Raw genomic sequence first — 56040 nt, forward strand, 5'->3', positions numbered from 1 at the left:
ACGCCACGGCTACCGCACCCCCGCCCAAGTCCTCGACCAGCTACTGTCGAACCCCGACAACCCTGTTGCATCGACCCCTTGAACCTGCCCGAGAGGCCAACAGCATCACTTCCTCGTGATCAATTGTCCAGCAACGCATCTCGCACTTGGGCCTGCCGAACCATGCTCGGAATCACCTGACCCGCACCCGATTCCAGGGATAGCGGTCCGGTGGTGCGGATACGGTGACCGTATGGAACAGGATGTGCGGGGACGTCATGCCCGGTCGTTCGGCGCAGCGGCGGGTGCGTATGCCGAGCATCGCCCGGACTATGCGTCGGCTGCTGTGCGGTGGGCGTTGGAGTCGGCGCCCGGCGCGCGGGTGCTGGATCTCGGGGCTGGGACCGGGAAGTTGACTGGCACGCTGGTTGCGCTGGGCGTCGATGTCATTGCGGTCGAGCCTGATCCGGCGATGCTGGCTCAGTTGCGTGGCGCGCTGCCCGCTGTTCAAGCCGTGGCGGGTAGTGCCGAGGTGATACCGCTGCCGGACGGGTCCGTCGATGCCGTGCTGGCCGGAAACGCCATGCACTGGTTCGACATGACCGTTGCGGGGCCCGAGATCGCCAGGGTCCTCGCACCCGGCGGCATCCTGGCTGGTCTGTGGAATGTCATGGACGATCGGGGCGACTGGGTTGCCGGGCTCGAGCGAGTCAGCGGACGCGCAGCCATCGGTCCGCGCGACACGTTCAGCAGTTGGCGCGCCGCGACGGCCAGCCTGCACCTGCCCGACACCGGCGCGGACGCCCGCTTCGGCTCGCCCGAACAGGCCGAATTCCCGCACGGGCAGCGTCGCACCGCTGAATCCCTGGTCGCAACAATCGCGACCCGCGCGGGAATGCTGGTCATGCCGGGGCCGGAACGCGAAGCCGCGCTCGGCCGGATCCGGGCTTACCTCGCGAGCCGACCCGAAACCGCCACCGGCGAATTCGTCCTCCCGATGCTGACCGGCGTACTGCGCACCCGACAGCCCTGAAAGCCGTTGCAGCCCTGAGCGAGAACTCGATCGGATGCGGCGAGTAGACAGCATACGAACTTCGTCGGGTCCGTGTTGGCGTGAGTCGCAACTTCAGTGACGAAGAGTCTGGCTGCTTTCACGATCGACGGCCCGGTCGCTCGCATACATGGGCAGCGGTCCGTCGGGACCACCGGTGAAGGAAAACTGCGGACGGATCGGCTTGGTGCTCGCCGCGTCCAGCCCGACGCGGTGGGCAATGGTCGCCAATGCGAGAACAGCTTCGGTATTGGCGAAGACGTGGGCTACACACATGCGTTTTCCGGCACCGAAGGGCACGGTGGCATGGCGTTGGGCGGGAGTCAGATTTTCGGTCAGGTAGCGGGTCGGGTCGTAGCTCTCGGGGTTCGGCCAGACTCCGCCGTGATGATGCAGGGCGTGCAGGCTGATCACGATGGTCGTACCTGCCCGAATCGGGAAATCGCCGAGCAGGTCATCGTTTTTCGCAACGCGAGCCAGTCCGACGACGGGCGGATACAGTCGCATGGACTCGGCCACAACGGCTTTCGTCCACGGTAGGGCATCCACGTCGTCGGCAGTGGGGAGGCGACCGCCGAGAACGTCGTCGAGTTCAGCGTGCAGGCGGGCGCGGGCATCGGGGTGTTCGGCGAGTAGTTTCCACGTCCAAGTGAGCGCGGTGGCGGTGGTTTCCATCCCGGCGCCGATGAATGTCATGAGCTCGTCGCGGATTTCGGCATCGGTGTAGCGATGCCCGGTCTCCGGATCGCACGCCGCCATGAGTAGCGCGAGCAGGTTGTCGCGGTGGGTGATCGCACCGCTGCGATGATCGGCGATGAGCTGATCGATCACCCGCTCGATGTGCCGCAGATCGGCGACCGTGCGCGGCGCGATAAGCCAACTGACAGCACGCATCGCACGCATGGGCAGGTCATGCCGGTTCGTGAGCTCGGCGAGCGCGCGCAGCCGACGAATGGGGGCCACCACGAACCCGAAGCCGAAGTAGCTCAGCATGCGGGCGAAGCTGATCGCCGACATCGGTCCGGTCAGGTCGACGCCGAACATGGTGCGGACGACGATATCGAGAGTGAGCCTGCTCATTTCGGCGTTCACGTCGACGGATGCCCCGTCGGCACCGAGCAACAGGATGCGCTCGGCGCAATCGCGGGCAGCGTCGGTGATCGGGCCCGCGAACGCGGCGATGTTACGTTTGCCGAACACTGGCTGCACCAGCCGCCGATTCTGTTGCCAGCGTTGCTCATTCAAGTCCGTGACCAAGCCACGCCCGAATGCCACGGCGAGCATGTCGTATTCCGCGCTCTTGGTGTAGTTGGCCTGGTTGGTGACCAGGATATGACGCGCCAGCTCCGGGCTGCGCACCGCGATGTAGCGCCGGAACGGCATGCGGGCCAACACGATATCGTCCCGGCCGGGGAGTCCGGCGCCGTAGAAGTCGGCGACGCTGCGGCTACGCCAGCGCGGCGCCACCTGAGCGGCAAACTTCCACGACTGCCACCAGGACACCTGGGTGTGATGCCAGCGCAGCAGCGCGGGCTGCCAGCGCGGCGGGTAGAGGGTCGGATCGGGCGTGATCGAACTTGTCGTCATAGTGAATCCCCTTGTTCACGTGGCCTTTTGTCGCAGCGTATGCCGATACCGCGGGGCAAACGTCCGCCGTTCGAAGGACACGGTGGTGCCCGATCCGGGCTATCGTCGAAGCATGACAGCGCGCGTCCCGGCGCCCGTGGGGTGGGAATTCTGGGTCAGGATATGGGCCGCCTACGTGGTGGGCGGCATCATCGCCACCGGCGTCCTCGTTGTCGTCTTGCGGCGCGAGTTCGCCGGGAACATGTGGACGAGTTTGGCGGCATTGGCAGGCTTGCTCGCCTGGTCGGCGCTGTTGGCGCCGCGCCGCAACAACCCGGAAGCGTTCTATCGCCGTACGGTGGACCGGAACTCGGTGCTGTTCGTGGCCGGCGTACTGGTGTTGTTTCTCGTTGCCGCCTGGTGGTCACCACAGGCCAACGCGGCCCTGATGGTGGTGTACGCGCTGATCTACATGGCGCTGCCGGTGCAGGCGGCGATATCAGTCGCCGTAGCGATCAGTCTCACGCCACTGGTCTACGCGCTCATAAGCCAGACGGATGTGCCGATGGGCCTGACGATCTCGCTGATCGCGGTGGTGTTCAACCCGGCGATCGGAGCGACGATCACGCTGGCCATCGACCGTGGTGAACAATTGGCTGTTCTACTGCACCAGCTCGAAAGCAGCCGCGCCGATGTCGCGCGCCTGTCCCACGAAGCCGGTATGGCGGCCGAACGGGCCCGCCTGGCACGGGAGATCCACGACACCCTCACCCAGGGTTTCACCGGCATCGCGGCGCTGGCACAGGCCGTGGACTCGGAGTTCGATGCGGATCCCGCTGCCGCGCGGGGTCATATCGCGCTGATCGAAGCCACCGCGCGGGAAAACCTGGTCGAGGCACGCACCATGGTCGAGGCCTTGACACCGGCCGAACTCGGCACCGGTCCGTTGGCCGAATCGGTGCGGCGGCGCTGTCGCAGGCTCGCCGACGAGACGGGTATCGAGGTGGTCGTGCAGCTGGATTCGACTGTGCCGCAGCTCGATACCGCCACCGAGGTGGTATTGCTGCGTGCCGTGCAGGAGGCGCTGACCAACGTGCGCAAACACGCCCACGCCGACAGCGTGCACGTCACACTCGGCCGAACCGACCTGGGCGTGCGACTGTCGGTGGCGGACAACGGAATCGGTTTCGACATCGATGACACCGACGGATTCGGCCTGCCCGGCCTGTACAGCCGGGCGCGGGAGATCGGCGCGACCGTCATGGTCACCAGCGGCTCGAGCATCGGCACCCGGGTGGACATCGTGGTGCCTGCGTGATCACCGTCCTGCTGGTCGACGACCATCCGGTAGTGCGGGAGGGTCTGCGCGGAATGCTGTCCCGGGAAGCCGATCTCGCTGTTGTCGGCGAGGCGGCCGGTGGGACGGAGGCCGTGACGGTGGCAACCGCGCTGCGGCCCGACGTGGTACTGATGGACCTGCGGATGCCCGATGTCGACGGCGCCGCGGCGACCGAACAGATCCTGGCAGCCTGCCCCGACACCCGAGTGGTTGTCCTCACCACCTACGAGACCCACGCCGACATCGTGCGCGCGGTGGCGGCCGGGGCCTGCGGATATCTGCTGAAGGGCAGCTCACGCGCCGAACTCGCCGCGGCGGTGCGCGCGGCCGCCCGCGGCGAGACCGTGCTCGCGCCGACGGTCAGCGCACGGCTGCACCCCCGACGACAGCACCCGCGCGTGGTGCTGTCGGCCCGCGAGGTGGAGGTTCTCGGTCACGTCGCGCACGGACTGACCAACGCCGAGATCGGTCGGCTCCTGCACATCAGCGAGACAACCGTGAAAACCCACCTGCAGCGAGCGTTCACGAAACTCGACGTCTCCGACCGCACCGCCGCCGTTACGGCGGCCCTGGCACAGGGACTGCTCGCGACACCGTGAGCCCACCCTGTCGCCCGATCACGATCGTCAGATTGCCGGAGCTTCACGAGTTCGGCTGTCACACTGGAGGATTGTCGATCTGTTCGCGGAGGATGTCGCCGTGGCCCGCGTGCCTGGCGAACTCTTGGATCATGAGGAGCAGGGTCCAGCGCATGCTGACGGTGCCCTCGCGGGGATTGTCTTTGGTGTCGTCGAGGGCGAAATTTGATGCGATCTCTCGTGATCGTTGACTTGCGCGTTCGAACTCGGCGATGACGTCGGCCAGGGACTCGTTGTCGGTGACGGCGAAGGTGCCCAGGTCGCGGCGGGAGTAGCCGTCACATTCGGATTCGTCGAGTCCGGCCCAGAAGCGTTGGAACCAGATGCGTTCCGCGGCGGCGGCGTGCTTGAGCAGTGAAATCGGTGTTGTCAGTGACACGACGAGTCGTCGGCGGGCGTCAGCTTCGGACAGGCCGCGGGCGGTGTCGATCAGCGCTCGGCGGTTGCGGTCGAGCCTGTCCTCGATGATCGCTCGCTCGGGGCCGATGGTAATTGGGTTGGTACTCATGGGATTTCACTCCAATCGTCAGGTAGTTGAGGTTCGTGACGGTCGCCTGACTGGCACAGGGCAGCGATCGGTCTCGGGAGAGGGAGAATCGTACGGCGTCAGGGAACGACCGGGGAGAATGGAGCATTCGATTCGCTCATCGCACGGAGTGTGACAACGCGGGCCGATGTCGATACCGGCCAGAAGGCTACTGCCTGGGGCCACTATATGCCGGAGTGCGTGACAAGTGAAGAGCATTGCAGTGGTGGAACATCCGCAAGCTCCGCTTTCAGCCGCCCAGCTGGACCGCACGGCGTACGTCGTCGACGTAGGCCTCGGGCTGCTCCCAGGCCGCAAAGTGGCCACCAGCTTGGTGTTCCACATAGTCGCGAAGGTTCAGGAATGCTTCGGCGTAGCTTCGCGGCTCCGGTTTGATGTCTCGCGGGAACACGGAAAGCACTGTCGGCGTATCGATTCGGTCGGGCAGGGTGACCGGTTCGGTGTAGGTGGCGAACGAGGTGCCGATCGTGCCGGTGACCCAGTAGGCGGTGACCCAGGTGAGCAGCTCGTCCACGGTGAAGGCCGACTCGTCGGACCAGGACTCCAGTTTCTCGACGAGCCACGCCGCGAGGCCGGCCGGTGAGTCGCCGAGGGCGACGGCGAGCGTGTTGGGCCGCGTCGACTGTTCCGCGATGTACCCGCCCTCGGTCCGGAACCACTGTGCCGACCGGTCGAGATAGGCCACCGCGTCCGGCGCGAGCGCTGCCTGGTCCGCCGTGAGCGCACGCAGCGGGGCAAGGTTCGTGAGGTGCAGGGCAGCGACCCGGTCCGGGTGTGCGGCAGCGAGGATTTCCGCGACGGTGCCGCCCACGTCGCCGCCGGACACCGTGTATCGCGAGTAGCCGAGCTCAGCCAGCGCGTCCGCGACGATCGCGGCGATCCGGTTGACCGACATGCCGGGCATGCTGAGCGGAGCCGCGAACGGGAAGCCCGGCAGCGCGGGAACCACGACGTGCATGTCGGCGAGCAACGGCAGGACGCGCTCGAACCGCAACACCGAGTCGGGCCAGCCGTGCAGCAGCACGACAACCGGGGCACCGGGATCCGCGGACCGCTGGTGGATCACCCGCAGCTCGGTGTCGCCCGCCTGCACTGTCGCCCAAGGGAACTCGTTGATGCGGCGCTCGTGCACGCCCCAGTCGTACCCGTCCGCCCAGCGCTCGAGCAGTTCGTCGAGGCGAGTGGCGCGGATGCCGCGCGTCCGGTCCTCACGCCACGGGGTCGTGACACGTCGCGTCCGCTGAAGTCGTGCCTGCATCTCAGTCATGTGTACGAGCGTACACATGGATGTGTATGCTCGTACACATGACTTTGCGCAATGCGGCAGCCACCCGGCAGCGGATCCTGGAGCACGCGCAACACCAGTTCGCGAAGCACGGATACACGGCGATCACGGTCAAGGGCGTGGCCGACGCGGCAGGCGTGTCACCGAACCTCATCACGCGCTATTTCGGCGGCAAGGACGGCCTTTTCCTGGCGGCGACCCAGGTGGCGCTCCCGGTCGCGAACTCCTTCGACGGCGACCGTGCCACGCTGGGTTCGCGCCTCGCGGCGAGCATCGTCCAGCGCTGGTTCGGCGAATCCGGGCAGGATCCGCTGCTCGTGCTGCAACGCGCGTCCGGCGAACGCCCGGAGGCGGCCGAGGCGCTCGCCGCCTTCCTCGACACCAACTCGCTGGAGCCGCTGCACCGCCACCTGCGCGACAGCGGCCTGGACGACGCGGACGCCCGCAGCCGAGCCGCCGCGATCGACGCCTTCGTGCTCGGCGTCTCGACCCGCCGCCGAGTCCTGCGTGCCGAACTCGGCGACCCCGCCGATCTCGAATCCTGGCTCAGCGCAACCATCCAACGCCTCGCCGACGGATGACGCGCCGTCAGCCGATTTCCTCGGCCAGCCCGACGATGATGCCCTCGGGCCCGCGGACGTAGCAGAGCCGAAAGATATTCTCGTAGTTCTCGATCGCGCCGACGAGTTCGGCGCCATGGGCGCGCAGACGGGAGACGACGTCATCGATGTCGTCGACGGCGAACATGATGCGCCGAATGCCCAGCGTGTTCGCCGGTGCGTTCTTCGGCTCCGCGCTGATCGCCTGGGGCGTGTGGAACTGCGCCAACTCGACCTTGCCGGGGGCGCCGGGAATCCGCAGCATCGCGACGTCCTGCCGGACATCGTCGACTCCGATTATCCGTTCCACCCAACGTCCCTCGACCGGCCCCTTGTTCTCCAGCTCCATCCCGAGCTCGACGAAGAACGCAATAACAGCGTCGATGTCCTCGACCACGATGAGAACGTTGTCCATCCGCTTGATCGCCACAGCCCTATCTCCTTTGCTAGCGGGTTCGGTGCGACTGTAATGACGAGCGGCGAGAAGGAAACTCATCGTCGGGCGATTGTGACGCTGATCGGGTCGGCCATACCGCGACGGCCGGCCGATCGCGCGCCCCGGGCTCATCGACTGGACGAACCCTGCTGGTCGTAGGCTGCTGATGTCTCTCGGACCGCGGCGGCAACGGCTCGGAAATCCTTGCGCAGGATGTGCGAGTGGTTGCTCGGGACCTTCGCGCTGACCTGGAGGTTGGGGTTGCGGGCGAGGACGGGATCGAGGGAGGCGCGCGCCGCTTCCATTTCCTCCTGGCCGCCGCCGAGGTTGGCGCCGGTGGCCAGGACGTAGCGCATCGGGCAGGTCACCCGATCGAGGACCGGCGCGAGGGCGGCATGGAGTTCGTTGGCCTCGATGTTGATGTCGGCGTGCTGCTCGGCGCTCATCCGTGCGGCCAGGCCGAGCGGGCGGGCCAGCGGCAGCAGAAAACGCATCTGGTGGAACAACTTTCGGATCCGCTCGCGACCTTCCGCGCCGGTCAAGCCGTACGGCAGCGCGCCGTCCATGGACACCACGCCGAGCACGCGGCCGGGATTGCGCTCGGCCCAGTGCGCCGCGAGCAACGCGCCGTAGGACCAGCCGACGAGGATCGGCCGGTCGACGCCGGTCGCCGCGAGGACGGCATCGATGTCTCGCAGGCACGCCTCGAACGAATAGTCCGCCGACCGCTTCGATTTGCCGCGGGCCCGCTCGTCGAAGCTGATGTGCCGGTAGTCATTACCGAGTTCGGTGATGACAGGACGCCACGGCCGCCGGTCGGCATAGGAGCCGTTGAGATAGATGATCGGACGGCCGGGCCCACGGGTGTCGGTCACCGACAGTGCGGTGTCTTCGACCGGCACCAGGCCGGTCCAGGTCGAGTTGGTCGAGTCGTTCGCTGCGCTGTTCATGGGAACACTGTCGCGAGCCCGGCTGACACCGGCCTGACGTTGACCTGACACGCCCGCTGACATGATGTTCGCCCTGGGACATCCAGTCGCGTAGCCGCTCGAACGCCTCGGCGATATTCACCGGCCCGGCGTCGAGGTCGGGCCACTGTCATCCGAATTCCCCTGTCGCACAACGGGTCTTGCAGGATCGACTAGAAGGGCGCGGGTACGTCGACGGTCAGCTCGGACGGGGTGGGGTTGGTGCTCACCTGAACCACGACGCGGCCCGAACCGTCGAGGGAGAAGAAGGCGGCGTTCCATCCGTAATGGCCGTCGTACTGGGTTGACCGGGTATCCGTCATGCTCGCGCCCGTATCCAGATTGCGCATCGTGACCGTCGCGGGGATCGCGCAGTCGTTGCGGCCACCCGGCGCGGCGGACAGCGAGCCGAACGGACTGCTGACGGGGTCGGGTTTGAAATTCACCGTCACCCGTGCCGAGCTATCGATGAAATCCGCGAACTCGCGCGCTTGTTGCCCCTGACTGGTCGACACCTCGGCGGTGACCGTTCCCGAACACCCGGGCCCGCCGTCGATGTGCGCCGGTTCAAAGGTCACCGAGTCCGCGGCCGCCGGACCAGCGGAGATGACGAACACGACCATCGGAAGGGCCGATACTGCCGCAAACTTCAGAACGCCTCGCATGATGACTCCCGTCGTTGCGCGGATCTGCGGTGTACCGACCATCCCCGCAGACTCAGCAATCATCTGGCAAAGTTTCACGCTAGCAGAGTGAATCCGACACCACTACCTCGCGCGAAGAACGCCCGCGATCGAGCAAGCCGCCGGTATCGACATCAGCGAGATCGTGGTGCGACCGACCGCAGGTCTGACCGGCAGGGGCAGCTATTGCACCAAGCTATGCGCGGGCTTGCAGCCAGGTCACGATGGCGGAAACGGCCTCCGGATCCAGGCGGGCGTCGTCGGCGTTGTAGCCGGCCGCGACCTGGGCCTGAACCAGCTCCGAACGTGGTCGCGGCTCATGTTTGAGCACGTGATTCGCGTCCTCAGGGAACAGGAACGTCACGTTCTCGCGTCCCTCCGCCGCACGCTGCAGTGGCCCGCCGTCGGCCTGCCAGTCCACCTGGATGTCCTTCTTGCCGATGACGACGAGAACGGGCACGCTCACCCGGCCGAGCGGGGCCGCCGCATCAGCTGTCCACAACTCGCGAGCGAAGGGCAGGTTGGCCGGGTTTTCCAGGGAGCGCAGGATGTTCGTAACGTCTTCGGGGAGAGCGGGATCCGGGGCACTCGGCTCCCCCGCCAGAAACCGCGTGATCGACGCGTCATACAAGTCGAGTAGCTCCGCGCCGTGCGGGACAGCCGCCGCTTGCTCGGCCAACTGCGACCGAGCGACATCGCCGACGGCTCGGCCCGGGGCACCGGTGAGAACCAGCCCGGCGAACGGGATTTCAGGATCGGACAGCGCGTAGTTGAGAACGTGCAGCGTCCCCTCACTGTTGCCCAGTCCGAAGATCCGATCACCGCGGACGTAGTCCTCGGCCGCGAGGGCGTGCACCGCGCCGACCAGCTCGTCGAGGTGACTCTGCATGCTCAGCTTGCCGATCAGCAGCGGAATGGTCTCTCGCACATGGGGTCCCGATGCGCGCTTGTCGTAGCGCAACGAGGCGATGCCCGCCTGCGCGAGGGCCTCCGCCAGCAGTCGGCCGCTGCCGTTGGTTCCGGGCAGGAGGGGTGAGGTCCAGTCGCGGTCGGTGGGACCGCTACCGGCCACGAACACCACACCGGGGAACGGGCCGGGGCCGTCGGGCCGCACCAGCGTCCCGTACACGGCGGTCGGTCCGAGCGGCCAGCTGACCTCGTGGCTCTGCACGCTCGTATCGTATGCCCCGGGCAGCCCGACGGACCGCTGCTGGAGCGGCGGAATCGGTGGCGATTGTCGCGGCGTTCGCAGCGTGATGCACCTGAGCATGCTCCGATCCCTCGAACACCGGATAGACTCATATTCGGAACGCCGCTCCGAATATGCGGCAAGTTTATCCGAGAAGCCGTGACCGGCAGGAAGGGAGTGCCGCGTGAGTGCGCTCGACGAGACACTGCCGACGACCACGAAGCGCGCGGACGCCCAGCGCAACGAGAAAGCCCTGCTCGATGCCGCCGCGTCGGTCTTCGTCACCGACGGCGTGGACGCACCCGTACGCCGGATCGCCACCGCCGCGGGCGTTGGTATGGGCACGATCTACCGCCACTTCCCCACCCGCGCGGACCTCGTCGTGGCCGTCTTCCGGCACCAGGTCGACGCCTGCGCCGAAGCCGGGCCCACCCTGCTCGCGTCCACACCGTCCCCGTTCACCGCGCTCGGCAAATGGGTGGATCTGTTCGCGGACTTCCTGGCCACCAAGCACGGCCTCGCCGCGACGATGCGCAACGACGCCGAGGCCTTCAGCACCCTGCACGCACTCTTCGTCGATCGCCTCGTGCCGGTGCTCGACGACATCCTCACCGCCGCACGGAACGCGGGCGAGATCACCGCCGATTTCACCGCCTACCAACTGCTCCGAGCGATCGGCGACATCTGCGCGGGCGCGGAAATGATGGACGCACAATACGATTCGCGCCTCACCATTCGACTGCTTCTCAACGGATGCCGGTAAGGCTCCAACCTCGCTGAAGCCGTAAAGCCGAGCCCAACTCTCAGCGTCTAGGGCCAGGCTCCAACCTCGCTCGAGCCGTGGAGTTGCGCCCCACTCTCAGCGTCGGCGCAACACCCGCCAGAGGACGAACACACTGAGCGCGATCAAGGCGGCGGCAGGCACCGGCCGGCGGCGTGCCGTGGCGGCGAGCGAGCGGACTTGTCCCGCAACGGGTTCGGATACGGCGGGCGCGACGCGTTCGGCGGCGACACGGGCCTGCACGGTCGCCTGATCGGTCAGGTCGGCGGCTCGCCGAATCGACGCTGCCGCCTTTTCCCTTGCCGCCGTAGTCTTTTCCTCGGATATCCGCCGCCCCGCAGCGGACGCGGCCGCCGTGTCGCGTGATTCCTCAGCTGCCTTCGCTTCCGCCCGTCGCGCCACTTCGGCGGCCTTCTCCTCGGCGATCCGACGCACTTCCGCGGTCTTCTCCGCCGCGAGATGCTCGGCTTCTGCCGCCTTTTCGCGGACAGCGTCGGCTACCTCGGTGAATCTGTCGTGCTCCGGGTGTTCTGCTGGGCTCATCATTTCCTCCTGTCCGCTGACGTCGCGTGTTCGTCAGCGTCACTGCGCTTTTCGGCGTCCTCGTCGAGCATCGCGCGAGTGTCGCGTGGTGGCAGGAAAGGTTCCTCGTCGGGCGGCATCCCCTGTTCGATGCGCCGACCGCGGGCGAGTTCGGCATCGAATTCCGCGCCGAGCAGCACCGCGACATTGGAGATCCACAGCCACACCAGAAAGACCGCGACGCCGCCGAGCGATCCGTAAACCTTGTTGTACGAACCGAAATTAGCGACGTAGACGGCGAATCCGGCCGAGGCGGCGATCCACAACAGCACGGCGAGCACACTGCCCGGACTGAGCCAGCGGAAGCCGGGTTGCTGCGCGTTCGGCGCGGCCCAGTACAGCAACGCGAACAACAGGCTGACCAGCACCGCGAGCACCGGCCATTTCGCGATGTCCCACACCAGGACTCCGGCCGACCCGACGCCGAGCCACCGCCCGAGCCGTTCGGCGACCGCGCCCGTGGCCACCACTCCGATGGCGCACAACGCCAGCAACGCCACGATCGCCGCGGTCAAGCCGATGCGCACCGGAACGGTCTGCCAGATCGGCCGACCCTCTTTGGTGTCATAGATCGTATTGGCGGCCCGCATGAAAGCCGCCGTGTATCCCGAGGCCGTCCAAAAGGCCGTGGCCAGACCGATAATCGCCAACGGCCCCGACAATTGCCGGGCGTCTTGCAACTGGTTGATCGAGTCGACGAGCAGCGCGGTGCCGCTGCCGGGCCCGATCTCTCGAATGGTGTCGACCAGTGACTGCGTGGCGGACGGACCGAGCGCTCCCAAGATCGCGGTGAGCACGATGAGGCCGGGAAAGATCGACAGCACGCTGTAATAGGTAAGCGCCGCAGCCCAATCCGAGAGGTTGTCGTCGAGGAACTCCGTCACGGTCCGCCGCAGCACACCCCACCACGACCGCCAGCGCAGCACCGACGGCCCGCTCGACCAGTCCACCAGCCGGTGTACGCGCCGCGCCACGGCCTGCTTCGGCATCCCCGTCACCTCCCGATCGGGGAGCGAATACCCGGGGGCCGAGCAGGCAAACGCGACGAGCTACAGCTTGCGAACCATTTCGAATTCGACCCGGGGTTCGTCCGGCCGGACGAGACCGCTCACGCCGGTGCGCACGAATCCGTTTCGCAGGTACAGCCGTTCGGCCACCGCGTTCCCCTCGGCGAACTCCAACCACACCGCGGTGTGCCCGCCCGCGACAGCCCAATCGAGGACGGTGCGCACGAGCAGATCGGCAACCCCGGTACCCCGCGCCTCGGGTGCCACCCACATCGAAATCAGATGCACACCACCACGTTCCGGGTCGGGCATACCGGCAACCGTGCCGAGCTCAGCCCCCTCGGCACTGGCGATGAACTGCGCCCGATTCGCCAGCGCCGCCCGCCAATCCGCCTCGGTGCGGGCCTGCGCTTCCGCCAGTGTCGAACCGAAGAACTGCGGACTGTCGGTCAGCGTCCGTAATCGAATCCGCCGGAACACGTCCCATTCGTCGGCGGTCAACAGCCGGATGTCGATCGTCGATAAGCTCACCCGCCTTTTCTACTTGCCAGGCGACTGCCAGCGCAAACACTTTTGGCGGGGGACCGAATTGTGCTACCCCCTGGACGAATTCGCCGCGGCCGCGCTGCGTGAGCAGGCGACCGCGGCGAATCCTGACCTCGAACTAGATGGGCTGGAAGCCGGCCCCGACGCCGCCCTGGGCGTTGATCGCGGCGAGGATCACCACGATGGGCTGGAAGAAGGCCGGCGAGTGCACGGGGTTGGCCGCGTTGGTGCACGGCACGTCGAAGCCGACCGGGCCGAGCCCGGTGAGCCGTCCCTGATTCATGCCGACCAGCCGGTCGCCGACGACGACCGGACCGCCGGAATCGCCTGGCTTGGAGCAGTATTGGTTGATGCTGGTGCCTTCCAGCTCGCCCCACACCACGCCACAGTCGGTGCCGGTGGTACGACCGCTGGAGCACACCGTGGCGCCGGGGCCCGGCGCGTCGGCGATGCCCGCGATGGTGGTCGGGCCGACGGTGCGCACCGGGGTGACCTTCGCCGGATCCAGTTCCAGCACGGCGTAGTCCAGGCCCTTGCCGTCATCGGAGTACGCGACGGTGCCAAGCACGCCGGCCTGCGGCGTGCGCTCGGAGATCAGCCGAGCACCGGTGGGCGCGCAGTGGCCCGCGGTGATGCCGACGAGCCTGCCCGCGCCGTCGTGACCGATCGCGGTCAGCGAACACACGGAGTCGTTGTCGAACGCGATGCCGGAGCTGCCGCCGAGCACCGCGGTGGGTGCCGCCGACGCGGTGCCGGCGGCACCGGCGATCACGGACGCGATGGCCGCCGTCGCGAGCGCCATCGATCTGAATTTCGTTGTCACTTCTCTCCTTTTCGAAAAAGTGAGCACGGCATTACCGTGCTCACCAGGACCGGGGAGGGAACCGCCCCCGACACAATCTGCGGTCGCCGGATCAGCAAGCGAAAACGCCTGCGCAGAGAATCATCGACGCCGGTTATCCGCTGGCTAACTCAGCATTGACAGGGGATGGGCGGGTCCACAACACATCTGTGCGCTGTGCCACAACAGATGGGCACTCGTGACCTGAGCCACACGGCTCCGGGTCGACCCGGAAAAGCGTTCGCCCGAACTGACTTTCACCCTCACCCACCCCAGCTGCGGCCGTTTTGCCCGGCCGACGAGACTCAACTGTTATACGCTGCCCAACCACCGTGCGCGAATCCAGACGGAAACCACCAGGCCCCGGACTCACGACCGACTACCTCATCCTGGGCAGATGGTGGCAGCACAGGATGACCGGCGCCGAGCATCAGGCGACGGGCAGGTGAACACGAACGGTCGAATAGCCGACTGTTAGACGGCCTTAAATGCGTTGAAGCAGTGGGTGATCCGCCTGCTACAGGTACGACGTGTCGTTCACCAGACGCACGGACGAACCGCCGTCGGGATAGAACTCCGCGATCGACAGCGACGCCAGATCCAGATGCAGCCGATACAGCAGTGACGGCCCGACACCGAGCGCCAGCTGCAGCAACGTCTTGATCGGCGTCACGTGGCTGACCACCACGAGGTTCGCGCCCGGATACAGCCCGACCAGGTCGCGGCGGACCGCGTCCACCCGCTCCCGCACCTGGTCGAAGCTCTCCCCGCCGGGGGCGGGCAGCGACGGATCACCGAGCCAGCGGGCATGCAGTTCCGGATCGCGTTCGGCGGCCTCGGCGAAGCTCAGCCCCTCCCAGTCGCCGAAGTCGGTCTCGATGAGCCCGTCCAGCACGGTGAGCGGCGCGTCCAGCGCGGTGGCTGCGGCCTCGGCGGTATCGCGGGCCCGGCCCAGCGGCGACGTCAGCACGGCGGCGATATTGCCTTTGGCGGCAAGCATTTTCGCGGCGCGCGCGGCCTGTTCCTGGCCGAGTTCGGTCAGCGGCGGGTTGCCGCGACCCGAATAGCGGCGCTGCACCGAGAGTTCGGTCTGACCGTGGCGCAGGAGCAGCAGCCGAGTCGGGCGACCGGTGGCACCGGTCCAGCCCGGTGCGGGCTGCGCCGCGACGGCCGAAGCGACCGGGTCCGGACGAACCGGTGCGGCCGTGGGCTTTTCGGCCTCGCGGGCGGTGCGCACCTCGTCGACCAGGGTGCCGTCGTCCATCGCCTCGTTCGCGAGGCGGTCGGCGTGCGAGTTCTCGGCGCGCGGAATCCAGGTGAAGCTCACCCGCTCGAAACCCGCGACGAGCCTGCGGGCCCGGTCGGCGAGCGGAATCATGGCCGCGTGCTTGACCTTCCAGCGGCCGGACATCTGCTCGACGACCAGCTTGGAATCCATTCGCACCGTGACGATCTGGGCGCCGAGCTCGGCGGACGCCTCCAAACCGGCGATGAGGCCACGGTATTCGGCGACATTGTTGGTGGCGATGCCGATGAACTCGCGGCGTTCGGCGAGCACCCGCACATGGTCGGCGGCGAAGACGACCGAGCCGTAACCCGCCGGTCCCGGGTTACCCCGCGAACCGCCGTCGGCCTCGACGATCACCTCGCGCTCGGTCACCGCGGCACCCGCCTCGGGCGAGCGCTCACAGCCCCGATTCCTTGGTGCGCACCAGGATCGCGCCGCATTCCGGGCAGCGCACGACCAGTTCCGGGGCGGTCTTCGCGATCCTGGCGATCTCGCCACGGTCCAGCTCGATCCGGCACGCGCCGCAGCGCCGCGCCTGCAGCAGCGCCGCGCCGACACCGTGCTGGGCACTCTGCCGGTCGTAGATCGCCATCAGGTCGGCCGGGAACAGCGAGATCAGCTTGGACCGGTCGGCTTCGCAACGGCCCTGGGCCACCTCGAGATCGGCCAGCGCCTCGCCGCGCTGGGTCAGCGCGTCGGCGAGTTCCTGCTCGGTCTTGTCCAGCCGGGCGCCCGCGTGCTGGTAGTCGTCGGCGGAGGCCTCGCGCTGCTCCATCACCTCGAGCAGTTCGTCCTCGAGCACCGAGCGCCTGCGCTCCAGGCTGCCGAGTTCGTGCTGGATCTCCGAAAGCTGTTTGGCGTTCACCGATCCGGCGGTCAGCATGCCCTTGTCGCGCTCCTCGCGCTTGCGGACGGCCTCGACCTCGCCTTCCAGCTTGCGGATGTCGCGGTCGAGGTCGTCCAGCATGATCTGCACGGCGACGGCGGCATCCTTGTGCGCGTTACGCTCGGCCTCCAGCCGGTCCACCTCCTGCTGTTCGGGCAGCACGGTGCGGCGGTGCGCGATCCGATTCAGCTCGGCGTCGACAGCGGCGAGCTGTAGCAGCTTGGCCTGGGTCGGTGGTTCGACATTCAACGCGGACAAACTCCTGAACACTATGGATTGGGGTCGGTGTTCAACCGTACCCCGCCGACCCGGCCGCGCTGACCGACGCCGCTCCAATCGGTGTGGACGAAGCGGTTGCCCGGGCGTGGCCGCGCTGTCGGCCCGGTCAGGAGCTCGAGGTCAGGCGGGTGCGCGGGTTTTGATGGCGTCCCTGGAGACGAAGACGTCGTATTCACCGGGTACCGCGATCACCGCGTTGCCGTAGGCCGAGCGCACGAACGGCTCGGTCCACCACCGGCCCTTCGTCATGTCGTTGAAGAAGTCCTGGTCGCCGTCGTTGAGGAAGATCTGGTGCTGGGTGGGCGACACGCCGTCCAGGCGCTGGCCGTACAACCGGCTGATCTTGTATCCGGAGTGGAAGCCGAGCGCGTTCACCCAGGGTTCCAGTTCGACGATGCCGGCCTGCAGCACCCACATGTCGCCCTCGACCTGGTACTTCAGGTGCTGGTCGTCGTGGTGGTCGTCGCCGTAGAGGGTGAGGTCGACATCGAGCAGATGTTCCTGCCCGGCCACCGGCTTGGCCACCACGTGCGCCGCCTTGATTTCTCCGGTCAAGCCGAGATAGGTCTGCAGCAGCGTGGCCAGCCAGAGCAGCAGCACCGCGACCAGTACCAGCACCAGGCCGCTGCCGCCGCGTGCGATCAGCGCCCGTGGCCCGATCCGGCGCGCCCGCACCAGCCCGGAGATGAGCAGCGCGAAGCCGACCAGGATGATCACGATCAACCCGATCTGCGCTGGGCCGAAGTTCACCGGGAAATTCATGCGGTAGTTGTACCCCCGGAACGCCGGTCGACTCGCGGAAACAGTCCACCGCACATACCAATCCGGCAGACACGCCCCGACACGCCGAAGCGGAGGTATGGTCGCGGAGTCAAAGTTCGATACTTCGGGGGTTTTCCGTGTTGATCTGGGGTTGGCGTCAATATGTGACGCGGCTGGCCGTACTCACCTTGGTGTGCGGACGTTGCGGTAATCCGGCGGCGCACACACTGCACAAACTGGTCACCAAGTTCACGCTGTTCTTCATCCCGCTGATCCCGTTGAGCACCAAGCATTCCCTGCAGTGCACGTGGTGCGGTGCCGAGTCGAATCTCGCGCAACAGCAGGTCACCGAGCTGCTCGGTCAGGCCCAGGCCCAGAACATGCAGGGAGCGCAGCAGCCGATGGATCAGTCGTGGCAGGGGCAGCCGCCGCGCAACTACTGACGTCGGCTGGACGCAACTCTTGAAAGCATCGGCGTGCGACACGGCCGGACCATGTCGAGCGGTCGCCGGGATCGCTCGGTCAGCACCAGGTCGAGATACGAGTCTCCAGGTCGGCAAGCCGACCCGGACGACCCGGTCTGACTACGCGCAACTCTCGAAATCAGCTCGGCGCGCTGACCGTCCACGGATCCGTCCGCTGCGTCGAGATGCGCGTTTCCAGGTCGGGCAGACCGTCGCGGACAATCCGTTCTGCCTGTGCGCACCAAGGGAATTCGGTGGCCCAGTGTGCGGCATCGATGAGGGCGGGACCGCCCTTGCGGAGATGTTCGTCGACCGGGTGATGGCGCAGGTCTGAGGTGACGTAGGCGTCGACGCCGCGGCGAGCCACCGCGTCCAGGTAGGAATCACCGGCGCCGCCGCAGACGGCCACCGTATAGATGGTGCGGTCCGGGTCGCCCGCCGCACGGACACCCCAGGTGGTCGGCGGTAGGGCCGCGGCGACTCGATCGGTGAAGGCGCGCAACGACTCCGGTGCCGCCAGCGTACCGACGCGGCCGATGCCGACCGCCGAGGGCAGCGGGGCGCGTTCGGTGATGTGGTACGCCGGGTCCTCGTAGGGGTGCGCGGCGCGCAGCGCGGCAAGGATGGCGGAGCGGGCGGCGGGCGGCGCGATCACCTCGAGCCGGTCCTCGTCGACCTGCTGGAGCTCGCCGAGCGCGCCGATGGCCGGATTCGCTTGCGCCATCGGCCGGAACTGGCCCACCGCCGGCACCCGGAGCGCACAGTCACGATAGTCACCACTGCCGCCCGCACCGGCGGCGAACAAAGCCGCGAGCACCGCATCGGTGTGTGCACGTGGCACCTGCACCACCCAGTTATCCACGGGTGCTTCCGGTTTCGCATCGATCGGACCGGTAACGGCGAGACCGAGCGCGGCCGCCAGCGCGTCGGAGACGCCGGGATCGGCCGAGTCCGCGTTGGTGTGCGCAGTGAACAAGGCACATCCGGAACGGATAAGCCGATGCAGCAGTGCGCCTTTCGGAGTGTCCGCCGCGACCGTGTCCACACCACGCAACAACAACGGGTGATGCACCACCAAAGCCTGTGCCCGCCAATCGATCGCCTCATCGACGACCCCGGCCGTCGCATCGACCGCGAACAACACCCGGGTGACCGCCTCGCCCGGATCACCGGCAACCAGTCCCACTGAGTCCCACGACTCAGCCAACTTCGGCGGATACGCCGCGTCGAGCACCTCGATGAGATCCGCCAACGTAGTCATCGTTCACCCTCCTCAGATTCAGTCATGCACTGTCGCAAGGGTTTCGCTTGCCGCGCTGCACACCCAGATATACGTCGCGGCAGAATTCGAGAGCGACCCGCATGCCGTCCGACGGCTGCACACGACCGATGCTGACGACAAGCCGCACTGACCGGACGGTCGCACCCGAAGCCCGCTGATATCTCCACCGCGCGCGATCAACCCGACACGCCTCCGCCACTCGCGCACACCGCGATCGAGGTCCCGGCCACCTTCGATCACAGGCCCTGAGATCGGCCCATCCCCCTCGGCGGCCGCGCACACTGCCGCTCCCAGGTGATCCGGCCCGGGGCCGAAGCAAGACTCGGCACGACGCCTCGGCTCACGCGCATCATGATCGCGGCCACCTGTGATCACCACAGGTCCGCCGTTCGAATCGCAGCGATCAACTCATCCACCTCGGCGGTTCCGCGCACTGCCACACGCAGGTGGTTCGGGCCGAGACCGGGGAAGGTGTCGGCGCGGCGGACGGCTATACCCTTGTCTGCCAAGTGTTTTCGGAGTAGTTCGCCGTCGGGGACGTGGAGCAGCAGGAACGGGGCCTCGGCTGGGGTGTGCACGTGGATGCCGAGTTCGGTCAGGCGATCGATCATTGCGCTGCGTTCGGCGGCGATGACCTCGGCGCGCTGTTGTTCTTCGGCGACCGCGGCGGGTTCGGCGGTGGCGGTGATCGCCTCCAACTGGAGGGTGCCGAGGGGCCAGTGGGCTCGGCCGTGATTCAGGCGGGCCAGCAGTTCGGGGGGACCGAGGACGTAGCCGCAGCGGAGTCCGGCGAGCGCCCAGGTTTTGGTGAGGCTGCGCAAGACGAGTACGTCGGGGGCGGTGAATCCGGCGAGCGAGGCCGGCTCTCCCGGTACCGCGTCGGCGAAGGCTTCGTCGACCACGATGATCCGGCCTGGTGTACGCAGTGCGCGGATGGTTTCGGCGGGGTGCAGTACCGAGGTCGGGTTGGTCGGGTTGCCGAGCACCACCAAGTCGGCCTCAGCGGGAACGGCCATCGGGTCGAGGGTGTACGGCGGCTCCAGCAGCACCCTGGTCACCGCGACGCCTGCCTCGCGCAGCGCGAGTTCGGGTTCGGTGAAAGACGGGTGGATGACGGCGGCCAGGCGCGGCGCGAGGCGCGGCAGCATGGCGAATCCCTCGGCGGCCCCGGCCAGCAGCAAGACCTCGTCCGGACTGCGGCCGTGCCGGGCGGCGACCGCACGCCGAGCGGTGCGATCTTCCTCGGCGCTCGGGTATCGCCCGAGCGAGTCCAGCCGGGCCGCGAGCCGGCGCCGCAGCCAGTCCGGCGGCGCGCTGCCCTGCACGTTCACCGCGAAGTCGAGCATCCCCGGGCGCGCGTCCACGTCGCCGTGGTGGCGCAGTTTCGCGGGATCGACGCTGTCCTCGGGCACGAGATCACACCCTACGTGGCGGCCCCGTAGGTCGACCGGCCAGAATGGCTGTCGTGGGTGAGCTGCATGTCTCGTTTATCTGTACGGGCAACATCTGCCGTTCGCCGATGGCGGAGAAGATCTTCGCGACGCATCTGTCCCGCGCGGGACTGGCCGATCGGGTGCGGGTGAGCAGCGCGGGCACCGGTGCGTGGCACGTCGGCGACGACGCGGACCGGCGCACCAACGCGACCCTGCGCAAGTACGGCTATCCGACCGGGCATGTCGCCGCGGCCCTCGGTGCCGACCATCGCGACGCCGATCTGCTGATCGCGCTGGACACCTCGCACGAGCGTGAACTGGCTCGGCTCGGGGTGCCATCCGACCGGCGCAGGCTGCTGCGCAGTTTCGACCCGGCCGCCGATGGGCCCGACGTGCCCGACCCCTACTACGGCGACTCCGCCGACTTCGAATTGGTCCGGGATCAGATCGAGGCGGCGATGCCCGGGCTGCTCGACTGGGTGCGCGCAGAGCTCGGCGAGCCCGTGCCCGGCAGGCGCGGCTGATGCGCAAGCTGACCTTCCTGCTGCGGCCGAGCTGGGTGATCCTCGCTGCGGTGGTCGCTGTGTTCGCCTACCTGTGCTTCACGGTGCTGGCACCGTGGCAGCTCGGCAAGAACACCAGCACCTCGCACCGCAACCAGCTCATCGCCGACTCGGTGGACGCCGCGCCGATCGACATCACCACCGTCCTAGGCAGCTCCGCCGCGGACGACTCACACACCGAATGGCGCAAAGTGACCGCCTCCGGCAGCTACCTGCCGGACTCGACCGTGCTGGTCCGGCTGCGCCATCTCGACGGTGCCCCGGGCTATTCCGTGCTCACCACGTTCCGGCTGGACGACGGACGCCTCCTGCTCATCGACCGCGGACTGGTCGCGGCGGTAGACGGCTCCCGTCCGCCGCCGATCCCCGACCCGCCCGCCGGAACCCAGCGCCTCGAGGCCAGAGTCCGGATGTCCGAGGGCATCACGCCCGGCAAGGACCCGTCGATCCAAGACGGCTACCGGCAGGTGTACTCGATCGACACCACCCAGGAAGCGGCGTTCCTGCAGCAGCCGCTGACCCCGATCCCCACCGGCGAACGCGGCGGCTACCTCCAACTCGACGAAAACCAGCCCGGTGTCTTCACCCCCACCCCCCTCCCCCAACTCGACGCGGGCCCCTACCTCTCCTACGGCCTCCAATGGCTCGCCTTCGGCATCATGGCGCCCCTCGGCCTCGGCTACTTCCTGTACGCCGAGATCCGCGAGCGCCGCCGGGAAAAAGCAGGCACCCCAACCAAACCCGCCGAATCGGTGCCCGCGGAATCCTCAGCATCCGAATCCACCCCCGCCACACCACCTCCCGCCGCTGCCGCACCGAACACCGAAGCGCGCCTAGCAGACCGCTACGGCCGCGGCCGCGACTGACTAGTCCTCCGGTATCGCGACCGCTCAGCGCTCCACCTAACTGCACCCTCGAGTGTCGTGCCACGCTGCGGCGATCGAACCGCCACCACCGCACCTCCGGGCGCTTTCGTACCGAAGCGCTCCTGGCGGAGCCGCATCTGCGGCCGCGACTGACCACCTTTGGTCTGGCGCCTTATTCATCGACCACCGCGCGGCCGTCGCGACCGATGCCAACTGTACGGTCGGCGAACTGGGCCATTCGGTGGGCACGATCGCTCAATCGCCGCGGCCGCTAATCCTTTCGGTCACAGCGGCTACGAGTCGTGTGGCGGCCCAACAAACTTCGCGATCATCCGCGGTCTAGCGCCTGGCGATCGCCCACAGCGCTGCCACCAGGGCTGAGGCCAGTTGCACGGACTCCGACATGTGTACGGCGCGATGGAGATCCGCGACCGTTGGGGCGGGGCCGTCGCCGAGGGTGGGGCGGAGTTCGGTGCCGTGACGGTACTGGGTGCGGCCGCCGAGGCGGACGCCGAGGGCGCCGGCCATCGAGGCCTCGACTACGCCCGCGTTGGGGCTGGGATGTTTCGCGGCGTCGCGGCGCCAGGCGTGCAGAGCTGCGGCGCGGCGGCCGCCGACGAGCGGGGCGAGGGCGACGGTGAGCAGGCCGGTGAGGCGGGCGGGGAGGAGGTTGGCCAGGTCGTCGGTACGGGCTGCGGCCCAACCGAAGTGGCGGTAGCGGTCGTTGCGGTAGCCGATCATGGCGTCGAGGGTGTTGATCGCGCGATAGCCGAGTAGGCCGGGCACGCCGGCGATCGCGCCCCAGACCAGCGGGGCCACCGTCGCGTCGGAGGTGTTCTCGGCGATGGATTCCAGTGCGGCACGGGCTAATCCGTCGGCGTCGAGCACCTCGGGATCGCGGCCGCACAGCGAGGGAAGCAGGGCACGCGCGCCGTCCAGGTCGCCTGCCTCGAGCCGGTCGGCCATCGCGCTACCCGCCTTCGCCAGGCTGTGGCCGCCGAGCACCGTCCAGGTAGCCAGCGCGGTCGCGGGCAGTCCGAGCCCGCGCACCCCGACACCCAACCCGACCACCCCACCCACCAGCAGCACCTCGTGCAGCACCCCCGCACTGCGCCGATCGTCATACGTCACCGATTCGAGCGCACTTGCCGCCGAACCGAATCCGGCCACCGGATGCCACCGCCGCGGATCCCCCAGCACCCGATCGAGCGCAAAACCGAGCAGCAATCCAGCCGCGGTCGAGGTCCCCTTGTGCACCCGCCGAGCCTATCCGCTCCCGCCACCCGAACAACCGCCACCGCACACATGGTGGCGCTCCCCCTCGAACGATGCCGCCACTATGTTCCGGCTTGCGACGCCGGACGGACTTCCGTGCGCGACTAACCCCGCGCACACTCCGGTGAGCCGCGCACGAAATTGCCTGCCGCTTCATGCGCGCCGCGCCAACTCATGCGCGGCGGGCGAATCGGGCGGGTTTCCTGGGTGAGCGGTCGGGTCAGGGACGCGGACCACGCCGGTGGCGGGGCGGTTTTGGACGGCGTGTCACACTCTGATTCGCTGCGTCGTCTACCTGGCGACGCACTCATAGGAATCACGCCCGGCGGGGCGGAACGACCGAACGGCGAACAGCAGTGACTTCCGAACAGCCAAGTACTCCCGAGCCCATCGACCAGGCCGAACTGGCTCGGCGGTTCGAGGAGCACCGGCCGTATCTGCGCAGGCTCGCCTACAGCACGCTGGGCAGCCTCACCGACGCCGACGATGTGGTGCAGGATGCTTGGCTGCGGCTGCAACGCCAGCACGAGGCGGGCACCGCGGGGCAGATCGAGAACCTGCGCGCCTGGCTCAGCACCGTCACCGGGCGGCTCGCGCTGGATCAGCTGGGCTCGGCCCGCGCCCGCCGTGAGCAGTATGTCGGCGAATGGTTGCCGGAACCCGAGGTCACCAGCTGGGACGATCCGGCGGACCGGATCACCCAGGACGAGCGGGTCACCACGGCGCTGCTGGTCGTGCTCGAATCCCTGTCGCCCGCCGAGCGCACCGCCTTCGTGCTGCAGGACGTGTTCGGCATGACCGGTCCGGAGGTCGCCGAGGTGGTCGGCCGCACCCCGGCCGCCGTGCGGCAGCTCGCTTCGCGCGCCCGCAAACGCGTCGAGGACGGCACGCCCCGCTTCCCCGCCTCGCCCGACGAGCAGGAGAAGGTCGTCTCCGCCTTCGCGGTCGCCTGGCGCTCCGGTGATCTCAGCGCGCTGCTCGGCGTGCTCGACACCAACGTCAGCCTGACCGCCGACGGTGGCGGCAAGGTCCCCGCGATCCGCCAGCCGGTGCACGGCGCCGAGCTCATCGCCAAGATGCTGCTCGGTTGGTACCACGCCCCGTCCGCGGCGAACGGATGGGGCCGCGCGGTGCTGGTCAACGGCGCCCCCGGCCTGGTCGTCTTCGACGGCACCCACACCGGCGTCTTCGCCTTCACCATCGACGACGGCCGCATCGTCGCCATCAACGTCGTCCGCAACCCCGACAAACTGCACGACCTCCCCACCACCGGCGAACCCGACTGGTACTTGGGCGCAACCGCCACCGAGGACGAATAGTCCACTCCCAGCTCAACCAGGCCCGCGAGGCGCTCGGCGAGTCGGTACGCCCAGGATCTGCACTCTGTCTCGGGATCGGCACTCGGAATAGGGCCCTAGAGCCAGTGCCGATCCCGAGTGAGGGTGCAGATTTGGCTGACAGCGGTGGCGTTGTGGGGCGTTGGACGGTCCGCTCGGCAATCTGATCGGTGCTGCCGGTTCGGGGGGATTGCCTGCGGGTGACCCGGCTGTGGTGGCGTTGCGAAGCTCGGTAATCAGCGAATCTCGGCTTCCGGGGTGGTGAAGCTACCGCCGCGCCCCCGCTGTGCCAGCCCCACACCCAGTACAGGCGGTGTGAGGCTGGCACAGTGGGTGTACGGATGGGTTCTCGCTTGGCGATCTCGCCGTGGCTGCGCTCTGCGCGCTCCAGTGGAGTCGAATGTGTTGGTGTGGAGGGGATCTCACAGAGGTTGCCTGCCTCTCACGGGGTCCTGGCAGGCGCTGGGGTCCCGTGAGCGGTATGGACGGTCTGTGGGATCGGTCGAGGCGGCGAGGCGGGCTAGGCAGGCGCGCAACCGAATTCGCGCAGATCGAGCTAGCCTGCCGGGCTGCGGGGTAACACAGGTCCGCGACCGCCGGAGCACGGATCGGGTCAGCCCGCCACACCGCGGACAACACAGATCCGCGACCGCCGGAGCACGAATCAGGTCAGCCCGCCACACCGCGGACAACACAGATCCGCGACCGCCGGAGCACGAATCAGGTCAGCCCGCCACACCACGGACAACACAGATCCGCGACCGCCGGAGCACGAATCAGGTCAGCCCGCCACACCACGGACAACACAGATCCGCGACCGCCGGAGCACAGATCAGGTCAGCCCGCCACACGGCGGATAACACAGATCCGCGACCGCCGGAGGACGGATCGGGTCAGCTTGCCAGACCGCGGGTAGCCCAGGTCCGTTATCGACGTGGCGCGGATCGGGTCAGCCTGCGAGGCCTACGGGCTTGGCAGTTGTATATCCATGTGCCGCAGCTACTTCCGCTGATAGCAGCCTTCCTGCGTCGGCGGTCAGGCCGTGGGCGAGGTCGGGGTTGGTGGTGCAGGCTTCTTGCCAGCCGAGGTCGGCGATGGCGCGGACGTACGGGAGGGTGGCGTTGGTGAGGGCGATGGTGGCGGTGTGGGGTACTGCTCCTGGCATGTTTGCTACGCAGTAGTACAGCGAATTGTGTACGCGGAAGGTGGGGTTCGCGTGGGTGGTGGGGTGAGAGCCCTCGAAGCAGCCGCCTTGATCGATGGCTATGTCGACGAGGACCGAGCCGGGGCGCATTTGCGCGACCAGGTCGTCCGAGACGAGTTTGGGGGCGCGGGCGCCGGGGACCAGGACCGAGCCGATGACGAGGTCGGTGGCGGCGACGGCGCGTTGGATTTCGGCGGCGTTGGAGGCGACGGTGGTGATCCGCCCGTCGAAGCGTGCGTCCAGTTCGCGTAGGCGGTGCAAGTTGGTGTCCAGCACGGTGACTCGTGCGCCCATGCCCGCGGCGACCGCGGACGCGTTGGATCCTGCGACGCCGCCGCCGAGCACGACCACGTCGGCCGGGCGCACTCCGGGTACGCCGCCGAGCAGCATGCCCGCACCGCCCAGCGGCGCCATCAGATGGTAGGCACCGACCTGACTGCCGAGCTTGCCCGCGACCTCGCTCATCGGCGCGAGCAGTGGCAGTGAACCGTCGGCGGCCCGCACGGTTTCGTAGGCGATGGCGGTGATCCCGGAACTCAGGATCGCGTCGGTGCATTCGCGGGACGCCGCCAGGTGCAGATAGGTGAACAGCACCTGCCCGCGCCGCAACCGCGGATACTCCTCCGCGATCGGCTCCTTCACCTTCAACACCAGGTCGGCCTCCCACCACACCTGCTCGACGGTCACCAGGCGCGCCCCCGCAGCGGCATAGTCGGCGTCCGCGAACCCCGACCCGAAGCCCGCACCCGCCTCGATCAGCACCTCGTGTCCGTGCGCGGTCAACTCCCCGGCCCCGGCCGGTGTGAGGGCGACCCGGAACTCCTGTTCCTTGACCTCGCGTGGCACTCCGATCTTCATAACGCCATCGTGAACCCCACACCGGGCGCACGCCACGAACGACGCGCGGGTATCACACGATGATCACGAGACCGCCCGCTCACCGGCCATTTCTACGCAAGTTGATCAGCACCAGGACGGCGACCTAGACAATCCGCGCTGATCGGACGCCGATTCCGCGGGCCCACCCGACCGACAGCGACCAGCCCGCAGCCGCCGAGCCCGACCCGCCGCTGCGCGTACTTCAGCGGCACGCGCACGGATCAGCCAGCAATTCCATGCGCGTCACACCATTACGTACGTGGCGACGGGCGGCTGCGTTCCGTCCGGCGGGGGCTGACGTCCGCTTCTCACGAATCCGCCGCATCCGGTGTCGGCGCGATCGTCGCCCGGGCAGTCCGCAGTCGCTGCGCCAACACGTGGAAGATCCGGCGCACAGGTTGGCCCCACTGTCGAGGCTCGAAGTAGTACGCCCGCCCGGCCGCAGCGGACACTTTCGAGCTCAGGGCAGCATCTCAAGCGAACCTCGAGCGAAAAGTGTCCGCGTAGACCCGGCACGTCCGTCAAACAGTGATCTCCGCACCGAGCGGCGGAATCCGCAGCTGCTTCTCGCGCCCCGCGTACGCGAACAGCAGACTCAGCCGATCCAGCGTCTCGCTGAAATGCACCCATCCTTCGCCGTGCACCGGCACGATCACCGCGTCGCCGAGCAGCTCCGAAGCCTGCACCGCGGTGCGGGCGTTGAGGGTGAGGTCGATGTCGCCGAAGTGGCCGACGTTGGCCGCGCCGACGAACAGCACCGCGACGTCGATCTGCCCGATCCGCTCGACGATCTGCGCGACGCGATCGACGGAGGCGTTGTCACCCGAGACGTACACCGTCGGCTGCCCGTCGGCCTGCAGCACGAACCCGGTCACGATCCCGGTCAACGATTCACAGCCCTCAGGTCCGTGCAGCGCGGGCACGCCGGTGATCCGGACGCCGCCGATCGTCGTGGTCTCCCAGTTCTCCAGTCCCCGAACACCATTGATCCGTTCCGCGGCGCCGGGCGTGGACAGCACCGCGCCCGCGGTCTGCAAGAATTCGCGACCGGAGTTGTCCAGGTTGTCGGCGTGCTCGTCGTGCGAGAGCAACACGACGTCCACCGCACCGACCTGTTCCGCGGACACCGCGGGACCGTTGAGCTTGTGCAGGGTGACCGGACCCGACGGGTAGTCGCCGGGCTCGTCGAAGGTGGGGTCGGTCAGGAAGGTCTGGCCCGCATACCGGAGGCGCACCGTGGGTCCGCCGATGTGCAGTACTTCGAGCTGGTTGCCGTGTTCGATGGTCATGCCGTTGAGTTTGCCGACTCGCCGGAGCACCCAACAGTGGCCCGAGAGCCGCCTACCGCTAAAATCGGGCCATGCATACCGTGGCCGTTCTCGCCTATGACGGCATGAGCCCCTTCCATCTGTCCGTGCCGAGCCTCGTTTTCGGCCGGGTCGGCATCGGCGGACCGGCGCCCTATCAGGTCGACGTGTGCGCCGAAAGACCCGGAAGTCTGCGCACCCCAGCGGGTTTCGACATCCAAGTGCGACACGGTCTCGATCGCCTGGTCCGCGCGGACACGGTGATCATCCCCAGCTGGGAACGTGACATGCCGCTGTCCGCGGAACTGCGCACCGCCCTGCACCAAGCGCACACCGCGGGCGCGCGGATCGTCGGCCTGTGCCTCGGCTCGTGGGCGATCGCCGCCAGCGGCCTGGCCGACGGCCGCGAGGTCACCACCCACTGGGCCGGCGCCGCCGCCCTGGCTCGCGCCTGCCCCGCGGTCCGGGTCCGCGCCGACACCCTCTGGTCCGACCTGGGCGACGTGATCACCTCCGCGGGCGTCGCCGCCGCCCTCGACTGCTGCCTGCACCTGGTCCGCAACGACCTCGGCAGCCGCGCCGCGACCGAACTGGCCAGAGACCTGGTCACCGCGCCGCACCGCAGCGGCTCGCAAGCCCAGTACATCCCCATCGCGGTCCCCGACGCCACCGACGACGACCCGATCGAACGCGCGATGGTCTGGGCCCGAACACATCTCGGCGAGGCGATCGACCTGGACCGCTGGGCTCGCATCGCGCTGATGTCGCGGCGCACCTTCACCCGCCGCTTCCGCGACCGCACCGGAAACAGCCCGCAGCAGTGGCTGCTGCACCAGCGCGCCGACCGCGCCAGGCTGCTGCTGGAAACCACCGACGACACCATGGAACGCATCGCCACCGACACCGGCTTCGGCACCGCGGTCAGCCTGCGCCACCACTTCCACCGCATCCTCGGCACCAGCCCCGCCGCCCACCGCGCGTTGTTCCAGGGCGCACGGTTAAGTTCGACCGCATGAGGATTCAGATCGGCGAGTTCGCCCCGGAGATCGACGAGAGCGCCTGGGTCGCGCCCACCGCCACGGTGATCGGCCGGGTGCGGCTCGCGGCCGAGGTGAGTGTTTGGTACGGGGCCGTGCTGCGCGGGGACCTCGAGGAGATCAGCGTCGGCGAGCGGACCAACATTCAGGACGGCTGCGTGCTGCACGCCGATCCGGGCTTCCCGCTCACCGTCGGCAGCGGGGTTTCGGTGGGGCACAACGCGATCCTGCACGGCTGCACGGTCGGCGACGACGTGCTGGTCGGGATGGGCGCCACCGTGCTCAACGGCGCGGTGATCGGGGCGGGCAGCCTGATCGCGGCCAACGCGCTGATTCCGGAGGGCGCGCAGATTCCGCCGGGGTCGCTCGTCGCCGGCGTGCCCGGTAAGGTCCGGCGCGAACTCAGCGAGGCCGAGCAGGACGGCATTCGACTGAATGGGGCTGTGTACCTACACAACACGGCCAATCACCGTACGGCAAAAGAGGTGTGAGACAGCGCACACTGATCAAGTGACCAGCAGGAATCGCTGATAACATTTCGCCAGCGTGCCCGGTGACCCGGGGTCTCCTGCCGAAACGGTAGTCGTGCGGCTTGTAGCGCAGTGGTTAGCCCATCTGGGTCGATGGGTCCGTAAGCGAGCGTAGCGAGCGAACCGAATCGCAGCGCACGGTCGCACACGACGGAGCCGACCGTGGCAAAGTTGTGAGTGAGCGTAGCGAGCTGAAGACGCGGCGCGCGATCGCACACGACGAGGCTGGCGTCAGCCAGGCGAAGTCGTGAGCGTGCAAGGCAGGAGGTATCGGTGATGGCTTACGTGCAGGCGAATATGCACCGGTCCACGGGGCGGATCAGCGTTGCCGACATCGCGGCCCAGCCGGGCGGCGTCGAGGCACTACACCGGCGAGTCCATGAATTGCGTTCCAGCGGAGTAGATTTCGCCGCCAATGCGATCGAGCAGGAAATGGCGGCGCTGAACTTACCGCGTCAGTGAACCCGAACCCACGGTCACCGCGTGTCACTCGACAGCGGTGACCGTGGCCAGTCCAGCCGTGGTGTGCTGATCCAACGCCATCAGCGCGGCCCGCACCCGCACCGGCTGCCATCCACCATCGGTGCGCCGCAGCCGCACCGTGCCCTCGGTACGATGGCGCGCCAACTCCCGTGACATCTCCTGTGCCGCCGCCAGATCGTCCGGATGAATCCGCGGCGGCGGCTGACCGGGCAGATCCGCCCAGGCGATGCCGGGCATCGGCGGCCCGATCCAGCGAATCAGTTGCAGCGAGCGCAGATTCACGATCGCGCGATACTCCCCCGGCGCGGTGGACGCCTCCAGCAGCCGATATTCCAGAATCATCGGCGGCGGCGCGGCAGGCACCGAGGTCGCGGCGCCGATGTCCTGGGTCACCCCGCGAAACAGCACCTCCCTGCGCCCGGCCGCGTCGACCTCGAGGATGATCCGGCAGGCGAAATGTCCTGCGCGCAAGGCGTCGTCGTCGCGGCGGACCGTCCACACCGCCTGATGTTCGGTGCCCGGCGCGGAGTTCACGATCTTCGCCAGCGCCTCGCTCTCGTCCCGATTGGTGACCAACCGGGTGAACGCGCCCGCGATGGCCAGTTCCGCCTCCCGGTCCTCAGGCGCGACGCCGTACAGATCGAGCAGGTCCACGCTGCGCACCGACCGATTGGTGGTGAGGTTGAAGTACCACGCGCCCACCGGTTCTCGCGCAGGCAGCGGCTCCGGCACCGGACCGATCCACAGTCGAACGGCATGCGCCCGTTCCGGCGTGATCAGCAGCGGTTCGGCTCGCACGGTGCGGCGGCCGTCGTCCGATACCCGCGCGACCAGGGCGCGAGTCTGACAGGCCTGCGCGAGAGCGGCTTCCGCGTCGGCGAGCGAGAGCGGGTTGCGCAGGATATTGCTCAGCGGCACGAAGGACTTCGGCGCGGCACCGAACGCGATCACCTTGCCCGGCGTGCCCGAAAAGCATTCGACCAGGATCCATTTCGCCATCAGCCGCGTCCGATCGATCGCGCCCGATCGGTTAGTGCCGCGAGAAGCGTTCGACCAGTTGACATTTCAACATCATCCGTTCCTGATCGCGCGGTTCCGCGCGGTCAGGAACGAAATACCATGTCCAGCACCCGTTCGTGATACGAGCCGGCGAACCTTGTGACCAGGTCCACAAGAAGGGCGTCCAGTCCGACAAGAACCTTGGCCTCGCCGCGCGCCGCGCCGCGCAGGATCGCCTTCGCCGCCGCGGCCGGGCTGGTGCGCGCGACATGCGCCTCGAAGCGCCGGGCGACCGCCGCGGCGTCGATGCCGGGTGCGACGCTCGCCGACCGCGCGATGGTGGTGAGCACGCCGCCCGGATACACCGCGGTCACCCGAACCTTGCCGCCCGCGGCCCGCATCTCCTGGCGCAGCGAGTCGGTGAACCCGCGCACCGCGAACTTCGCCGAGTTGTACGGCGCGTGCTGCGCCACCCCGACCAGTCCGAAGGCCGAGGACATGTTCACCACATGCGCCCGCTCGGCGGTCAGCAGATGCGGCAAAAAGGCCTTGGTGCCGTTGACGACGCCCCAGAAGTCTACGTCCATGACCTGCTCGAAATCGCCGAACGGCGACTCCACCACCCCGCCGACGTGCAGGATCCCGGCATTGTTGACCAGCGCCTCGACCCGGCCGTAGTGCGCGACGGTCGCCGCGGCGTGGTCGAGGACGGCCGCCCGATCGGTGACGTCGAGGGTGGTCGTCGTGGGCTCACGGCCGACGACAGCGCAGAGTTCTGCGGTCGCGGCGACGGCGTCGGCGGACTTGTCCGAAAGCGCGAGCAACGCGCCGTCGCGGGCCAGCGTCAGGGCCAGTTCGCGGCCGATGCCGGCGCCGGCGCCCGTGATCGCGACCACCCGATCAGCGAAATATGCCACGGCTCAACCCTTTCCAACCCATCCGGCATCCAAATCGGATATCCATGAAGGCTAACCACCCAACGCTGGGCGCGCGACCTAGGCCCCATTCCGGCGATCCACGACCAGGCCGCCGCACGCCGGTGAAATAATGAAGGTCCATCACCCGCACCGTCGCGACGCCATCCCGCACGCCAGGCCCTCGCGCGAATCGACTGGAGACCAGATGCCAACTGTCCCGCCCATGCTGCAGCGCATCCTGGACAAGCCCGTCGCCGACGGCGAGAAACTCCTGGAAAGCGCGCTCTCGGCCTTCCTGGACTTCGGCATCAAACGGACCAGCATGGGCGAGATCGCCCGGCGCGCAGGCATCAGCCCCGCCACCCTCTACCGCCGCTTCGAATCGAAGAACGAGCTGGTAGAGGCGGTGAGCGTGCGGGAGGCGCAGCGCTTCGTCGCGATGATCGACAAGCAGGTGCGGGCCGTAACCGGCACCGAGGACCAGCTGGTGGAGATCTTCGTCGCGTTCATCACCGCCATCGCGAACAACGAGTTGCTGCGCCGGCTGCTGCGCACCGAGCCGGACCTGATCCTGCCCCGGCTGACCACCGACGCGGGACCGATCCTGGTCGTCGGCCGCAGCTATCTGGCGGAGAAGCTGCGCGAGCTGCGGGACACCGAGAACACCCACGATTTCGATGCCGACCTGGTCGCGGAGATCATGGCTCGGCTCGCGCTGTCCCTGGCGCTCACCCCGGACGGGCTCATTCCCGTCACCGATCGGGATGCCGCGCGCGAGTTCGCTCGGCGGACGTTGATGCCCATGGTGGGCGTGCACGTCACCGCGTAGTCAGGGCGCGGGCGGCGACACCCCGAACGCCGCGGCCACCCGCTCGTCGAGATCGGACCGCGCCGCCGCATCCAGCACTCGGCCGTCGACGAACTCACGAGCCAGCTCGATGATGATCGCTGCGTGCGCCGATCCCGGATTCGGCAGCGGCAACCGCGAGACGTACTGGGTGATCCACCGACGCCTGCCCGAATACAGGCGGTTCCCGCACACCGCATCGTAGAACCGCCGTCCGAGCGACGAATTCGCCACGCCCATAAGCAGATACGCGAGCCGTTCGGCATCAGCAGGCGCCTGGGCCAGGTCGGGTAGCGAGATCCAGTAGCAGTCGCCGTTCACCACCGCGCCCGACCGATCGAGCGCGAATCGCGGGCGATCACTGATATCCGGAAACACCACCTTCGGCTCCCGCCACAGATGCGGACGCTGCGGCACCCATATCTCGAACCATTCGCGACCACTCGGACCGAGGTAGTGACGGGCCGCGAGGGTGTCCTTGTGAGCGCGCAGATACTCAGCGGCACAGGGAAATTCGTTCAGATCGATCGGCGTACGGTTCGGCCGGGTCAGATCGTAGGGATAGAGCACGCGGGTGTCGTGCGACCGGGCGACGCGCCACGGTTCGAGGTCGTGGTGGGTGATCAGCTCGCGTAGCAACTCCGGTTCGGGCGGCGGCTCGAGATCAGACCACCGATCGGAGATGAACACCTTGTCGGCAGTCGTCTTGATCCCCACCCGAATCCGAGCAACCTCGCCGAACGTTCGCCAGGTCGCCGCGGCGATCCCACCGAGCCAAGAATCGACCTCGGTGTTCGACATGCGCCACGCGGTCTCGGGTTCCGCGTTGCGCCGCAAGGTTTTCCGGCGCCCGGACTGGTTGCCCGGCGGCTCTGGCGGAAGCTGTCGCACGACAGTCGATTCGGATTGCCGCCACCCGTCAAATCGCGGTGGGCCCTCGGCCCGAAAACTGGCACTCGGCTCGTGAGGTTGGCGCGGACCCTCGGCTTGTAGGTTGACGCTCGGACTGTCGGGTAGCAGCGGATCGCCGGACGACAGGTGGACGTTCGGATCAGGGGCGCCAGTCCGTTGCATCGAGGAAACCTCCCGCACCCCTGAGGTTTCCAACTCTGAACGCGTCGCATGTCCGGTGACCAAGGTGCCGACCTCGACCGCGAAGGTTCGTCCACTGTGCGCGACAAGGCAACCGCGAGCACCGAGTAAGGCATCGAAAAGGTCGGTCTTCGAGGCGATTTCGTTGCCCTCGACTTCATACGCGGAGACATATCGGCATGTGCTGGTGCCACCACGAGTCGCGATGGTGATCGCGGGGAGCACTGCTGCCTCGAACAATTTGGTGTCGCCCAGGTCGTACAGCTCGACCGGGTTCAGCTCGGCGAGCAGCAGTCGGCGAATGTTCGCGCCCGCCTTGGTTGTCAGAAACCTGTTGGCGCACAACAACCCGAGCACGCCATCGGGGCACAGCAGCCGGGGCAGTGTCGCGACGAACGGGTGGGTGAGGTCGATTCGCCCGCGCAAGCCGAACTGCTTGCTGAGCAGTTGGGCGGTGGTGCCGCCTAGCTGTTGAGTGCGCACGTACGGGGGGTTCGTGATCACGGCGTCGAATGATCCTGCCGCGAGTTCTTCGGCCGCCGTGAGGAAGTCGCCGACATGCCAGTCGACCCCGTCCCCAGCGTTCCGCGCTCGCGCCACCGCGAGGGCCGCCGCGTCGAGGTCGTACCCGGTCAGCTCGACTCGGACCGCTGGCAACCGGATCGCGGCCTCGTCCCGCAACGCGAACAGCAGCTCGCCGTCACCGCAGGCCGGATCGAGTACCCGCAGCACGCCGGACGCCGGCGGCGGCACGTGGGTGAGCAGCCGTCCGGCCAGGAAACGCGCGAGCTCGGGCGGCGTGTAGTGCCTGCCGTGCCGCTTGCGATCCCGTGCGGCGGGGGCTCCGGACGCCATGCGGTGGATTCTGCCCTGTCGGAGCCCGGCATTCAGGGCAATGGCGAGCACTGGTATCGGGCCTGGGCCACAGTGCCTGACACAGACTGCTTCGCGATCATTTCGCACTGCTAATTTCGATGCTAACGTTCGGTCTCATAATGGGACCAAATGGAGGTGTGGGGATGACGGCAGCGGATGTGGCGACCGAGCAGTACTCGGCGTTGGCCAAGGTGCTCGAGGAACGCTGGACCTGTCGGCAGTTCCTGGCCGATCCGGTGCCGAGGGAGGTCGTCGAGACGTTGCTGCGCCTGGCGCAGCGCACTGCTTCCTGGTGCAATACCCAGCCGTGGCAGGTGGTGCTGACCGAAGGGGCGGGCACCGATCGGTTCCGTGCGGAGTTGCTCGCGCACGTCCAAACCGCAACGCCGGAACCGGATTTCCCGTTTCCGGCGCAGTACACCGGGGTGTTCCGGGATCGCCGACGCGAATGCGGCATGCAGTTGTACGACAGTGTCGGCATCAGCAAGGGCGATCACGAGAAGACGATGCGGCAGGCCGTGCGCAACTTCGAACTGTTCGACGCACCGCATGTGGCGATCGTGACCACCGAGGCGGATATCGGCGTCTACGGTGCCGTCGACTGCGGCGCCTACATCGGCAACTTCCTGCTCGGGGCGCAGAGCCTCGGCCTCGGGGCGGCACCGCAGGCGGCGCTGGCGTCGTACGCACCGTTCATCCGCGCGTACTTCGGCATCCCGGACAATCGCCGGGTGGTCGCCGGGATCTCCTTCGGCTACCCGGACACCGAACATCCGGTCAACGGGTTCCGCACCTCTCGCGAGGACCTGGCTCAGGTAGCGACCTGGTTCACCGACTGACCCTCAGTCTCGAGCAGCCCCGGTCCGGCCTCGGGCAGCACGTCGCGTGCGGTCAACACCTGGCCGCATACATCGCATTCGAGGTTCGCGTGCGCCTCGCCCGTGCAGCCCTGGTGGGTGTAGCGCACGGGCGGGCCGTCGGGCGCCATGTGGGTGTCGCCCCAGTCCCGGATGGCCATGAGGATCGGATAGATGTCATGGCCCTTCTGGGTGAGCCGATACTCCTCGTGCGCCCCGACCGCGGCCTTCTTCTTGACCAGGATCTCGTGTTCGATCAGCCGGTCCAGACGGTCCTGCAGGCGGCTGCGGGAGATGCCGAGCGCGCTCTGGAACCCGTTGAACCGGCGGATGCCGGAGAACGCGAACTTCAGGATCAGCAGGGTCCAACGGTCGCCGAAGATCACGAGCGGGCGCGTGATCGAGCACGGCACGTCGGCAAGGTCTTCGTAGCGCACTTCTCGATGCTACCGAGCGCGGCTTCGGTAACAGCCGCTCATGGCGTCACCGTCTCGAGGGCGCACTTCGACATCAGATCTGCGTCCTCCAGCATCGGGGCTTTGCCGGTAGCCGTTCACGGCATCGCCTTCTCCAGCGCGTACTCCGACATCGGATCTGCGTCCTCCAGTGGCGGCACATCTTCCCCGTCGAGCACCTTGCGCATCCGGTCGGTGTCCAGCTGGCCCTCCCACTTCGCCACGACGAAGGTGGCGACGCAGTTGCCGAGCAGATTCACCGTGACCCGCATCGAATCCATGATGCGGTCCGCGCCGAGGAGCAGCGCGACCGCGGCCACCGGAATGGAGCCGTGGCCGATCGCGGTGATGGTGGCCGACAGCGCCAGGAACGACGAACCCGGCACGCCCGCCATGCCTTTCGAGGTCAGCATCAGTACGCCGACCGCGGTGATCTGCTCCCCCAGGCTCAGGTCGACGCCGAGCGCCTGCGCCAGAAACAGCACGCAGATCGACAGATACAGCGTCGCGCCGTCGAGGTTGAACGAATATCCGGTCGGCACAACAAGTCCCGTGGTCGCCCTGGAACATCCGGCCTCGGTGAGCTTGATCATGATGCGCGGCAACACAACTTCGGTCGAGGCGGTGCCGAGCGCGAGGAACAGTTCGTCCTTGATGTACCTGACGAACTTCCACAGATTCACCCCCGCGAACACCCGCGCCACGACGGCGAGAATCAGCAGAAACAGCAGTGCCGCAAGGTAACAGCAGGCGATGAGCTTGCCGTAACTGCCGAGGGAGGACAGCCCGTACTGGCCGACGATGTAGGCCATCGCCCCGAACGCGCCGAGCGGTGCCAGCCGCATGATCCACCCGATGATGGTGAAGAAGACCCGCCCGATGTGGTCGATCCCCTCGAGGATCACCGGTGGACCGTGTTCCCCGAACTTCGCCAGCCCCAACCCGAACAGCACCGCGAAGAACAAAACCTGCAGCAACGCGTTCTCCGCGAACGCCGAAACCACCGACGCCGGAATGATATTGAGCAGGAAGTCGACCGTGTGCGGCAGCTCACCGTTCTTGGTCGTCCGCGCGAGCTTCTCCGCACCGGTGGCCAACGTCTGCGGATCAATATCGAAGCCGGCCCCCGGTTTCACCAGATTGCCCACTACCAACCCGAACAGCAGCGCGAACGTGGTGATCACCTCGAAGTAGATCAGCGCCTTCACCCCGATCCGCCCGACCGCCTTCATGTCCCCCACATGCGCGATCCCGAGCACCACCGTGCAGAAGATGATCGGCGCGATCACCATCTTGATCAGCTTGATGAACCCGTCCGCCAACGGCTTCAAGTCGGCCCCGACGCCCGGCCAGCACGCCCCGACCACGATCCCCGCCACGATCGCAACGAGCAGCTGCACGAACAGCGACCGATACCAGGGCGGTTTCCGCACGGTCGGCGCTGCCGCTGCGGAGTCGATGGTGACGCTCATCCGCGAACCGTACGAACCTCATGTATCCGACCGATGTCCCCCACGTTGCCACCCCAAAACCCCACCGATATATCCGCCGGACAACGAAAATGGGCCCCGGGTGTACCCGGGGCCCACTGTTCAGAGCTCAGGTCAGAGCGGGATGTTCTTCAGGTGGCTGGCGCGCGACGGTGCGGCGGCCAGTGCGGCGGCGATGATGCTGCGCGTCTTGGCCGGGTCGATCACCTGATCCACCACGCCGATCGCGACGGCTCGTTCGACACCACCCGCGATGCGCTCGTGCTCGGCGGTGAGACGCTCGTGCAGTGCTTCGCGCTCCTCTTCGGGCGCGGCGGCCAGCGCCTTCTTGTGCAGGATGCCGACGGCGGCCTTGGCGCCCATCACGGCGACCTCGGATCCGGGCCACGCGTAGACCGCGGTCGCGCCGAGCGAACGGGCGTTCATCGCGATGTAGGCGCCGCCGTAGATCTTGCGGGTGACCAGCGTGACCCGGGGAACCCGCGCCTCCGCGAACGCGTGCAGCAGCTTGGCGCCGCGGCGCACCACACCTTCCCACTCCATGCTGACGCCGGGCAGGTAACCCGGCACATCGGTGAGCACGACGAGCGGAATGCCGAACGAGTTACACAGCCGCACGAAACGCGCTGCCTTCTCGGCACTTTCGGAGTTGAGGCAGCCGCCGAGGCGGATCGGGTTGTTGGCGAGCACACCGACGGTGCGCCCGGCCAGCCGACCGAGCCCGGTGACGATGCTGCGCGCGTAACCGCCCTGCAGTTCCTCGAACGAGCTTTCGCCGTCGACGTTGTCGAGCAGTTCGTGGATGATCGGCTTCACGTCGTAAGCGCGCTTGGCCGACTCCGGCAGCATCGCCTTGAGGTCGACGTCGCCGTGCTCGGCCGCGACCAGATCGAATTCGCCCTGCTCGGCGAACATCGACACCAGACGACGCGCGCGATGCACCGCGTCGGCCTCGTCGTCGGCGACGATGTGGGTGACGCCGGACTTCTTGCCGTGCGTCACGGGTCCGCCGAGGGTCGCCATGTCGACCTGTTCGCCGGTCACGCTGCGCACCACGTCGGGTCCGGTGACGAAGATGCGGCCCTCGGGGGCCATGATCACGATGTCGGTGAGCGCGGGGCCGTAGGCGGCACCACCCGCGGCGAAGCCGACGACCACGGAAATCTGCGGTACCAGGCCGGACGCGCGGACCATCGCCTCGAAGACCAGGCCGACGGCGTGCAGTGCCTCGACCCCTTCGGCCAGCCGGGCGCCACCGGAATGCCAGATGCCGACGATCGGCACGCCGGAGTCGATGGCCGTGTCGATCGCGGCAACGATGTGCTTGCACCCCTCGACGCCCATCGCGCCACCCATCACGGTGGCGTCGGAGCAGTAAGCGACGGTGCGGACACCGTCGACCTCACCGATGGCGGCGAGCACACCGGACTTGTCGCGGGGGTGCAGCGGAAGCAGCGTGCCGGGATCGAAGAAGCGCTGTAGTCGACCGAGCGGATCACGCGGATCCAGGTCCGTCCCCTGTTGAAACGCGGGAGCGATAATCGTCATCGCGTTTTCTCCTCACCTCGATGAGTGCACCGCTGGCGCGGCGGCAAAATGTGGAAACCCCGGCGGGTTCGGACCTGCTGGCCCGATCCCGCCGGGGTCGTCGTGCGGTCGATACAGGCGGTTATGCCCGACCGAAGGCGAGCGCCACGTTGTGCCCACCGAAACCGAAGGAGTTGTTGATCGCGTACTCGATCTCCTGACGGCGAGCTTCGCCGTGCACCACATCCAGATCGATCGCCGGATCCTGGTTCTCCAGGTTCAGCGTCGGCGGGACGATGCCGTCCCGGATGCTGAGCACCGTGAGTACGGACTCGAGCGCGCCGACGGCGCCGATCGAGTGTCCCAGTGCGGATTTCGGTGCGTAGACCGAGGCGTGCTTGCCAATCGCCAGGTTGATCGCGTTCGCCTCGGCGGTATCACCGATCGGCGTAGCGGTCGCATGCGCGTTGACGTGAGTGATGTCCTTCGCGGTGAGACCAGCGGTCTGCAGCGCTCGGGTCATCGCTCGGGCCGCGCCGACGCCATCGGGGGCGGGAGCGACCAGGTGGAAACCATCGGACGTGATACCGGCACCCAGCAGACGAGCATGGATGGTGGCACCGCGCGCCTTGGCGTGCTCCTCGGTCTCGACGACCATCAGCGCACCCGCCTCACCGAAGACGAAACCGTCGCGGTCCTTGTCGAACGGACGCGAGGCACCCTTCGGATCGTCGTTGCGGGTGCTCATGGCACGCATCATGCTGAACGCCGCGATCGGCACCGCGTCGATGTAACCCTCGACACCACCGGTGACGACCATGTCGGCATCGCCCATGACGATCATGCGCCATGCGTTGGCGATGGCCTCGGAGCCGGACGAGCATGCCGAGACCGGAGTGACCACTCCTGCCCTGGCCTTCAATTCGAGGCCGACAACGGCCGAAGGACCGTTCGGCATGACCATCTGCACAGCCAACGGCGAAATCTTGCGATAGCCACCGCTCTTCAGCTTGTCGACCGAGTCGATGAGGGCGTCGCCGCCACCCAACCCGGTGCCGATGGCCACACCCAGCCGTTCCGGGTCGACCTCCGGGCTGCCTGCGTTACGCCAGACTTCGCGACCGAGCACGGTCGCGAGCTGCTCGACGTACGCCATGCGCCGGCACTCGACTCGGGTCAGCAGGGTCTCGGGCCGAACCTTCAGGTGACCGCCGATGCGGACCGGAAGGTCGTATTCCTCGACGAAGGAATCCTCGAGAACGTCGATACCGCTCTCGCCGTTGAGGAGTCCCTTCCACGTCGCATCGACATCACCAGCGATCGACGTGGTCGCCGCCAGGCTAGTGACGACGACGTTGGGGAAGTTCCCGTTCAAGGTGGAAGGAGTGGTCACAGTGTCAGCCCTACTCGGCGTCGAACTTGGCCTTGAGCTCCGCGGCGGCTTCGCTGTTCTCCGCCTCGAGCTTCTGGATGTAGCCGACAGCGTCGCCGACGGTCTTCAGGCTCGCCAGATCCTCATCCGGGATCTTCACGCCGTACTTGTCCTCGGTCTGCACCGCGATCTCGACCATGGACAGCGAGTCGATGTCCAGGTCATCGACGAAGGACTTCTCGATCGTCACCTCGGAGGGTTCGATACCCGTCACCTCTTCGATGATCTTGCCGAGTTCCTCGACGATTTGTTCCTGGGTCAGAGCGGCCACTTCGTGGCTCCCTTCTTGTTCTGTGTAGGGCGTGTACTGGTTTTTCGGATCGAGACGGCCGAAGGTTACGTCCGCTCGGTCACAGCCGTGCATATCGATGCATGGCTGTGCGGGAAAGCTAGCCGGAGATGCTTACCCCGGCCAACGCGGGGAGGTCTTCCGGGGTCTTCAGGGCCAATGTGCGCGTGCCCTTCAGCTCCCGTTTCGCAATGCCGACCAGGGTGCCCGCCGGTGGCAACTCTGCCACCATGGAAACCTCTGCCTGCCTTACGGTTTCGGTGCACAGGTCCCACCGGACGGGCCGGGTGACCTGGGCAGCAAGCTTGTTGATCGCGTCGCGTCCCGAGGTGACCGGCTTGCCGTCGAAGTTCGACAGCAGGATCCGGGTCGGGTTGTTCGGCACGATCTGCGATATGGCATCGGTCACAGCGTCCTGTGCCGGTGCCATGAACGCGGTGTGGAAAGCACCCGCGACGGGCAGCGCGCGAATCCGTGCCTTCTCCGGCGGGTTCGCGGCGAGTTCCGCCAGCGCGTCCAACCGACCCGCGGCCACGATCTGGCCCGCCGCGTTGCGGTTGGCCGGAACGAGTTCGAGTTCGGCGAGCCGAGCGAGCACGGTGGCCTCATCGCCACCGAGCACCGCGGACATGCCGGTCGGTTCCAACGCACACGCCTTGGCCATCTCCGAACCACGGATGGCGGCCAAGCGCACCGCGTCATCCGGGGAGATGACCCCGGCGACAGCGGCGGCGGCGAGTTCACCGACCGAGTGCCCGGCGACGATGGTAGCGGCCGGAAGCGAATCCGTGGGGATTTCCGCATAGGCGAGCAACGCGGCGGCCACGACGAGTGGCTGGGTTACTGCCGTATCGGTAATCTCCTCCGCCGTCGCGGTGGTGCCGAGGCGAACCAGGTCCAGGCCGGAGGCCATGGACCAGAGGATAAGCCGGTCACGCGCGCCAGGGAGATCGAGCCAAGGCGCGAGCATGCCGGGAGTCTGGGACCCCTGTCCAGGGGCGAACAACGCGATCACTCCCTAAGAGAACACTGTGAGGTGCCTCGCCGGAGATGTCGACGCGAATGAAGCTTGCCCTTGGGTTTTGTGGGAGTCCCACAAAAGGCCACGTGGGTCGACCCGGATCGAACGTCCCACGAATTCCGTTACAGGCCCTCTTCGCCCACTGTGAAATGAGTGGCCTCTGGGGTAGGTGTTGACGTTTCGTTACGGGTTCGTGTCAAACGACCCACGGTTGCGGCGATTCTGAGCACATACGCGTCCCGCGGATTCATCGGATCACGTCCCGTGATTTCGGCGATCCGTTTGAGGCGGTAGCGAACGGTATTTGGATGGACGTACAACTGACGCGCGCACGTCTCGACAGCGCCACCGCAATCCAGATAGGCCTCGAGCGTGTCCGCCAGTGACGATCCCGCCGAGGCCAACGGAAGGACAAGATACTCGTTCAACGCGTCGATCGCAGCTCGATCGCCGAGCAAAGCGCGTTCCGGCAGCAATTCGGTCGCATGCACCGGGCGTGGCGCGCCGCGCCAGCCCACCACCGCCTCCATCCCGGCCAGCGCTTCAACCGCGCTGGCGTGCGCGGCGCCCAGCGTCCGGGTGGTCGGGCCGATCACGACGGGACCGTCGGAAAAGACCTCGGCCAGCAGGTCCGCCAGAAACGGCGATATATAAGAGGAGTCGCCGAGGTGACCGCTGACCACCATCACCAGCCGGGTGCCCTGTACTACCGCCAGCGCGGCCCGGCCGTGCCTGGCCGCGATCGCGTGCACCGAACCCACCGAGGACACGCCCTGCTCGCCGGGCGGGGTGCCGACCAGCACGGTCGCCGGTGCGGTGGCATCCCAGTTCAACGTGGCGGCCCGCGACAGCATGTCCGGGCCGGTGTCACCGCGCACCACGGCGTCGACGACGAGCGCCTCCAGCCGGGTGTCCCACGCGCCACGCGATTCGGCGGCGCTGGCGTACACCGAGGCGGCCGCGAACCCGAGCTCACGCCCGTACCGCAACACCGCCTCGGTGAGCGCGACCAGCTGCCGGTCGTTGCGCGCGAGCGCGGGCAGCCACTGTTCGAAGAACTCCATGGCCACCCGGACCATGTCCACGGTCTGGCGCAGCGTCAGCCGCCGCGCCAGATCCTGCGGGATCACCTGGAACGCGTCGAGGCTGAACCGGATGTCGCTGTCCGGGTCCTGCAGCCATTCCAGGAAGTTCACCACCGCGGTCTGCACCAGCATCTGGACGCCGGCGCGCTGCGCGGCGTCCAGATCGGCGAAGAACGGCAACCGATCCTGCATCGACCCGACCGCCTCGGTAGAGAGACGGCCCGAGAACTGCTTCACGCGCTTGAGCAGCGTGTCCGGTAGTGGGTCGCGGGTTTGCCGGTTCGGGGAGAGCGCGCCCGTCGGCAGATACACCTCGTGCTCGGAAGAGCCCTCGGAGATCCGTCGCGGCCGCGGCGGTTTACGGTCCACCATTCAATCGTCCGCTACTCGCCGTCCCCATCGGAACTCGACGCGTTCTTCGGCGCGGCGTCGACGTCGTCGATGCGGTACTTCGAGGCGGCCTCGATCACCTTGGCGTTGTCGATCTTTCCGGCCTTCGCGAGCCCGGAAAGGGCGGCTACCACGATCGATTGCGCGTCGACGTTGAACACGCGGCGGGCGGCGGCCCTGGTGTCGGAGAAGCCGAAGCCGTCGGTGCCGAGTGTGATGAAGTCGCCGGGCACCCACTTGCGCACCTGATCGGGTACCGCGCGCATCCAGTCCGTCGCGGCGACGAACGGGCCCTCGGCCCGCGACAGCGCCTCGGTGACATACGGAGTGCCGTGGTCCTCGTCGGGGTAACGCAGTGCGGCGATCTCGCGGTGCAGTGCTTCCTTGCGGAGTTCACCCCACGAGGTCACCGACCAGACATCGGCCTGCACGCCCCAGTCCTCGGCCAGCAGCGCCTGCGCGCGCAGGCCGTCCGGCACGGTGACGCCGGAGACCAGGATCTGGGCCCGCACATTGCCCTCGCCGCCGGGCTTGTAGAGATAGATGCCCTTGAGCAGACCGGCGATGTCGACATTCTCCGGCTCGGCCGGTTGCTGGTACGGCTCGTTGTAGAGGGTGATGTAGTAGAAAATGTCCTCGCCGCCGAAACCGCCGTCCGCCTTGCGGGTGTCGGTGCCCGGCACCGCGTACGGGCCCGGATCCGGGGTGCCGCCGCCGTACATCCGGCGCAGGCCGTCCCGCACGATGTGCGCGATCTCGAAGGAGAACGCCGGATCGTAGGTCACCACAGCGGGATTGGTGGACGCGAGCAGCAGTGAGTGTCCGTCGTTGTGCTGCAGGCCCTCACCGGTCAATGTGGTTCGCCCGGCGGTTGCTCCGAGCACGAAGCCGCGCGCCAATTGGTCCGCCGCAGCCCACAGGCCGTCGCCGGTGCGCTGGAAGCCGAACATCGAGTAGAAGATGTACAGCGGGATCATCGGCTCGCCGTGCGTCGAGTACGAGGTGCCGACCGCGGTGAACGACGCGGTCGATCCGGCCTCGTTGATGCCCTCATGCAGGATCTGCCCGACCGAGCTCTCTTTGTAGGCAAGCATCAACTCGGCGTCGACCGATGTGTACAACTGGCCGTTGCGGTTGTAGATCTTCAACGAAGGGAACCACGAGTCCATGCCGAAGGTACGGGCCTCGTCGGGGATGATCGGGACGATCCGCTTGCCGATCTCCTTGTCCCGCAGCAGTTCCTTCATCAGCCGCACCAGCGCCATGGTGGTGGCCACGTTCTGCTTGCCCGAGCCCTTGCGCACCGACTTGTACGCCTCGTCGCCCGGCAGTTGCAGCGGCTTTGCTGTGGTGCGTCGTTCGGGCAGATAGCCGCCGAGCGCCTTGCGGCGATCCAGCATGTACTGGATCTCGCGCGACTCCATGCCGGGGTGGTAGTACGGGGGCAGGTACGGATCCTTCTCCAACTCGGCGTCGGTGATCGGAATCCGTTGCAGGTCACGGAAATCCTTGAGGTCCTGCAGCGTCAGCTTCTTCATCTGGTGCGTGGCGTTGCGGCCCTCGAAGTGCTTGCCGAGGGTGTAGCCCTTGATGGTCTTGGCCAGGATCACCGTCGGCTGACCCTTGTGCGCCATCGCGGCCGCGTACGCGGCGTACACCTTGCGGTAGTCGTGGCCGCCGCGCTTGAGGTTCCAGATGTCCTGATCGGACAGGTCCTGCACGAGTGCCTTGGTGCGCGGGTCACGGCCGAAGAAGTGGTCGCGCACGTAGGCGCCGTCGTTGGCCTTGTAGGTCTGGTAGTCGCCGTCGGGGGTGGTGTTCATCAGATTCACCAGTGCGCCATCGCGATCCGCGCCGAGCAGCGCGTCCCACTCGCGGCCCCAGATCACCTTGATGACATTCCAGCCCGCGCCGCGGAAGAACGACTCCAGCTCCTGAATGATCTTGCCGTTGCCGCGCACCGGGCCGTCCAGCCGCTGCAGGTTGCAGTTGACCACGAAGGTCAGGTTGTCCAGGCCCTCCAGCGCCGCGACGTGCGCGAGACCGCGCGACTCCGGCTCGTCCATCTCACCGTCGCCGAGGAACGCCCACACGTGCTGATCGGAGGTGTCCTTGATGCCGCGGTCGTGCAGGTAGTGGTTGAACCGGGCCTGGTAGATGGCGTTCATCGGGCCGAGACCCATGGAAACCGTGGGGAATTCCCAGAAGTCCGACATCAGCCGCGGGTGCGGGTACGACGGCACGCCGTGGCCGGGGCCGCCGTGGCTGTACTCCTGCCGGAAGCCGTCGAGCCGGTCGGTGCCGAGCCTGCCCTCGAGGAAGGCGCGCGCGTAGATGCCCGGCGAGGCATGCCCCTGGATGAAGATCGAGTCGCCGCCGCCGGAGTGATCCTTGCCGCGGAAGAAGTGGTTGAAGCCGACCTCGTACAGCGCCGCCGAGGACGCGTAGGTCGAAATGTGGCCGCCGACACCGATTCCCGGCCGCTGCGCGCGATGCACCATGATCGCGGCGTTCCAGCGGATCCAGGCGCGGAAGCGCCGTTCCACCTCTTCGTCGCCGGGGAACCACGGCTCGTTCTCGGTGGGGATGGTGTTGACGTAGTCGGTAGATGTCAACGCGGGGATGGCGACCCGGCGTTCACCGGCCCGCTCCAACAGGCGGAGCATGAGGTAACGCGCTCGCCCGGGGCCCTCACGGTCGAGCATCTCATCGAACGACTCGAGCCATTCGCTGGTTTCCTCCGGGTCGATGTCCGGTAGGTAGGACGCCACCCCTTCGCGGATCACCCGCACGCGCTCGGTCGGCTGGGCTTGCGAACCGTTCGGATCGCGGCCAGCCGGAGCGGCGGACTCGGATCCAGCGGGTTGCGCTGGAGCGGAAGAGTGGATCAGGTCGGTCAAATCTGCTCCTCGTACAGGGGTGGACATGCGGATAGCGTCGGTATCCCCGAGTGATGTCGCGCGGGTTTGCGTACCACTCGTTTACGAAAGGTCGGGGCGCACCCTCCATCCTTGCCGATGGTGTGCCCCAGGTCATCATGTCAGCCGGAAATCCAGTACCGTGCGCTGGGCAAGACTGCGCCTCGCTGACGCTCGGCTCCGTCATGCCCATGGGCGCTGTGTCATCGATTCGCTCGCTACGCTCGCTCATGAGCCCAGGCCACTGCAGTTTTCGAGCGCCGAGCGAGGCGCACGTCATACGGGAGGACGATGAAGACGCTGGACCCGCGCGGGTTCGGACTGGTGTGCGCGACCGGAGCGGTCGTTGTCGGCTTGGTGGTGGCCGGCTGCGCGAACGGGGTCGTGGGCACGGCGAATCCCAATACCGCTGATCTAGCGGCCTACAAGACCGAGGCGGCGGCCTCGTCGGCCGCGGCCACCTCGTCCAAGCGCGCTGCGGCGCAGGACAAGGCGATCACCGACAACTGTGCGCAGTTCCCCACCACCACCGGTGTCGGGGTCTCCAAGTACAACGAGTTCGTCGACGCGCACGACGCCAACGCCGCCGACTACGCCGCCAAGCGAGAGCTCGCCGCGTCAACCCTGGATGACGCCGCGAACAAGGTGGAGACCGGAGTCAACACCGCGAAGGACTCGATGCCGCCGGATCTGGCGGGAAAATTTACCGACTACGTCACAGCGGCGCGCGCACTCTCGGCGGAGACCCGCAAGATGACCTACTCCGCGCCTGTCGGGCCGCTCAACGACGCAAGCAGGCGGGTCAACGACGCGCGCAACGCCGTTCGCGACGCCTGCCCGAAGCGCTGAAACGGTCCATGACACAACATTGTCACGCGACATTCCGGGCCATTTTCTTCGGATCGGCTTGCGCTGGAGGCCATAACCATGTTCGCTTGCAACTACCTATTGTCGGGAGTTGAGGAGGACACCACCGTGGTCGCCGCGGCGGACGCGCAGAACTACGCTCAGAAGCTTGGCATTACACACGGCTTGGTTGTCCAGGAATTGGGCTGGGACGAGGACGTCGACGACGACTTGCGAGCCGACGTCGAGGAGTCCATCGGCAGCGATCTTGTCGATGAGGATTCCGACGAAGTAGTCGACGTTGTGCTGCTGTGGTGGCGCGACGGGGACGGTGATCTGGTCGACGCACTGATGGATGCGATCGGTCCACTCGCCGACGAAGGCTTCGTCTGGGTACTCACGCCCAAGACCGGACATCCGGGACATGTTGAACCAAGCGAAATCGCAGAATCCGCACCGACCGCCGGTCTGACTCAGACCTCGGCGATCGCCCTGGGTAGCTGGGCGGGCAGCCGCCTGGTGCAACCGAAGGCGCCCTCGAAGCAGCGCTGACCCACCTTTCGCTATGGTGTCGCCGGGCGGTGATCGCGCCGCCCGGCGGGAACCCGACACGATGGAGGATTTGCGATGCCGCTCGAAGTTGGCACTGTCGCGCCGGATTTCACGCTCAAGGATCAGAACAACCAGGACGTCAGCCTGTCGGACTACCACGGCAAGAAGAACGTCCTGATCGTCTTCTACCCGCTCGCCTTCACCGGCATCTGCCAGGGTGAACTGTGCAAGGTGCGCGACGAACTGCCCAAGTTCCAGAACGACAACGCGGAGATCCTCGCGATCTCCGTCGGCCCGCCGCCGACCCACAAGATCTGGGCGGCCGAACAGGGCTACGTCTTCCCGTTGCTGTCCGACTTCTGGCCGCACGGCGCCGTCGCTCAGGCCTACGACGTCTTCAACCAGAAATCCGGTTACCCCAACCGCGGCACCTTCGTCGTCGACCGCGAAGGATTCATCCGATTCTCGGAGATGAACGGCCCCGGAGAAGCCCGTGACCAGGCGGCTTGGGAGAAAGCGCTCGCCGCGCTAGATTCATAACCCGGTCGGCAACGATCAAGGGCGTATAGCTCAGCGGTAGAGCACTGGTTTTACACACCAGCGGTCGGGGGTTCGATCCCCTCTGCGCCCACAACTGAATTCGCCTTTATATGAGGCAGTCCGACTCCACACCGTGCGGCAGTAGCTGCCCTCGCCCAGCCGGTCAACACAAGTGTTGAATCTCTAGCAGGGCTTACCTGCGGACTGCTCTGGGCTCGCATCGATCCAGCGGTGCGTTTCGCTCGTCTACCGTCGTAAGACGGAATCCAGCTGAAGGGGAAACGGGTGCCACGGGTCAGCAAGGAACACCTGGCAGCACGACGGCAGCAGATCCTGGATGCCGCCGCCCGCCTGTTCGCCGAGCGCGGCTTCGCCCGGACCAGCATGAACGACGTGGTCCGCGAGGCGGGTCTGTCGATGGGTGCGGTGTATCGGTACTTCCCGAGCAAGGCGGAACTGATCATCGCGGTCTGCGAGGGTCGCGGGGGCGACATCGACGGTGAGTTCCCCGTCGAGCACCCCCGCGATCTGCTCACCCGGCTCGTCGCCCAGGTCAGGCCTGGCGGCGAGCACGCCCGCCTGTCGGTGCAGGTCTGGGGCGAGGCCGCCGTCGATCCCGACCTTGCCGCGCGGGCCGTCCCCGTCCACCTCCAGCTGGAGGAGCAGCTCACGCACCTGTTCGGTGTGGATGGCGTCCCGCACGACGACCAAGGGGCCGTCGCGCAGGTCGCGCTCGCCGCGGTCATCGGGATGGCCGCACTGGTCGCGGCGGGGGTGCCGGTCGACGAGCGCCGGTTCGTCGACGCGCTGGCCGGCCTTGTGGATCCCGCACCCGACGGTGCCCCGTTACCGCCCGCTACGCGGCGGGAATAGGGGCGAGGTAGAACCGCGTCGCCGCGATCCGCCCGTCCCGGATGGTCATGATGGCCGGCCCTCCCAGGACGGCCGGTACACCACCGGGCCCGGTCCCCGTCATCTCCCACTCCGACCACAGCTCGCCTCCGGACTCGGCCCGGCGCAGCACCCGGGCCTCGATGTCCGGGATGCGGGCCAGGATGCCTTGCCAGTTGGCGACGACGCGTTCGGACCCCACGAAGCCCTCCGCCGGCCGGTGTGGGGTCTCAGCGCGGTAGTCCGGGGTGAAGCAATCCGCGATGCGCTGCGGGTCGTGAGAGTTGATGGCCGCACGGAGGCGCTCGACGGGATCGTCGGTGGTCATGGGAGATCCTTCCTCGTTGCTGTTCGGGTGAGAAGTCGGTCCGATCCCGCAGGACGCGAGGACACCGGGAAGGAGCAGAGCCGTGGCGCCTGCGCGCAGAGCCTTGCGCCGGCCCACGGGGCAGGGCGGGATGGGTATCGATACGGACACACGCCAATAATAAAGTGAGCGCTCACTTTAGCAATACGACCAAAAGAACCGCAGGTCAAAGACCTGCGGTTCTTATTGCTACCTCGACCGGTGCGGCAGGTCAGCCGACCGTGTCCGATCTGAGGAGATGGCAGGGGTGTCGGGTCGAGCGACTAGGGCTGTAGCGGCCCTTGGCACTAGGCGAAGGGGTAGTCGTCATCAGGTGCCGGGGTGATCAGGGATTGTTCGATTCGGTCGATGGTGTCGGCGGGATCGATTGCGGTGCGGATGTTTTCGGGCGGCGGCGTGAGTGCCGTCGTGTCCAAGCCGGCATCGTGGTCGAGATCGTAAGCGGTGGTGAGTTGTTCGGCGTAGTCGGCGTCGTCGCGGGTGGGGATCGTGGTCATGGGTCAACCTCCATTCGTCCTGGCCGGCTGCGGTCGGCGGTAGCGGTGCCGGTTGGGCGGGGTGGGCCCGGTTACCGATCCAGGCCCACCCCGACGGAGAGGAAGAGTGACGTGACATTGACAGATTCCGCGATGGCGGTGGTGCTACCCCGGTGGCGCCACAGGTGTGGCGGTGCATGGAAACCGGCTACCGCGGGTTTCTCGAACACGCGATCGCGCAGGGGTGATGGCATCGCCGCCAACGCATTTCATTCCACAGATTCGGATACGGGCATCACCTCGTCTCTACTAGAGGGTTGGTTCTGACATCCGGGCCAGCTGAGTCAGGCGTTGATTGCCTGGCGCTTGCCGTTGCTGTGTCCGATCTCGATCTTGCGGGGTTTGGCCTGCTCCGCGACCGGAATCGCCAGGGTCAGTACACCATCGGTGTAGTCGGCGCGGATGTGATCGGTGTCCAGGCCTTCGCCTAGGAACAACTGGCGGCTGAACACGCCACGGGAACGTTCCGCGGCGATCATCGACCGCCTCGAATCCAGTTCCGGGCGTTCTGCTTTCACGGTCACCACATTGCGCTCGATATCCAAGTCCAGCGACTTCGGATCGATGCCGGGCAGATCGAACTCGACCAGGAACTCATCGCCCTCGCGCCAGGCATCCATCGGCATGACCGTCGGCCGGGCCGCCGTGCCGAACACCTGCTGCGTGAGACGGTCCAGATCACGGAAAGGATCGGTACGCATCAGCATGGTCGCCACCTCCAACACACTCCATTCGTCATCGTTGGAACCAGATTATCTATGCCATCTGGCATAGATAAGTTTTAGCACTCTCGACAGATGAGTGCAAGCATCTGGAACAAGAAGTTGGATGGCGAGTTCGCCGCGCGGCCTCGGCCGGTGGTTCCACAGGCGGATCCGACACCATTGCCGGATCCGCCTCCGGTACCGATCGGATCGTCTCCGGGCGGGGTTAGAGACGAAGCCACCTCCGGTACCCTGAGCGCTCCTCGAGCAGGCTCAGGACAGACCACCGCCTCGGCACGAGACACCGGCAACGAAAGAACTTGCGTCACAGGTGGTCTCCCCCAAGACGACGGTCTGCCATGACAACTGTCCACCCAACGCCGCCTCCGAACACCGACCACCAGTGCCACCCCACTGACAGAGCGCGCCAGACCCCGTGGGTCCGCTACGCATCTGCGCGGCACGGAAGTTCCCCCGCCAATTCTGGTCCAGCGTTCGGTCGCCGAGTGAAATGATCGGTCGATGGGTAGCAGTGCCACTCCTACCGTTTACGACATCCGGTCCACGGCCGCCGTGTCAGCCCGGGATGCATTCGAACAGTGGGAAGCCGCTCTGGCCGAGAACTATGCGCCACTAGCGGTTTCACCGGTCGGTGAAGGCGAGTTCCGCGGGCGCATAGTCGTCAATACATTCCAGAACCTGGAAGTTTCCGATGTTCGGACGACCGGGCAGCGCCTGCGACGATCGCGCCGCCTGCTCGAACGACCCGATGATCCGCACCTGGTGGTGGCGTTCTCGGAAGAAGGGGGCGGCTGGCTCACGCAAAATGGACATACGTGCGCGATAACGCACGGCGGAATGTTCTGCTGGGATACGGTCCGCCCGTTGACCGCTCAGTTCGATCCGGCGATCCGGATGCTGGTGATCAGGGTGCCGTTGGCCGAGCTACTGGCGCACACGACACTGTCCCTGGACCGGCTGCCGACCGCCGTGCGGTTCCCCGCCGAGGGCGCGGCGGCCGTCGTGGGCCAGTTCTTTCGCGGGGTAGCCCCGCTGCAACTCGACGATCCGGGCGGGGCTGCGGCACTGGCCGAGCACGGCACCGGTCTACTGGCATCGATGATGTCGTTGTCCGCGGGGGTAACGCCGAGCGGTCCACCGGCCCAGACGCTGACCAAGCAGACGGTCTTGGCCTTCATTCACCGGAACTACACGAATCCCGAGCTCACCGCCGAGCAGATCGCGCACGCTTGCATGATGTCGCGGCGCAGCCTGTACCGGTTGTTCGAGGACACCGAGCACGGAATAGGCACCCGGCTGCTGCGGATGCGGCTCGACCACGCACGGAAGTTGCTCCGTACCCAGCCCTCCCGGTCGCTGGCGTCGGTAGCGGCCGCGTCAGGATTCGCCTCGGAGCGGCATTTCTACCGCGCCTTCAAACAGGCGACGGGAATGACACCCGGCGAGTTCCGGGCCCGCGAGATGCGACCTACTCCGAAATAACAGGGTCGAAAGTTCGGGATCACCGGCGGGTAGCTATCGGCCACGGCACATGGGCCGAAGGTCGCGACGTCATGAATCCGGGACGACGGCGAGGAATTGCCAAGCGCGCGTTGCTGCTTGGAGATTGAATCGGACATTCATATCGCGCAAATCGAAGCCGGTGAGCTCGCGGATGCGACCGAGGCGATAGCGCAGGGTACTGCGATGGATGTGTAATACGGCGGCGGAATCGTTGTAGTTCCCGCCGCATTCGAGATACTGGGCCAGGGTGTACACGAGGTCGGAGTTCCGGTTGTCGTCGTAATCCAGGAGGGTGCCGAGCCATTCGCGCACGAAGTCCTCGACCTGGCCCTGGGTGTGCGCCGCGTCGACCAGACGATAGAAGCCGAGTTCGTCGAAGGCCGACGCGCCGTCCGGGATACGCGACCGTTGCCGGATGTGAACGGCCCGGCGCGCGTCGGTGAAGGATCGCGCGAAGTCGCTCGGCTGCTCGCATCGGCTGCTGATGCCGATGGTTATCGGCGTCGCGTCGTCGGCCTCGCGGAGGGCGTGGTGGAAGGCGGCCGGATCCGGTCTGCGGTCGGTGATCAGCACGATCATTCCGCTGTGGCGGCCCTGGATGGATTGCAGACCCTGAGCCGACGCGGCGCGGCTCGCCGCCTCGGCGATCGAATCGATGTGACTCGCGCTGTGCACCAAGACGACAAAGTACGTTCCGCGCAGGTCGTGTCCCAGGGCTGCTGCGCGGGCGTAGGCGCTGTCGTTGTCGGTGCCGGAGACCAGATCGTCGATGAGATCGCGGCGTAACCGCAGCTCGATCTCGGCGAGATTGCGTTGATGTGCGAGTTCGAGGGCGAGCATGGTGCTGCCGTACGCCAGCGCGAACAGCTGAGGCTCGGCCACCTGATCGTTCGGATCGATCAAGGCGAGCGTACCGAGGACCTCGGCACGCGGCTTCACCAACATGATCACCCGATCGTGAACCCGCAGCGGCGCATTGTGCGTCGCGAGCCGGCGCAACAGTCGATCACGCTGCTCCGGTGCGGTTTTGGGATACAGTTCCGGCCGGCCGGGTCCCGACCAGGCGCGCAGATTGCCGAAAGGGTCCTCGACCGCGACCGGCAAATCGGTCAGCTGGGCGATGGCATCGGCGATACCCTGTTCGCCCTGTCCGTAGGCGGCGGCTCCGGAGAGCACCTCGAGTGCTCGTGTCTGCCGTTCGAGACGCAGGACTGTGGCGGCCAAATGTTCGTTGATCTCGGTGAGTTCGATCGCATGCAGGCCGGCGCGTTCGTGAGTGGCCGCATTGGCCAACGCCGCACCGGTGATCTGCGCCAGCACCTCTAGCAGGAATATCTCGTCGGGCCGCGGCGCGCGGTCGGAGCCGACAATCAATGAACCTACGACTCCGGACAAACTCCCCAGGACAAAGGCCCAGCCCCATTTCTCGCCGACCACGATCACGCTGCCCGCTCCGTCCAGGGCGCTGACCTGCGCGTCCAAGCGTGGCTGTGCGGGTCGCTCGGGCGGGTACCGCTGGAATTCGCCGTCCACTCGACGGTAGCTCGCCAGCGTGCGGCACGAGCCGAGACACGAGACGGCCGCACCTGCCATCCGCAGTATTTCCACGACTTGGTGCTCGCTCGACAGCGCTGCGGACAACGCGCACAGCCCACGCAGCGACGCCAGCTGGGTATCTGCCAATCCAGCGACGATGGGATAACTCAGCAGCGGCTGATTCATGGCATGAGGTCTGGCCTCCGAGTTGGGATGTTGATCATCGAGATACCCCCAACTCGTCCGGCGTATGCAATCCGGACGAATATGCACCATTAATGCATCAAAGCAGCAAATGAAATATCTCGAATACTACCGACCATTCGGCGGTTCCCGGATGCTTGGCCTTCGGGGCGATCGCGACGAACGTCCGCGCGAGCGCCACACTCAGGCCGCCGGCGATCAGCGGCAGCCGGCGCTCGGTCTCCGGCGAGAGCGCCACGTCCAACGGCGGACGGGCGACGAGTTGGTCGAGCAGCGGTTGCAGCTCGATCTCCTCGTCCAGCTTCTCGAAGCGATGGATGCTCTGCTGCAGGCCTGCGGTGATCGGCAGATCCCACGGCTCGATCACGTCACGCGCGTTCGCCTTCGCCGATGCCTTGGCCACGAGCAACAGGTCGTAGATCTTGTCGTCGATGAACTCGGTGTAGCGCGCGAGATCGTTGTGGTGCACCTGCAGCCCGGCCGCAGCGCGGAAAAAACGCTGAAATTTGACAACGCCCATTATCGGCATTCCGATCAGCCCCTCTCGAAGTATTCGTGAATGTGGCGCACCGCCATCGCGCCTTCACCAACAGCGGACGCGACCCGTTTGACCGAGCCGCTACGGACATCGCCCACCGCGAAGACGCCGGGCCTGCTTGTTTCGAGCGGCAGCGGCCGACGGCCGGAATAATGCTGATCCTCGGCCGGGTACACCGCGTCCGGGCCGGTGCGGACGAAGCCGTGCGCATCGAGTGCCACGGAGTCCGCCAGCCACGCGGTGCACGGCGTCGCGCCGATGAAAACGAACAGGGCGCGCACGGCAAGCGTCTCCCGCTCCGGCGTGCGATTGTTCTCGACCACGATCGCGTCGAGCTCGCCGGTCCCGATCACCTCGCGCACCTCGGTGTTGCGGTGCACCGTCACCCGCGGGTGCTGCTCGATCCGCTCGACCAGATAGCGGGACATGCTCTTGCCGAGGTCGCCATCCCGAATGAGCAGGTGCACGTGCGCGACCCGCCCTGCGAGAAAGACCGTCGCCTGCCCGGCGGAATTGCCGCCGCCGACGATCGCCACCGGGTCCACACCGCACATCGACGCCTCCTGGTGGGTAGCGGCGTAATACACACTGGTGCCTTCGAAGCGCTCGATCCCGGTTACGGCGAGTCTGCGATAGCGGGCGCCGGTGGCCAGAACCAGCGTGCGGCCGAGCAACGCGCCGCCACCGGCCAGCCGCAGCAGATGATGTCCGTCCTCGGCTTCCAGCCCGACCACGTCCGCGGACACCAGCAACCGAGCACCGAACTTTCCGGCCTGGATGACCGCCCTCTCGGCCAGTTCGGTGCCCGAGATGCCTGCGGGAAAGCCCAGGTAGTTCTCGATGCACGAGGAGGTACCCGCCTGCCCGCCCGCCGCGATCGCTTCCAGCACCGACGTGTCGAGCCCGTCCGAGGCGCCGTACACCGCGGCGGCCAGACCGGCCGGGCCGGCACCCACCACGATGAGGTCGCACACCTCGCGCAGCGTGTCCGGCACCGGTAGGCCGATGAGGCGCGCCAATTCGGCATTCGTCGGATTGCGCAGCACACGCTCGCCCCGCCAGATGACGACCGGTGTGTCCTCGGCCGCGACACCGAGATCAGCGAGGAGCCGCTCGGCCCTGCTGTCGCGCTCGAGGTCGATCCAGTTGTGCGGCAGACGGTTTCGCACGGCGAACTCGCGCAGCCGCCGGGTGTCGGGTGAATAGCAGGAACCGATGATCCGGAACCCGGACACCATACCGAGCAGTCGGCAGCGGCGGATCAGATACGCCCGCAGAATGAGGTCGCTGAGCATCGGATCGTGTTCGACCAGTGCGCGTATGCGGTCGACCGGGACCGCCAGCACTTCGCCGTCCTCGATCATCTGCGCGGTATAGAACGCGACCTGACCTTCCAGCAGGCCCAGCTCGCCGAGGAATCGGCCGGGCCCGTGTATACGCAGCACCCGGGGTTCCCCCGCATCGTCGTCGATGATCGCGACGGTGCCGGACAGGATCACGAAGAACTCATCGCTCGGCGCCCCGGCCCGAATCAATATCTCTCCGGCGCGCACCGACCTCCGGGTACCGCCGACGGCGAGCGTCGCCACCTGCGCCTCCGACAATCGCGGAAACGCGCCCACTTCGTCGGGGGTTTCGGCGCTCATCAGACGAAATTCTGGTGGACGTAACACCAGCGCCAATTCTCGCCCGGTT

56 protein-coding genes and 1 tRNA gene (1 of these 57 only partly in view) are annotated in these 56040 nt (G+C 67.1%); 20 read left to right on the forward strand and 37 right to left on the reverse strand.

Translation table 11 applies throughout. From position 1 onward, the window contains the following. The first annotated feature begins 232 nt into the window (after positions 1–232). On the forward strand, positions 233–1012 hold the full coding sequence (locus ACFWF1_RS40360; protein ID WP_379291755.1) for a class I SAM-dependent methyltransferase: 780 nt from the start codon (positions 233–235) through the stop codon (positions 1010–1012). A 93-nt stretch (positions 1013–1105) separates the two neighbouring features. On the opposite strand, the gene ACFWF1_RS40365 is transcribed toward ACFWF1_RS40360, so the two are convergent. Continuing rightward, the gene (locus ACFWF1_RS40365) at positions 1106–2617 is read right to left on the reverse strand and encodes a cytochrome P450 (protein ID WP_379291753.1); all 1512 of its coding nucleotides are present in this window, start codon (positions 2615–2617) and stop codon (positions 1106–1108) included. A 112-nt stretch (positions 2618–2729) separates the two neighbouring features. Between ACFWF1_RS40365 and ACFWF1_RS40370 the strand changes: the two genes are divergently transcribed. Beyond that, positions 2730–3914: a sensor histidine kinase gene (locus tag ACFWF1_RS40370; protein ID WP_379291751.1), complete on the forward strand. Its 1185-nt coding sequence runs from the start codon at positions 2730–2732 to the stop codon at positions 3912–3914. Further along, entirely contained in the window at positions 3911–4534 is a 624-nt protein-coding gene (locus tag ACFWF1_RS40375) for a response regulator transcription factor (RefSeq protein WP_379291749.1), read from the forward strand. Before ACFWF1_RS40370 ends, ACFWF1_RS40375 begins: the two co-directional genes overlap by 4 nt. A 58-nt stretch (positions 4535–4592) precedes the next feature. Here ACFWF1_RS40375 and ACFWF1_RS40380 read toward each other — a convergent pair whose 3' ends face one another. Further along, a complete protein-coding gene (locus ACFWF1_RS40380; protein WP_379291747.1) occupies positions 4593–5081 on the reverse strand; it encodes a DinB family protein in 489 nt (162 codons plus the stop codon). Positions 5082–5349: 268 nt separating this feature from the next. Then, on the reverse strand, positions 5350–6387 hold the full coding sequence (locus ACFWF1_RS40385) for an epoxide hydrolase family protein (protein ID WP_379291746.1): 1038 nt from the start codon (positions 6385–6387) through the stop codon (positions 5350–5352). Between the two features lie 38 nt (positions 6388–6425). Here ACFWF1_RS40385 and ACFWF1_RS40390 point away from each other — a divergent pair, with 38 nt between their 5' ends. After that, the gene (locus tag ACFWF1_RS40390) at positions 6426–6986 is read left to right on the forward strand and encodes a TetR/AcrR family transcriptional regulator (protein WP_379291744.1); all 561 of its coding nucleotides are present in this window, start codon (positions 6426–6428) and stop codon (positions 6984–6986) included. Positions 6987–6993: 7 nt separating this feature from the next. Here ACFWF1_RS40390 and ACFWF1_RS40395 read toward each other — a convergent pair whose 3' ends face one another. The 4 genes from ACFWF1_RS40395 to ACFWF1_RS40410 form a co-directional block, all read right to left on the reverse strand. Then, positions 6994–7434 carry a VOC family protein gene (locus ACFWF1_RS40395; protein ID WP_379291742.1) on the reverse strand — a complete coding sequence of 147 codons (441 nt, stop codon included), beginning with the start codon at positions 7432–7434 and terminating at the stop codon, positions 6994–6996. Between the two features lie 134 nt (positions 7435–7568). After that, the gene (locus tag ACFWF1_RS40400) at positions 7569–8390 is read right to left on the reverse strand and encodes an alpha/beta fold hydrolase (RefSeq protein ID WP_379291740.1); all 822 of its coding nucleotides are present in this window, start codon (positions 8388–8390) and stop codon (positions 7569–7571) included. Positions 8391–8581: 191 nt separating this feature from the next. Further along, positions 8582–9151 (reverse strand): hypothetical protein, encoded by a 570-nt coding sequence (locus ACFWF1_RS40405; protein ID WP_379291739.1) that lies wholly within the window; start codon positions 9149–9151, stop codon positions 8582–8584. Positions 9152–9287: 136 nt separating this feature from the next. Beyond that, complete coding sequence (locus ACFWF1_RS40410; protein ID WP_379291737.1) at positions 9288–10262, reverse strand: alpha/beta hydrolase family protein; 975 nt, start codon at positions 10260–10262, stop codon at positions 9288–9290. A 202-nt stretch (positions 10263–10464) separates the two neighbouring features. Between ACFWF1_RS40410 and ACFWF1_RS40415 the strand changes: the two genes are divergently transcribed. Continuing rightward, complete coding sequence (locus ACFWF1_RS40415) at positions 10465–11043, forward strand: TetR/AcrR family transcriptional regulator (protein ID WP_379291736.1); 579 nt, start codon at positions 10465–10467, stop codon at positions 11041–11043. A gap of 96 nt (positions 11044–11139) precedes the next feature. Here ACFWF1_RS40415 and ACFWF1_RS40420 read toward each other — a convergent pair whose 3' ends face one another. The 7 genes from ACFWF1_RS40420 to ACFWF1_RS40450 form a co-directional block, all read right to left on the reverse strand. Then, on the reverse strand, positions 11140–11604 hold the full coding sequence (locus tag ACFWF1_RS40420; RefSeq protein WP_379291734.1) for a hypothetical protein: 465 nt from the start codon (positions 11602–11604) through the stop codon (positions 11140–11142). Beyond that, complete coding sequence (locus ACFWF1_RS40425; protein WP_379291733.1) at positions 11604–12632, reverse strand: YihY/virulence factor BrkB family protein; 1029 nt, start codon at positions 12630–12632, stop codon at positions 11604–11606. Before ACFWF1_RS40425 ends, ACFWF1_RS40420 begins: the two co-directional genes overlap by 1 nt. A gap of 60 nt (positions 12633–12692) precedes the next feature. Next, a complete protein-coding gene (locus ACFWF1_RS40430) occupies positions 12693–13181 on the reverse strand; it encodes a GNAT family N-acetyltransferase (protein ID WP_379291731.1) in 489 nt (162 codons plus the stop codon). Positions 13182–13314: 133 nt separating this feature from the next. Next, entirely contained in the window at positions 13315–14019 is a 705-nt protein-coding gene (locus ACFWF1_RS40435; RefSeq protein ID WP_379291729.1) for a S1 family peptidase, read from the reverse strand. A 535-nt stretch (positions 14020–14554) separates the two neighbouring features. Beyond that, a complete protein-coding gene (locus ACFWF1_RS40440; RefSeq protein WP_379291727.1) occupies positions 14555–15697 on the reverse strand; it encodes a bifunctional RNase H/acid phosphatase in 1143 nt (380 codons plus the stop codon). A 25-nt stretch (positions 15698–15722) separates the two neighbouring features. Beyond that, on the reverse strand, positions 15723–16460 hold the full coding sequence (locus ACFWF1_RS40445) for a zinc ribbon domain-containing protein (protein WP_379291757.1): 738 nt from the start codon (positions 16458–16460) through the stop codon (positions 15723–15725). 150 nt (positions 16461–16610) lie between these two features. Next, a complete protein-coding gene (locus tag ACFWF1_RS40450) occupies positions 16611–17252 on the reverse strand; it encodes a hypothetical protein (RefSeq protein ID WP_379291725.1) in 642 nt (213 codons plus the stop codon). 164 nt (positions 17253–17416) lie between these two features. Here ACFWF1_RS40450 and ACFWF1_RS40455 point away from each other — a divergent pair, with 164 nt between their 5' ends. Then, positions 17417–17695 (forward strand): hypothetical protein, encoded by a 279-nt coding sequence (locus ACFWF1_RS40455; protein WP_379291724.1) that lies wholly within the window; start codon positions 17417–17419, stop codon positions 17693–17695. Between the two features lie 160 nt (positions 17696–17855). Here ACFWF1_RS40455 and ACFWF1_RS40460 read toward each other — a convergent pair whose 3' ends face one another. After that, on the reverse strand, positions 17856–18977 hold the full coding sequence (locus ACFWF1_RS40460) for a Nif3-like dinuclear metal center hexameric protein (RefSeq protein ID WP_379291722.1): 1122 nt from the start codon (positions 18975–18977) through the stop codon (positions 17856–17858). A gap of 392 nt (positions 18978–19369) precedes the next feature. Then, complete coding sequence (gene cobC, locus ACFWF1_RS40465; RefSeq protein WP_379291720.1) at positions 19370–20410, reverse strand: Rv2231c family pyridoxal phosphate-dependent protein CobC; 1041 nt, start codon at positions 20408–20410, stop codon at positions 19370–19372. 44 nt (positions 20411–20454) lie between these two features. Between cobC and ACFWF1_RS40470 the strand changes: the two genes are divergently transcribed. Both ACFWF1_RS40470 and ACFWF1_RS40475 read left to right on the forward strand, forming a co-directional pair. Next, the gene (locus ACFWF1_RS40470; protein ID WP_379291718.1) at positions 20455–20955 is read left to right on the forward strand and encodes a low molecular weight protein-tyrosine-phosphatase; all 501 of its coding nucleotides are present in this window, start codon (positions 20455–20457) and stop codon (positions 20953–20955) included. Then, positions 20955–21860 (forward strand): SURF1 family protein, encoded by a 906-nt coding sequence (locus ACFWF1_RS40475; protein WP_379291717.1) that lies wholly within the window; start codon positions 20955–20957, stop codon positions 21858–21860. The genes ACFWF1_RS40470 and ACFWF1_RS40475 overlap by 1 nt, the downstream gene beginning before the upstream one ends. A gap of 339 nt (positions 21861–22199) precedes the next feature. Here the strand turns inward: ACFWF1_RS40475 and ACFWF1_RS40480 are convergent, their stop codons facing one another. Beyond that, entirely contained in the window at positions 22200–23117 is a 918-nt protein-coding gene (locus ACFWF1_RS40480; RefSeq protein WP_379291715.1) for a cobalamin biosynthesis protein, read from the reverse strand. 374 nt (positions 23118–23491) lie between these two features. Here ACFWF1_RS40480 and sigJ point away from each other — a divergent pair, with 374 nt between their 5' ends. Then, positions 23492–24454, forward strand: a complete 963-nt coding sequence (sigJ, locus tag ACFWF1_RS40485; protein ID WP_379291714.1) for an RNA polymerase sigma factor SigJ — start codon at positions 23492–23494, stop codon at positions 24452–24454. A gap of 967 nt (positions 24455–25421) precedes the next feature. Here sigJ and ald read toward each other — a convergent pair. Together ald and ACFWF1_RS40495 are read right to left on the reverse strand one after the other, a co-directional pair. Beyond that, positions 25422–26534: an alanine dehydrogenase gene (gene ald, locus ACFWF1_RS40490; protein ID WP_379291712.1), complete on the reverse strand. Its 1113-nt coding sequence runs from the start codon at positions 26532–26534 to the stop codon at positions 25422–25424. 542 nt (positions 26535–27076) lie between these two features. Continuing rightward, on the reverse strand, positions 27077–27844 hold the full coding sequence (locus tag ACFWF1_RS40495; protein ID WP_379291711.1) for an MBL fold metallo-hydrolase: 768 nt from the start codon (positions 27842–27844) through the stop codon (positions 27077–27079). A gap of 71 nt (positions 27845–27915) precedes the next feature. Here ACFWF1_RS40495 and ACFWF1_RS40500 point away from each other — a divergent pair, with 71 nt between their 5' ends. The 3 genes from ACFWF1_RS40500 (at position 27916) to ACFWF1_RS40510 (ending at position 29891) form a co-directional block, all read left to right on the forward strand. Next, positions 27916–28878, forward strand: coding sequence for a GlxA family transcriptional regulator (locus ACFWF1_RS40500; RefSeq protein WP_379291709.1), 963 nt, complete (start codon positions 27916–27918; stop codon positions 28876–28878). Beyond that, positions 28875–29390 (forward strand): gamma carbonic anhydrase family protein, encoded by a 516-nt coding sequence (locus tag ACFWF1_RS40505; RefSeq protein ID WP_379291707.1) that lies wholly within the window; start codon positions 28875–28877, stop codon positions 29388–29390. The genes ACFWF1_RS40500 and ACFWF1_RS40505 overlap by 4 nt, the downstream gene beginning before the upstream one ends. Positions 29391–29705: 315 nt before the next feature. Further along, positions 29706–29891 carry a hypothetical protein gene (locus tag ACFWF1_RS40510; protein WP_379291705.1) on the forward strand — a complete coding sequence of 62 codons (186 nt, stop codon included), beginning with the start codon at positions 29706–29708 and terminating at the stop codon, positions 29889–29891. A 24-nt stretch (positions 29892–29915) separates the two neighbouring features. On the opposite strand, the gene ACFWF1_RS40515 is transcribed toward ACFWF1_RS40510, so the two are convergent. After that, positions 29916–30911, reverse strand: coding sequence for a GAF domain-containing protein (locus ACFWF1_RS40515; RefSeq protein ID WP_379291703.1), 996 nt, complete (start codon positions 30909–30911; stop codon positions 29916–29918). A gap of 104 nt (positions 30912–31015) precedes the next feature. Beyond that, positions 31016–31828 (reverse strand): SDR family NAD(P)-dependent oxidoreductase, encoded by an 813-nt coding sequence (locus ACFWF1_RS40520; protein ID WP_379291702.1) that lies wholly within the window; start codon positions 31826–31828, stop codon positions 31016–31018. Positions 31829–32033: 205 nt separating this feature from the next. Between ACFWF1_RS40520 and ACFWF1_RS40525 the strand changes: the two genes are divergently transcribed. Then, positions 32034–32657, forward strand: a complete 624-nt coding sequence (locus ACFWF1_RS40525; protein WP_379291700.1) for a TetR/AcrR family transcriptional regulator — start codon at positions 32034–32036, stop codon at positions 32655–32657. On the opposite strand, the gene ACFWF1_RS40530 is transcribed toward ACFWF1_RS40525, so the two are convergent. Further along, positions 32658–34622 (reverse strand): Eco57I restriction-modification methylase domain-containing protein, encoded by a 1965-nt coding sequence (locus tag ACFWF1_RS40530; protein ID WP_379291699.1) that lies wholly within the window; start codon positions 34620–34622, stop codon positions 32658–32660. It lies immediately after the preceding gene. A 164-nt stretch (positions 34623–34786) separates the two neighbouring features. On the opposite strand from ACFWF1_RS40530, the gene ACFWF1_RS40535 reads away from it, so the two are divergent. Further along, entirely contained in the window at positions 34787–35482 is a 696-nt protein-coding gene (locus ACFWF1_RS40535) for a nitroreductase (RefSeq protein WP_379291697.1), read from the forward strand. Here ACFWF1_RS40535 and ACFWF1_RS40540 read toward each other — a convergent pair. The 8 genes from ACFWF1_RS40540 to aceE form a co-directional block, all read right to left on the reverse strand. Further along, positions 35455–35937, reverse strand: a complete 483-nt coding sequence (locus tag ACFWF1_RS40540; RefSeq protein WP_379291696.1) for a winged helix-turn-helix transcriptional regulator — start codon at positions 35935–35937, stop codon at positions 35455–35457. The two genes, ACFWF1_RS40535 and ACFWF1_RS40540, sit on opposite strands and share 28 nt — an antisense overlap. Positions 35938–36053: 116 nt before the next feature. Then, positions 36054–37427 (reverse strand): C4-dicarboxylate transporter DctA, encoded by a 1374-nt coding sequence (gene dctA, locus ACFWF1_RS40545; RefSeq protein WP_379291694.1) that lies wholly within the window; start codon positions 37425–37427, stop codon positions 36054–36056. Positions 37428–37559: 132 nt separating this feature from the next. Then, complete coding sequence (locus tag ACFWF1_RS40550; RefSeq protein WP_357382269.1) at positions 37560–38993, reverse strand: carboxyl transferase domain-containing protein; 1434 nt, start codon at positions 38991–38993, stop codon at positions 37560–37562. A 121-nt stretch (positions 38994–39114) separates the two neighbouring features. Beyond that, positions 39115–40365 carry a KasA/KasB family beta-ketoacyl-ACP synthase gene (locus ACFWF1_RS40555; RefSeq protein WP_150408151.1) on the reverse strand — a complete coding sequence of 417 codons (1251 nt, stop codon included), beginning with the start codon at positions 40363–40365 and terminating at the stop codon, positions 39115–39117. A gap of 10 nt (positions 40366–40375) precedes the next feature. Continuing rightward, positions 40376–40675 (reverse strand): meromycolate extension acyl carrier protein AcpM, encoded by a 300-nt coding sequence (gene acpM, locus ACFWF1_RS40560; RefSeq protein WP_150408150.1) that lies wholly within the window; start codon positions 40673–40675, stop codon positions 40376–40378. Between the two features lie 118 nt (positions 40676–40793). Next, the gene (locus ACFWF1_RS40565) at positions 40794–41708 is read right to left on the reverse strand and encodes an ACP S-malonyltransferase (RefSeq protein ID WP_379291692.1); all 915 of its coding nucleotides are present in this window, start codon (positions 41706–41708) and stop codon (positions 40794–40796) included. A 128-nt stretch (positions 41709–41836) separates the two neighbouring features. Continuing rightward, positions 41837–43171 (reverse strand): PucR family transcriptional regulator, encoded by a 1335-nt coding sequence (locus tag ACFWF1_RS40570; protein ID WP_379291690.1) that lies wholly within the window; start codon positions 43169–43171, stop codon positions 41837–41839. Positions 43172–43182: 11 nt separating this feature from the next. Continuing rightward, positions 43183–46089 (reverse strand): pyruvate dehydrogenase (acetyl-transferring), homodimeric type, encoded by a 2907-nt coding sequence (gene aceE / locus ACFWF1_RS40575; RefSeq protein WP_379291689.1) that lies wholly within the window; start codon positions 46087–46089, stop codon positions 43183–43185. A gap of 309 nt (positions 46090–46398) precedes the next feature. Here aceE and ACFWF1_RS40580 point away from each other — a divergent pair, with 309 nt between their 5' ends. From ACFWF1_RS40580 to ACFWF1_RS40600, 5 genes are all read left to right on the forward strand, one after another. Further along, a complete protein-coding gene (locus tag ACFWF1_RS40580; protein WP_379291687.1) occupies positions 46399–46956 on the forward strand; it encodes a hypothetical protein in 558 nt (185 codons plus the stop codon). Between the two features lie 126 nt (positions 46957–47082). Next, complete coding sequence (locus ACFWF1_RS40585; RefSeq protein ID WP_150408147.1) at positions 47083–47505, forward strand: DUF3052 domain-containing protein; 423 nt, start codon at positions 47083–47085, stop codon at positions 47503–47505. 75 nt (positions 47506–47580) lie between these two features. Further along, positions 47581–48045: a peroxiredoxin gene (locus ACFWF1_RS40590; protein WP_379291685.1), complete on the forward strand. Its 465-nt coding sequence runs from the start codon at positions 47581–47583 to the stop codon at positions 48043–48045. Between the two features lie 19 nt (positions 48046–48064). Beyond that, positions 48065–48136: transfer RNA gene (locus tag ACFWF1_RS40595), tRNA-Val, on the forward strand. A gap of 194 nt (positions 48137–48330) precedes the next feature. After that, positions 48331–48918, forward strand: coding sequence for a TetR/AcrR family transcriptional regulator (locus ACFWF1_RS40600; RefSeq protein WP_379291684.1), 588 nt, complete (start codon positions 48331–48333; stop codon positions 48916–48918). Here the strand turns inward: ACFWF1_RS40600 and ACFWF1_RS40605 are convergent. From ACFWF1_RS40605 to ACFWF1_RS40615, 3 genes are all read right to left on the reverse strand, one after another. Further along, complete coding sequence (locus ACFWF1_RS40605) at positions 48902–49264, reverse strand: nuclear transport factor 2 family protein (RefSeq protein WP_379291682.1); 363 nt, start codon at positions 49262–49264, stop codon at positions 48902–48904. The two genes, ACFWF1_RS40600 and ACFWF1_RS40605, sit on opposite strands and share 17 nt — an antisense overlap. Positions 49265–49590: 326 nt before the next feature. Further along, positions 49591–49800: a hypothetical protein gene (locus ACFWF1_RS40610; RefSeq protein ID WP_379291680.1), complete on the reverse strand. Its 210-nt coding sequence runs from the start codon at positions 49798–49800 to the stop codon at positions 49591–49593. Positions 49801–50123: 323 nt separating this feature from the next. Further along, on the reverse strand, positions 50124–50546 hold the full coding sequence (locus tag ACFWF1_RS40615; protein ID WP_379291679.1) for an Hsp20/alpha crystallin family protein: 423 nt from the start codon (positions 50544–50546) through the stop codon (positions 50124–50126). A gap of 519 nt (positions 50547–51065) precedes the next feature. On the opposite strand from ACFWF1_RS40615, the gene ACFWF1_RS40620 reads away from it, so the two are divergent. Then, on the forward strand, positions 51066–52046 hold the full coding sequence (locus tag ACFWF1_RS40620) for a helix-turn-helix domain-containing protein (protein WP_379291677.1): 981 nt from the start codon (positions 51066–51068) through the stop codon (positions 52044–52046). A gap of 69 nt (positions 52047–52115) precedes the next feature. Here the strand turns inward: ACFWF1_RS40620 and ACFWF1_RS40625 are convergent, their stop codons facing one another. The 4 genes from ACFWF1_RS40625 to ACFWF1_RS40640 form a co-directional block, all read right to left on the reverse strand. After that, the gene (locus ACFWF1_RS40625; RefSeq protein ID WP_379291676.1) at positions 52116–53789 is read right to left on the reverse strand and encodes a PucR family transcriptional regulator; all 1674 of its coding nucleotides are present in this window, start codon (positions 53787–53789) and stop codon (positions 52116–52118) included. A gap of 97 nt (positions 53790–53886) precedes the next feature. Next, the gene (locus ACFWF1_RS40630) at positions 53887–54327 is read right to left on the reverse strand and encodes a DUF1931 family protein (protein WP_379291675.1); all 441 of its coding nucleotides are present in this window, start codon (positions 54325–54327) and stop codon (positions 53887–53889) included. Between the two features lie 14 nt (positions 54328–54341). After that, the gene (locus ACFWF1_RS40635; RefSeq protein ID WP_379291673.1) at positions 54342–55991 is read right to left on the reverse strand and encodes an FAD-dependent oxidoreductase; all 1650 of its coding nucleotides are present in this window, start codon (positions 55989–55991) and stop codon (positions 54342–54344) included. Next, positions 55991–56040, reverse strand: the final stretch of a protein-coding gene (locus ACFWF1_RS40640; protein WP_379291671.1) for a UBP-type zinc finger domain-containing protein. It continues 217 nt past the right edge of the window; 50 of the gene's 267 nt are visible here — the last part of the coding sequence; its start codon lies off the right edge, out of view — the gene reads right to left on this strand; it ends in the stop codon at positions 55991–55993. The genes ACFWF1_RS40635 and ACFWF1_RS40640 overlap by 1 nt, the downstream gene beginning before the upstream one ends.

Origin of the sequence: Nocardia sp. NPDC060255 (genome assembly GCF_042727395.1) — a bacterium.
Taxonomy (GTDB): Bacteria; Actinomycetota; Actinomycetes; order Mycobacteriales; family Mycobacteriaceae; genus Nocardia.

What these genes read in the sequence shown, in the direction of transcription:
- ACFWF1_RS40370 (WP_379291751.1), top strand. Translation starts at nt 2,730, where the DNA reads ATGACAGCGCGCGTCCCGGCGCCCGTGGGGTGGGAATTCTGGGTCAGG.
- ACFWF1_RS40495 (WP_379291711.1), bottom strand. Translation starts at nt 27,844, where the DNA reads ATGACCATCGAACACGGCAACCAGCTCGAAGTACTGCACATCGGCGGA.
- ACFWF1_RS40420 (WP_379291734.1), bottom strand. Translation starts at nt 11,604, where the DNA reads ATGAGCCCAGCAGAACACCCGGAGCACGACAGATTCACCGAGGTAGCC.
- ACFWF1_RS40630 (WP_379291675.1), bottom strand. Translation starts at nt 54,327, where the DNA reads ATGGGCGTTGTCAAATTTCAGCGTTTTTTCCGCGCTGCGGCCGGGCTG.
- ACFWF1_RS40510 (WP_379291705.1), top strand. Translation starts at nt 29,706, where the DNA reads ATGGCTTACGTGCAGGCGAATATGCACCGGTCCACGGGGCGGATCAGC.
- ACFWF1_RS40450 (WP_379291725.1), bottom strand. Translation starts at nt 17,252, where the DNA reads ATGAATTTCCCGGTGAACTTCGGCCCAGCGCAGATCGGGTTGATCGTG.
- ACFWF1_RS40530 (WP_379291699.1), bottom strand. Translation starts at nt 34,622, where the DNA reads ATGGCGTCCGGAGCCCCCGCCGCACGGGATCGCAAGCGGCACGGCAGG.
- ACFWF1_RS40570 (WP_379291690.1), bottom strand. Translation starts at nt 43,171, where the DNA reads ATGGTGGACCGTAAACCGCCGCGGCCGCGACGGATCTCCGAGGGCTCT.
- ald (WP_379291712.1), bottom strand. Translation starts at nt 26,534, where the DNA reads ATGAAGATCGGAGTGCCACGCGAGGTCAAGGAACAGGAGTTCCGGGTC.
- ACFWF1_RS40505 (WP_379291707.1), top strand. Translation starts at nt 28,875, where the DNA reads ATGAGGATTCAGATCGGCGAGTTCGCCCCGGAGATCGACGAGAGCGCC.
- ACFWF1_RS40360 (WP_379291755.1), top strand. Translation starts at nt 233, where the DNA reads ATGGAACAGGATGTGCGGGGACGTCATGCCCGGTCGTTCGGCGCAGCG.
- ACFWF1_RS40380 (WP_379291747.1), bottom strand. Translation starts at nt 5,081, where the DNA reads ATGAGTACCAACCCAATTACCATCGGCCCCGAGCGAGCGATCATCGAG.
- ACFWF1_RS40605 (WP_379291682.1), bottom strand. Translation starts at nt 49,264, where the DNA reads ATGACCACCGACGATCCCGTCGAGCGCCTCCGTGCGGCCATCAACTCT.
- ACFWF1_RS40515 (WP_379291703.1), bottom strand. Translation starts at nt 30,911, where the DNA reads ATGGCGAAATGGATCCTGGTCGAATGCTTTTCGGGCACGCCGGGCAAG.
- ACFWF1_RS40425 (WP_379291733.1), bottom strand. Translation starts at nt 12,632, where the DNA reads ATGCCGAAGCAGGCCGTGGCGCGGCGCGTACACCGGCTGGTGGACTGG.
- ACFWF1_RS40610 (WP_379291680.1), bottom strand. Translation starts at nt 49,800, where the DNA reads ATGACCACGATCCCCACCCGCGACGACGCCGACTACGCCGAACAACTC.
- dctA (WP_379291694.1), bottom strand. Translation starts at nt 37,427, where the DNA reads ATGAGCGTCACCATCGACTCCGCAGCGGCAGCGCCGACCGTGCGGAAA.
- ACFWF1_RS40390 (WP_379291744.1), top strand. Translation starts at nt 6,426, where the DNA reads ATGACTTTGCGCAATGCGGCAGCCACCCGGCAGCGGATCCTGGAGCAC.
- ACFWF1_RS40620 (WP_379291677.1), top strand. Translation starts at nt 51,066, where the DNA reads ATGGGTAGCAGTGCCACTCCTACCGTTTACGACATCCGGTCCACGGCC.
- ACFWF1_RS40535 (WP_379291697.1), top strand. Translation starts at nt 34,787, where the DNA reads ATGACGGCAGCGGATGTGGCGACCGAGCAGTACTCGGCGTTGGCCAAG.
- ACFWF1_RS40550 (WP_357382269.1), bottom strand. Translation starts at nt 38,993, where the DNA reads ATGACGATTATCGCTCCCGCGTTTCAACAGGGGACGGACCTGGATCCG.
- ACFWF1_RS40590 (WP_379291685.1), top strand. Translation starts at nt 47,581, where the DNA reads ATGCCGCTCGAAGTTGGCACTGTCGCGCCGGATTTCACGCTCAAGGAT.
- ACFWF1_RS40625 (WP_379291676.1), bottom strand. Translation starts at nt 53,789, where the DNA reads ATGAATCAGCCGCTGCTGAGTTATCCCATCGTCGCTGGATTGGCAGAT.
- ACFWF1_RS40635 (WP_379291673.1), bottom strand. Translation starts at nt 55,991, where the DNA reads ATGAGCGCCGAAACCCCCGACGAAGTGGGCGCGTTTCCGCGATTGTCG.
- ACFWF1_RS40385 (WP_379291746.1), bottom strand. Translation starts at nt 6,387, where the DNA reads ATGACTGAGATGCAGGCACGACTTCAGCGGACGCGACGTGTCACGACC.
- ACFWF1_RS40400 (WP_379291740.1), bottom strand. Translation starts at nt 8,390, where the DNA reads ATGAACAGCGCAGCGAACGACTCGACCAACTCGACCTGGACCGGCCTG.
- ACFWF1_RS40460 (WP_379291722.1), bottom strand. Translation starts at nt 18,977, where the DNA reads ATGACTACGTTGGCGGATCTCATCGAGGTGCTCGACGCGGCGTATCCG.
- ACFWF1_RS40470 (WP_379291718.1), top strand. Translation starts at nt 20,455, where the DNA reads ATGGCTGTCGTGGGTGAGCTGCATGTCTCGTTTATCTGTACGGGCAAC.
- ACFWF1_RS40475 (WP_379291717.1), top strand. Translation starts at nt 20,955, where the DNA reads ATGCGCAAGCTGACCTTCCTGCTGCGGCCGAGCTGGGTGATCCTCGCT.
- ACFWF1_RS40500 (WP_379291709.1), top strand. Translation starts at nt 27,916, where the DNA reads ATGCATACCGTGGCCGTTCTCGCCTATGACGGCATGAGCCCCTTCCAT.
- ACFWF1_RS40580 (WP_379291687.1), top strand. Translation starts at nt 46,399, where the DNA reads ATGAAGACGCTGGACCCGCGCGGGTTCGGACTGGTGTGCGCGACCGGA.
- ACFWF1_RS40525 (WP_379291700.1), top strand. Translation starts at nt 32,034, where the DNA reads ATGCCAACTGTCCCGCCCATGCTGCAGCGCATCCTGGACAAGCCCGTC.
- ACFWF1_RS40365 (WP_379291753.1), bottom strand. Translation starts at nt 2,617, where the DNA reads ATGACGACAAGTTCGATCACGCCCGATCCGACCCTCTACCCGCCGCGC.
- ACFWF1_RS40615 (WP_379291679.1), bottom strand. Translation starts at nt 50,546, where the DNA reads ATGCTGATGCGTACCGATCCTTTCCGTGATCTGGACCGTCTCACGCAG.